The organism is Streptomyces sp. NPDC002057, from assembly GCF_040296665.1.
GTDB lineage: Bacteria > Actinomycetota > Actinomycetes > Streptomycetales > Streptomycetaceae > Streptomyces.
The window spans coordinates 55,668-108,556 of sequence record NZ_JBEOXR010000023.1 but is presented as its reverse complement, the minus strand read 5'-3'; the positions used below and the strand labels follow the sequence as shown (position 1 = coordinate 108,556).

Annotated in this window: 46 protein-coding genes, 1 pseudogene and 1 riboswitch (1 of these 48 only partly in view); of the genes and pseudogenes, 19 read left to right on the top strand and 28 right to left on the bottom strand. The window is 72.0% G+C overall.

Annotation, left to right across the window (positions count from 1 at the left end; all coding sequences use genetic code 11):
- Together ABT129_RS19685 and ABT129_RS19680 are read left to right on the top strand one after the other, a co-directional pair.
- Positions 1 to 492, top strand: a pseudogene (locus tag ABT129_RS19685) (DUF4162 domain-containing protein); the annotation flags it as partial.
- Entirely contained in the window at positions 489 to 1,274 is a 786-nt protein-coding gene (locus ABT129_RS19680; RefSeq protein WP_351902721.1) for an ABC transporter permease, read from the top strand. The pseudogene ABT129_RS19685 and the gene ABT129_RS19680, both read left to right, overlap by 4 nt.
- Before the next feature lie 79 nt (positions 1,275 to 1,353).
- Here the strand turns inward: ABT129_RS19680 and ABT129_RS19675 are convergent, their stop codons facing one another.
- From ABT129_RS19675 to ABT129_RS19665, 3 genes are read right to left on the bottom strand one after another with little or no spacing between them, the layout of a single operon-like run.
- Positions 1,354 to 1,983, bottom strand: a complete 630-nt coding sequence (locus ABT129_RS19675; RefSeq protein WP_351902719.1) for a LysE family transporter — start codon at positions 1,981 to 1,983, stop codon at positions 1,354 to 1,356.
- Positions 1,980 to 2,288, bottom strand: coding sequence for a DUF2087 domain-containing protein (locus tag ABT129_RS19670; protein ID WP_351902715.1), 309 nt, complete (start codon positions 2,286 to 2,288; stop codon positions 1,980 to 1,982). The genes ABT129_RS19675 and ABT129_RS19670 overlap by 4 nt, the downstream gene beginning before the upstream one ends.
- 44 nt (positions 2,289 to 2,332) lie before the next feature.
- A complete protein-coding gene (locus ABT129_RS19665) occupies positions 2,333 to 2,623 on the bottom strand; it encodes a hypothetical protein (protein WP_351902713.1) in 291 nt (96 codons plus the stop codon).
- Between the two features lie 383 nt (positions 2,624 to 3,006).
- Between ABT129_RS19665 and ABT129_RS19660 the strand changes: the two genes are divergently transcribed.
- Complete coding sequence (locus tag ABT129_RS19660; RefSeq protein WP_351902710.1) at positions 3,007 to 4,116, top strand: hypothetical protein; 1,110 nt, start codon at positions 3,007 to 3,009, stop codon at positions 4,114 to 4,116.
- Positions 4,113 to 4,835 carry a DUF4232 domain-containing protein gene (locus ABT129_RS19655; protein WP_351902707.1) on the top strand — a complete coding sequence of 241 codons (723 nt, stop codon included), beginning with the start codon at positions 4,113 to 4,115 and terminating at the stop codon, positions 4,833 to 4,835. The genes ABT129_RS19660 and ABT129_RS19655 overlap by 4 nt, the downstream gene beginning before the upstream one ends.
- A 46-nt stretch (positions 4,836 to 4,881) precedes the next feature.
- Here the strand turns inward: ABT129_RS19655 and ABT129_RS19650 are convergent, their stop codons facing one another.
- From ABT129_RS19650 to ABT129_RS19580, 15 genes are all read right to left on the bottom strand, one after another.
- Positions 4,882 to 5,559, bottom strand: a complete 678-nt coding sequence (locus tag ABT129_RS19650) for a maleylpyruvate isomerase family mycothiol-dependent enzyme (RefSeq protein ID WP_351902704.1) — start codon at positions 5,557 to 5,559, stop codon at positions 4,882 to 4,884.
- Between the two features lie 6 nt (positions 5,560 to 5,565).
- Positions 5,566 to 6,972 carry an adenosylhomocysteinase gene (ahcY, locus tag ABT129_RS19645; protein ID WP_351902701.1) on the bottom strand — a complete coding sequence of 469 codons (1,407 nt, stop codon included), beginning with the start codon at positions 6,970 to 6,972 and terminating at the stop codon, positions 5,566 to 5,568.
- On the bottom strand, positions 6,965 to 7,840 hold the full coding sequence (gene metF / locus ABT129_RS19640) for a methylenetetrahydrofolate reductase [NAD(P)H] (protein WP_351902698.1): 876 nt from the start codon (positions 7,838 to 7,840) through the stop codon (positions 6,965 to 6,967). The genes ahcY and metF overlap by 8 nt, the downstream gene beginning before the upstream one ends.
- Positions 7,837 to 11,301 carry a methionine synthase gene (gene metH / locus ABT129_RS19635; protein ID WP_351902695.1) on the bottom strand — a complete coding sequence of 1,155 codons (3,465 nt, stop codon included), beginning with the start codon at positions 11,299 to 11,301 and terminating at the stop codon, positions 7,837 to 7,839. The genes metF and metH overlap by 4 nt, the downstream gene beginning before the upstream one ends.
- Before the next feature lie 22 nt (positions 11,302 to 11,323).
- On the bottom strand, positions 11,324 to 12,307 hold the full coding sequence (locus ABT129_RS19630) for a carbohydrate kinase family protein (protein WP_351902692.1): 984 nt from the start codon (positions 12,305 to 12,307) through the stop codon (positions 11,324 to 11,326).
- Positions 12,308 to 12,311: 4 nt separating this feature from the next.
- Positions 12,312 to 13,520, bottom strand: coding sequence for a methionine adenosyltransferase (metK, locus tag ABT129_RS19625; protein ID WP_351902689.1), 1,209 nt, complete (start codon positions 13,518 to 13,520; stop codon positions 12,312 to 12,314).
- On the bottom strand, positions 13,517 to 13,768 hold the full coding sequence (locus ABT129_RS19620; RefSeq protein ID WP_351902686.1) for a phosphopantetheine-binding protein: 252 nt from the start codon (positions 13,766 to 13,768) through the stop codon (positions 13,517 to 13,519). Before ABT129_RS19620 ends, metK begins: the two co-directional genes overlap by 4 nt.
- Before the next feature lie 19 nt (positions 13,769 to 13,787).
- A complete protein-coding gene (gene acpS, locus ABT129_RS19615) occupies positions 13,788 to 14,225 on the bottom strand; it encodes a holo-ACP synthase (RefSeq protein ID WP_351902683.1) in 438 nt (145 codons plus the stop codon).
- Between the two features lies 1 nt (position 14,226).
- A complete protein-coding gene (locus ABT129_RS19610) occupies positions 14,227 to 15,138 on the bottom strand; it encodes a class-II aminoacyl-tRNA synthetase family protein (protein WP_351902680.1) in 912 nt (303 codons plus the stop codon).
- 45 nt (positions 15,139 to 15,183) lie between these two features.
- Complete coding sequence (locus ABT129_RS19605; RefSeq protein WP_351902677.1) at positions 15,184 to 16,077, bottom strand: diiron oxygenase; 894 nt, start codon at positions 16,075 to 16,077, stop codon at positions 15,184 to 15,186.
- A gap of 24 nt (positions 16,078 to 16,101) precedes the next feature.
- Positions 16,102 to 17,145: a class I SAM-dependent methyltransferase gene (locus ABT129_RS19600; RefSeq protein WP_351902674.1), complete on the bottom strand. Its 1,044-nt coding sequence runs from the start codon at positions 17,143 to 17,145 to the stop codon at positions 16,102 to 16,104.
- Positions 17,142 to 17,984, bottom strand: coding sequence for a class I SAM-dependent methyltransferase (locus tag ABT129_RS19595; protein WP_351902671.1), 843 nt, complete (start codon positions 17,982 to 17,984; stop codon positions 17,142 to 17,144). Before ABT129_RS19595 ends, ABT129_RS19600 begins: the two co-directional genes overlap by 4 nt.
- A 117-nt stretch (positions 17,985 to 18,101) precedes the next feature.
- Positions 18,102 to 18,641 (bottom strand): MaoC family dehydratase, encoded by a 540-nt coding sequence (locus ABT129_RS19590; RefSeq protein ID WP_351902668.1) that lies wholly within the window; start codon positions 18,639 to 18,641, stop codon positions 18,102 to 18,104.
- A gap of 101 nt (positions 18,642 to 18,742) precedes the next feature.
- Positions 18,743 to 19,933, bottom strand: coding sequence for a trans-sulfuration enzyme family protein (locus ABT129_RS19585; protein ID WP_351902665.1), 1,191 nt, complete (start codon positions 19,931 to 19,933; stop codon positions 18,743 to 18,745).
- A gap of 78 nt (positions 19,934 to 20,011) precedes the next feature.
- Positions 20,012 to 21,445: an MFS transporter gene (locus ABT129_RS19580; protein ID WP_351902662.1), complete on the bottom strand. Its 1,434-nt coding sequence runs from the start codon at positions 21,443 to 21,445 to the stop codon at positions 20,012 to 20,014.
- Positions 21,446 to 21,621: 176 nt separating this feature from the next.
- Here ABT129_RS19580 and ABT129_RS19575 point away from each other — a divergent pair, with 176 nt between their 5' ends.
- Positions 21,622 to 22,410, top strand: coding sequence for an HD domain-containing protein (locus ABT129_RS19575; RefSeq protein WP_351902659.1), 789 nt, complete (start codon positions 21,622 to 21,624; stop codon positions 22,408 to 22,410).
- Between the two features lie 79 nt (positions 22,411 to 22,489).
- On the top strand, positions 22,490 to 23,218 hold the full coding sequence (locus tag ABT129_RS19570) for a hypothetical protein (RefSeq protein WP_351902656.1): 729 nt from the start codon (positions 22,490 to 22,492) through the stop codon (positions 23,216 to 23,218).
- 75 nt (positions 23,219 to 23,293) lie between these two features.
- Here the strand turns inward: ABT129_RS19570 and ABT129_RS19565 are convergent, their stop codons facing one another.
- Both ABT129_RS19565 and ABT129_RS19560 read right to left on the bottom strand, forming a co-directional pair.
- A complete protein-coding gene (locus ABT129_RS19565) occupies positions 23,294 to 23,701 on the bottom strand; it encodes a hypothetical protein (protein ID WP_351902653.1) in 408 nt (135 codons plus the stop codon).
- Between the two features lie 16 nt (positions 23,702 to 23,717).
- Positions 23,718 to 31,067, bottom strand: a complete 7,350-nt coding sequence (locus ABT129_RS19560) for a polymorphic toxin type 27 domain-containing protein (protein WP_351902650.1) — start codon at positions 31,065 to 31,067, stop codon at positions 23,718 to 23,720.
- Between the two features lie 539 nt (positions 31,068 to 31,606).
- On the opposite strand from ABT129_RS19560, the gene ABT129_RS19555 reads away from it, so the two are divergent.
- Positions 31,607 to 32,812 carry a Cmx/CmrA family chloramphenicol efflux MFS transporter gene (locus tag ABT129_RS19555; protein WP_351902736.1) on the top strand — a complete coding sequence of 402 codons (1,206 nt, stop codon included), beginning with the start codon at positions 31,607 to 31,609 and terminating at the stop codon, positions 32,810 to 32,812.
- A 65-nt stretch (positions 32,813 to 32,877) separates the two neighbouring features.
- Positions 32,878 to 33,411 carry a chloramphenicol phosphotransferase CPT gene (gene cpt, locus ABT129_RS19550; RefSeq protein WP_351902647.1) on the top strand — a complete coding sequence of 178 codons (534 nt, stop codon included), beginning with the start codon at positions 32,878 to 32,880 and terminating at the stop codon, positions 33,409 to 33,411.
- A 153-nt stretch (positions 33,412 to 33,564) separates the two neighbouring features.
- On the opposite strand, the gene ABT129_RS19545 is transcribed toward cpt, so the two are convergent.
- A complete protein-coding gene (locus ABT129_RS19545; protein WP_351902645.1) occupies positions 33,565 to 33,834 on the bottom strand; it encodes a DUF4031 domain-containing protein in 270 nt (89 codons plus the stop codon).
- A 73-nt stretch (positions 33,835 to 33,907) separates the two neighbouring features.
- Positions 33,908 to 34,264, bottom strand: coding sequence for a DUF8819 family protein (locus tag ABT129_RS19540; RefSeq protein ID WP_351902642.1), 357 nt, complete (start codon positions 34,262 to 34,264; stop codon positions 33,908 to 33,910).
- Between the two features lie 113 nt (positions 34,265 to 34,377).
- Between ABT129_RS19540 and ABT129_RS19535 the strand changes: the two genes are divergently transcribed.
- From ABT129_RS19535 to ABT129_RS19525, 3 genes are all read left to right on the top strand, one after another.
- On the top strand, positions 34,378 to 35,304 hold the full coding sequence (locus ABT129_RS19535) for a MurR/RpiR family transcriptional regulator (protein ID WP_351902639.1): 927 nt from the start codon (positions 34,378 to 34,380) through the stop codon (positions 35,302 to 35,304).
- A gap of 92 nt (positions 35,305 to 35,396) precedes the next feature.
- On the top strand, positions 35,397 to 36,326 hold the full coding sequence (murQ, locus tag ABT129_RS19530; protein WP_351902636.1) for an N-acetylmuramic acid 6-phosphate etherase: 930 nt from the start codon (positions 35,397 to 35,399) through the stop codon (positions 36,324 to 36,326).
- 34 nt (positions 36,327 to 36,360) lie between these two features.
- The gene (locus tag ABT129_RS19525) at positions 36,361 to 37,869 is read left to right on the top strand and encodes a PTS transporter subunit EIIC (protein WP_351902633.1); all 1,509 of its coding nucleotides are present in this window, start codon (positions 36,361 to 36,363) and stop codon (positions 37,867 to 37,869) included.
- A gap of 73 nt (positions 37,870 to 37,942) precedes the next feature.
- Here ABT129_RS19525 and ABT129_RS19520 read toward each other — a convergent pair whose 3' ends face one another.
- The gene (locus tag ABT129_RS19520) at positions 37,943 to 39,442 is read right to left on the bottom strand and encodes an alpha/beta hydrolase (protein WP_351902630.1); all 1,500 of its coding nucleotides are present in this window, start codon (positions 39,440 to 39,442) and stop codon (positions 37,943 to 37,945) included.
- A gap of 223 nt (positions 39,443 to 39,665) precedes the next feature.
- On the opposite strand from ABT129_RS19520, the gene ABT129_RS19515 reads away from it, so the two are divergent.
- From ABT129_RS19515 to ABT129_RS19500, 4 genes are all read left to right on the top strand, one after another.
- Positions 39,666 to 40,607 carry an aldo/keto reductase gene (locus ABT129_RS19515; protein ID WP_351902627.1) on the top strand — a complete coding sequence of 314 codons (942 nt, stop codon included), beginning with the start codon at positions 39,666 to 39,668 and terminating at the stop codon, positions 40,605 to 40,607.
- A gap of 88 nt (positions 40,608 to 40,695) precedes the next feature.
- Complete coding sequence (locus tag ABT129_RS19510; protein WP_351902624.1) at positions 40,696 to 41,421, top strand: transporter substrate-binding domain-containing protein; 726 nt, start codon at positions 40,696 to 40,698, stop codon at positions 41,419 to 41,421.
- A gap of 410 nt (positions 41,422 to 41,831) precedes the next feature.
- Positions 41,832 to 42,578 (top strand): class I SAM-dependent methyltransferase, encoded by a 747-nt coding sequence (locus ABT129_RS19505; protein ID WP_351902621.1) that lies wholly within the window; start codon positions 41,832 to 41,834, stop codon positions 42,576 to 42,578.
- Positions 42,579 to 42,669: 91 nt separating this feature from the next.
- Positions 42,670 to 42,993, top strand: coding sequence for a deoxyxylulose-5-phosphate synthase (locus ABT129_RS19500; protein WP_351902618.1), 324 nt, complete (start codon positions 42,670 to 42,672; stop codon positions 42,991 to 42,993).
- A gap of 106 nt (positions 42,994 to 43,099) precedes the next feature.
- On the opposite strand, the gene ABT129_RS19495 is transcribed toward ABT129_RS19500, so the two are convergent.
- Complete coding sequence (locus tag ABT129_RS19495) at positions 43,100 to 43,570, bottom strand: SRPBCC domain-containing protein (RefSeq protein ID WP_351902615.1); 471 nt, start codon at positions 43,568 to 43,570, stop codon at positions 43,100 to 43,102.
- A gap of 221 nt (positions 43,571 to 43,791) precedes the next feature.
- Between ABT129_RS19495 and ABT129_RS19490 the strand changes: the two genes are divergently transcribed.
- On the top strand, positions 43,792 to 45,444 hold the full coding sequence (locus tag ABT129_RS19490) for a hypothetical protein (RefSeq protein ID WP_351902612.1): 1,653 nt from the start codon (positions 43,792 to 43,794) through the stop codon (positions 45,442 to 45,444).
- The gene (locus ABT129_RS19485; RefSeq protein ID WP_351902609.1) at positions 45,434 to 47,152 is read left to right on the top strand and encodes a hypothetical protein; all 1,719 of its coding nucleotides are present in this window, start codon (positions 45,434 to 45,436) and stop codon (positions 47,150 to 47,152) included. Before ABT129_RS19490 ends, ABT129_RS19485 begins: the two co-directional genes overlap by 11 nt.
- A 206-nt stretch (positions 47,153 to 47,358) precedes the next feature.
- Here the strand turns inward: ABT129_RS19485 and groL are convergent, their stop codons facing one another.
- The 4 genes from groL to thrC form a co-directional block, all read right to left on the bottom strand.
- Positions 47,359 to 48,987 (bottom strand): chaperonin GroEL, encoded by a 1,629-nt coding sequence (gene groL / locus ABT129_RS19480; RefSeq protein WP_266967782.1) that lies wholly within the window; start codon positions 48,985 to 48,987, stop codon positions 47,359 to 47,361.
- A 361-nt stretch (positions 48,988 to 49,348) separates the two neighbouring features.
- Complete coding sequence (locus ABT129_RS19475) at positions 49,349 to 49,552, bottom strand: cold-shock protein (RefSeq protein WP_015035246.1); 204 nt, start codon at positions 49,550 to 49,552, stop codon at positions 49,349 to 49,351.
- A 427-nt stretch (positions 49,553 to 49,979) separates the two neighbouring features.
- Positions 49,980 to 50,255 carry a MoaD/ThiS family protein gene (locus ABT129_RS19470; RefSeq protein WP_055642141.1) on the bottom strand — a complete coding sequence of 92 codons (276 nt, stop codon included), beginning with the start codon at positions 50,253 to 50,255 and terminating at the stop codon, positions 49,980 to 49,982.
- 40 nt (positions 50,256 to 50,295) lie between these two features.
- Positions 50,296 to 51,582 (bottom strand): threonine synthase, encoded by a 1,287-nt coding sequence (gene thrC, locus ABT129_RS19465; protein WP_351902604.1) that lies wholly within the window; start codon positions 51,580 to 51,582, stop codon positions 50,296 to 50,298.
- 17 nt (positions 51,583 to 51,599) lie between these two features.
- Positions 51,600 to 51,746: riboswitch (SAM riboswitch) on the bottom strand.
- A 148-nt stretch (positions 51,747 to 51,894) separates the two neighbouring features.
- On the opposite strand from thrC, the gene ABT129_RS19460 reads away from it, so the two are divergent.
- Both ABT129_RS19460 and ABT129_RS19455 read left to right on the top strand, forming a co-directional pair.
- On the top strand, positions 51,895 to 52,836 hold the full coding sequence (locus ABT129_RS19460; protein ID WP_351902601.1) for a glucosyl-3-phosphoglycerate synthase: 942 nt from the start codon (positions 51,895 to 51,897) through the stop codon (positions 52,834 to 52,836).
- Positions 52,837 to 52,874: 38 nt separating this feature from the next.
- Positions 52,875 to 52,889, top strand: partial view of a hypothetical protein gene (locus tag ABT129_RS19455; protein WP_351902598.1) — the 5' portion only. It continues 669 nt past the right edge of the window; 15 of the gene's 684 nt are visible here — the first part of the coding sequence; the start codon lies at positions 52,875 to 52,877; the stop codon falls past the right edge of the window.

Here is a 52,889-nt window from a genome sequence, read left to right as displayed (position 1 = left end):
CTCGACCCCCGCTCCCGCCACACCATGTGGCAGATCATCCGCGAACTCGTCACCACCGGCGTCACCGTCTTCCTCACCACCCAGTACCTCGAAGAGGCCGACCAACTCGCCGACCGCATCGCCGTCCTGAACAACGGAAAGATCGCCGCCCACGGCACCGCCGAAGAACTCAAACGCCTCGTCCCCGGCGGACACGTCCGACTCCGCTTCTCCGACCCCACCACCTACCGCACCGCCGCCGACACCCTCCACGACGCCACCCACGACGACGAGGCCCTCACCCTCCAACTCCCCAGCGACGGCAGCCAGCGCCAACTCCGCACCATCCTCGACCGCCTCGACACCGCCCACATCGAAGCCGACGAACTCACCGTCCACACCCCCGACCTCGACGACGTCTTCTTCGCCCTCACCACCCCCACCGACCCCACCGTCCCCAGCCAGTCCGCCCCGTCCGGTCAGGCCGGCGTCTCCCAGGAGGAAGTCCGATGAGCACCCTCTCCCTCGCCGTCCGCGACACGAGCACGATGCTGCGCCGCAACCTCCTGCACGCCCGCCGCTACCCGTCCCTCACCCTCAACCTGCTCCTCACCCCGATCATGCTGCTCCTGCTCTTCGTCTACATCTTCGGAGACGTCATGAGCGCCGGGATCGGCGGCGGCGACCGCTCCGCCTACATCGCCTACCTCGTCCCCGGCCTGCTCCTGATGACCATCGGCTCCACCACCATCGGCACCGCGGTCTCCGTCTCCACCGACATGACCGAGGGCATCATCGCCCGCTTCCGCACCATGGCCATCCACCGCGGCTCCGTCATCACGGGCCACGTCATCGGCAGCGTCCTGCAGTCGATCGTGAGCGTCGTCCTGGTCGGCGCGGTGGGCGTGGCCATCGGTTTCCGCTCCACCGACGCCACCGCCCTGGAGTGGCTCGCCGCCTTCGGACTGCTCGTCCTCTTCGCCACCGCCCTCACCTGGATCGCCGTCGGCATGGGCATGGTCAGCCCCAACGCCGAAGCGGCCAGCAACAACGCGATGCCCCTGATCTTCCTGCCCCTCATCTCCAGCACCTTCGTGCCGGTCGACGCCATGCCCGGCTGGTTCCAGCCCGTCGCCGCGTACCAGCCCTTCACCCCCGCCATCGAGACCCTCCGCGGTCTCCTCCTCGGCACCGAGATCGGCCACAACGGCTGGCTCGCCCTCGCCTGGTGCCTCGCCCTCACCGCCCTCGGCTACTTCTGGTCCAAGGCCGTCTTCGGCCGCGACCCGAAGTAGCGGCTCGTCCGGAGCGCCGGAAGGGGCGGCGTACTCCCGACATCACGTCGGAGTACGCCGCCCCTTCCGGCGTGCGCCATCACCCCTGGGCCACGAGCCGCACCGCGAGGACGACGATCAGCGTGCTCGACGCGAGCGCCGTGGCCAGCCGCCCCCGCACCCCGGTCAGCGTCCGGCCGAGCAGGGTCCCGCCCAGGGCGAGCAGGAGCTGCCAGCTGGCCGAGGCGACGAGGGCCGCGACGACGAAGACGGTGCGGTCGGACAGGGTCGCCGGGCCGGAGGGGCCCGTCGCGAGGACGAGCGCGGCGAAGTAGACCACCGTCATGGGATTGAGGAGCGTGATGCTCAGGAAGGCGAGGTACGCGCGGGCGGGAGAGAGGACGGTCCCGTCGTCGCGGGAGGAGAGCCCGCCCGTACGGTACGCGGCGAGGGCCGCGTACGCCGCCCGTACGGCGAGCACCGCGAGCACCACGGCCGAGGCCCACCGCAGCGGGGTCGTCACGGGGGTGAGCAGCGGTACGAGGGCGGAGCCGCCCGCCACCGCGAGGAGGGCGTAGGCCCCGTCGGCCGTGGCGACGCCGAGGGCCGCGCCGACGCCCGTACGCCAGCCGGCGCGGGCCGTGACGGCCACGAGGTTGGCGCCGACGGCGCCGACCGGGATCGCGATGCCGTAGCCGGCCAGCAGGCCGGCCACCAGCACGGCGGTCACGCGACGGCGGGGATCGCGCCTCCGGGGGAGCCGGGCTGCTGCTGGCGGCGGTAGGCGGAGCCGTCCTTGGTCCGGCCGAGGAAGCCGCCGATCACGAGGTACCGCCGCAGGGCGGAGAAGTCCTCGTGCACGGTGAGCAGGGCCTCGTTGATCTCGGGCTCGCGGTAGTCCCGGCCGGCCTCGAAGAGGGTCTCGGTGAGGTGCGCGAGAAGGGCCTCGCGGCGGGCCGGCCTGCGCGGGATCGCCTTGAGGCGCCCGTCGGCGGAGAACAGGTCCGCGACGGGGCGGGAAGGATGACTGGTCATGGCGGTGAAGCCTGACGGCGGAAGCCCCCGCCCCGCAAAGGGTTTTACTTCGGCTCGGGCCGCACCATGACGCTCACGGCCTCCTGCACGGAAGGCAGGAACGTCCGCAGGCCGCTCTCCTCGAAGATGGGCCTCGCCCGCTCCACGAAGGCGAGGAAGGTCTCCTCGGAGTCCCAGAAGTCCACGACCCGCCACCCTCCGCTCCCGTCGGGCCCGGAGGCGTGCGCGATGAACCCCTCCGGCGGGAACCACCCGGTCTCATGGAGGCGCCGGATGGCCTCCTCGTACTGCTGCTGGGTCGTGCCGGGAATCTCGATGGTCACGATGACGGCCATGGCACTGCTCCTGTACGGGGGGCGCGTGAGGGTGCGGGAGTCCGGACCAGCTCACCAGCGGGCGGGCCGGCCCGCACGGCGACGACCTCCGAACGAGCGACGGCACGCGCCCGCCTGGGCGGGTGATCACCCTGGCCGGCCCCTGGTCGGACCCGGAGACCCGACCGGGGGATCACCCTGCCCCGACCGTCCGGCCCGGGACGCCTGAACTCAGCTCCGAAGAGGCGCCTACGGCCAGGGGACTTCACTCATACGGGGGGACTTTACCCGGTGTGTCCGTCTGGACACTTTCCGTTCAGTATGGTGAGCGCCAAACGGCCCCCGCCGATGACTGCGAATCATCGCCAGGGGCCTCAACCACCAGTGGAAGTCGAAGTCCACCCGTGATCTGTCGGCACTTTATCGCGCCCTCCCGCGCCTACACCCCGTTCTCCCACGAGATCATCCGGCACCCTCGGCTCACCTCCGACGCCGTGCGGCTGCTGACCTGGCAGCTCTCGCTCCCCCAGGGCGCCAGGGAGAACCTCTCCCGTACCGCCGAACGCGCGGGCATCGGGGCGACGGCCTTCACCCGCGCCAAGCGGCAGCTCATCGCCGAGGGGTTCGTGCACGAGCGACGGGTCCAGGCGGCCGGCGGGCTCTGGACCACCCAACAGCTCGTGTCGAACACCCCGTTGAGTCCGGACCGGGCCGCCAAGGTCCTCGGCGGGAGCCCCGTACCGCCCGGTGGCGACCCGGACCGCGTATCCCCGCAGGTCGCACCGAGTCCCCGGAATCGGGCCGTCGGTGCGGCGGCCGTCGACGCACCGGCGGGCCCGTCGACCGACGGTCATCCAGAAGAACACCTTGGGGAGAAGACCTCCCACCTTCCGCCCCACCCCGAGACGGCACCCGCGCCCAGGACCGAGACCGCACCCGAGACCGATCCCGAGACCGCACCCGCGACCACTCCCACTCCCGAGCAGTTGGAGGAAGCCGGGGCCCTCGTCGGCGTTCTCCCGCTCCTCTCCCCCGCCCTCCGCCGCATCCCGCCCGGCATGCGCGACGAACTCACCCGGCTCGCCGCCCGCTGGCTCGACGCCGGACACACCTCCGCCGACGTCCACGCACACGTCCTGCGCGGACTCCCCGGCGCCGACACCCCCGTACACCGGCCAGGGGGTCTGGTGCGGTACCTGCTCCGCGACGTACCGCCGCGCGCCCTGCCGCCCCGGCCCGTGGTCCCCGCCGCCCCCGCCGGGCCTCCGCTGTCGGCGCGGCTCGCTGGGGCGCGGGAGTGCGCGGGCGACAGGCACACCCAGCCGATGCTGTTCCGGCCCGTCGCGGACGAGACGCTGTGCGCCGAGTGTACGGAAGAGCCGATTCCCTGTACCTCCTCGGTAACAGATGCCGACAGCACGGGTGTCGAGGGCGATCGCCGAGCAGAATCCGGTCGCCAGCGAGCGCCGGGAGAGGCCTCGCACGGCCTTTCATCACGGGGGAACACACCATGAACACTTCTGTCTGTCGCGACCGCGCACCCCGCAGGGGCTGGAAGCCCTTCGCCGCCGGGGCCGCCGTCGTCGCCGCGCTGCTCACCTCGACGGCGTGCGGGCCGGGCGACGCCGACGCCACGCTGCCGGGCACGTCCTCGGCGCCGCCCAGCGCGACGGAGCCGAGCGACTCGGCCGCGCCCACCACCACGCCCACGGACGCGCCGACCGGGACGGCCTCGTCGAAGCCGAGTGCCACGTCGAGCAAGCCCGGCGGGAGCGGCGGGGGAACCGCCGTCGGCGCGTGCACCGCCGAGGACCTCTCGGTCTCGGCGGTCGAGGAGCCCACGGACAAGGACGAGAACAGGCACTTCGTGCTCACCGTCCAGAACGCCGGCGACGACACCTGCGACCTCTACAACTACCCGCACGTCATGCTGGGAGACGCCGCCGCGCCGACCCCCGTGATCAAGGAGAGCAACGCGGACCCGGGCGTGCCCGTCACCCTCGAACCGGGCAAGGAGGCCTACGCCGCGCTCCTCGTCAGCGGCGGCGCCAGGGACGAGTACGAGGCGAAGCACCTCACCCTCACCCTCCAGGGCAGGAAGCCCGGCAGCCGCGCCGGCGGACCGATCGACGTCCCCATGCCCGTCAGCACGCTGTACGCGGACGACGGCCAGCTCGTCACCTACTGGACGACCGCCTCGGGCTTCGCGCTGGACTTCATCATGTCGAAGTGACCGAACCCCGCCGCTCCACCCTTCCGGGTCCGCACCGCCGGGGTTCTCAGCGGTAGATCAGGAGTTCGTGTTCCGTCGCGCCCGTCAGCTCGTAGCGGGTTCGGACCAGTGGGCGGCCCGCGTAGATGCGGATCAGGGTGGAGGCGTCGCCCTTGAACGTGGCTGCCGGGCGGCCCTCGATCGCGTTGCCCAGGGCCACCGGGGTGGCCTCGCGGTCGTCCAGGACGCCCATCAGGCGCGGGGTCTCCCGTCTGCGGCTCGTCACCGAGAGGAGCGGGAGGGCCAGGTCCAGGCTCGGGCCGCAGTAGGCGTGCGGTTCGCCGAAGGCCTCCCGTACGTCTCCCGCGTGGACCCATTCGCCGAGCGCGACGGCGTCCAGCCGGCCGTCCTCACGTCCGGCGATCACCGGGCCCGCCTCCGTCAGACCGCGTTCCAGTTCGTCGAGGATCCGGTCGAGGGGCCAGTCCTCGCGTTCGGCGACGTCGCACGCGTTGGCCTCCGGCATGAACACGCCCTCCTCCAGGCGGCCCTCGACGATCCGGACGAGGGCCGCCCCGCAGTGGGCGAGGACCTGTCGCGCCGTCCAGCCGGGGCAGGCGGTGCGGAGCTCGTACGCCTCCTCGGGGGTGCGGCGCAGCAGCGGCATCAGCAGGTCCCGTTCCGTTCTGAGGAGCCGGTCCGGGAGCCAGGGGTCGCGCGCGTCGTCGTGGTCGTCGGTACACATGCGTCCTCAGTAGCGGTAGTGGTCCGGCTTGTACGGGCCCTCCACCGGGACCCCGATGTACGACGCCTGCTCGGGGCGGAGCGTCGTGAGGCGGACGCCGAGGGCGTCCAGGTGGAGGCGGGCGACCTTCTCGTCCAGGTGCTTCGGCAGCGTGTACACGCCCACCGGGTACTCCTCCGGCTTCGTGAACAGCTCGATCTGGGCGAGGGTCTGGTCCGCGAAGGAGTTCGACATGACGAAGGACGGGTGGCCGGTCGCGTTGCCGAGGTTGAGCAGGCGCCCCTCGGACAGGACGATGACGACCTTGCCGTCCTCGAACGTCCACGTGTGGACCTGCGGCTTCACCTCGTCCTTCACGATCCCGGGGATCGCCGCCAGACCGGCCATGTCGATCTCGTTGTCGAAGTGGCCGATGTTGCCGACGATCGCCTGGTGCTTCATGCGGGCGATGTCGGACGCCATGACGATGTCCTTGTTGCCGGTGGTCGTGACGAAGATGTCGGCCGTCTCCACCACGTCCTCCAGGGTGGCGACCTGGTAGCCGTCCATCGCCGCCTGGAGCGCGCAGATCGGGTCGATCTCGGTGACGATCACCCGCGCGCCCTGGCCCCGGAGGGACTCCGCCGAGCCCTTGCCGACGTCTCCGTAGCCGCAGACCACCGCCGTCTTGCCGCCGATGAGGACGTCCGTCGCCCGGTTGATGCCGTCGATGAGGGAGTGGCGGCAGCCGTACTTGTTGTCGAACTTCGACTTCGTCACGGCGTCGTTCACGTTGATCGCGGGGAAGAGGAGCGCGCCCTCGCGGTGCATCTCGTACAGGCGGTGCACGCCCGTCGTGGTCTCCTCCGTCACCCCGCGGATCCCGGCGGCGATCGTCCCCCAGTCCAGCGTGGTCCCCCGGAGCAGTTCCAGGATCACGCGGTGCTCGTCGTTGTCCGCCGTCGACGGGTCCGGGACCGCGCCCGCCTTCTGGTACTCCACACCCTTGTGGACGAGGAGCGTGGCGTCACCGCCGTCGTCCAGGATCATGTCGGGGCCGTCGGCGTCCGGCCAGGTCAGCGCCTGCTCCGTGCACCACCAGTACTCCTCCAGCGTCTCGCCCTTCCAGGCGAAGACCGGGATGCCGGCGGCGGCGATCGCGGCGGCCGCGTGGTCCTGCGTCGAGTAGATGTTGCAGGAGACCCAGCGGACCTCGGCGCCGAGCGCCACCAGGGTCTCGATGAGGACGGCGGTCTGCACGGTCATGTGGAGGGAGCCCGTGATCCGCGCCCCGGCCAGCGGCCGGGCCTTCGCGTACTCCCGCCGGATCGACATCAGGCCGGGCATCTCGTGCTCGGCGAGGGTGATCTCCTTGCGGCCGAAGGCGGCCAGGGAGATGTCCGCGACCTTGTAGTCGTCGAAAACGTCAGACATGGACAACGCTCCTTGCGCTCATGATGGTTCGGTGGATTTCGAGGGCCGCCGTCGACTTGTTGAGCGTGATGTAGTGCAGCCCCGGAGCGCCCTCGTCGAGCAGCCGCAGGCCCATCGCGGTCGCGTGCTCGACGCCCGTCCGGTACGCGGCGGCGGGGTCGTCCTTCGCCGCCTCCAGCCGGTGCGCCAGGTCCTCGGGGAACGCGGCGTCGCTCAGCTCCGCGAAGCGCCGGATCTGGCGTACGTCGGTGGCCGGCATGATCTCCGGGATGATCGGGGTGTCGCAGCCGGCGGCCGCGACCCGGTCCCGCAGCCGCAGGTAGTCCTCGGGGTCGAAGAACATCTGCGTGATGGCGTAGTCGGCGCCCGCCCGGCACTTGGCGAGGAAGTGCGCCAGGTCGCCCGCCGGGTCCGCCGACCGGGGGTGACCCTCCGGGAAGGCCGCCACCCCGATGCGGAAGTCGCCCAGGGAACGGACCAGTTCGACGAGTTCGTACGCGTACGTGAGGCCCCGCGGGTGCGGGGTCCACGCGCCGCGCGGGTCGCCCGGCGGGTCGCCGCGCAGCACGAGCACGTCCCGGACCCCGGCGTCCGCGTAGGCGCCGATGATCGACCGCAGTTCGGAGACGGAGTGGCCGACGGCGGTCAGATGGGCGACGGGCCGCAGGGTCGTCTCGGCCGCGATCCGCTTCGTGACGTCGACGGTCCGGTCGCGGGACGAGCCGCCCGCGCCGTACGTCACGGAGACGAAGTCCGGGGACAGGGCCTCGACCCGGCGGATCGCCTCCCACAGCGTCCGCTCCCCCTTGTCCGTCCTCGGCGGGAAGAACTCGAACGAGAACGTCGGGGCCACGAGGGTCGGGCTCATCGTCGTCCTCCCGCGTTGAAGTAGCTCGCCTCCGGGTGGTGGACGACGATCGCGTCCGTCGACTGCTCGGGGTGCAGCTGGTACTCCTCCGACAGCTCCACCCCGATCCGCTCCGGGCGCAGGAGCGCGGCGATCTTCGCCCGGTCCTCCAGGTCGGGGCAGGCCGGGTAGCCGAGCGAGTAGCGGCAGCCCTGGTACTCGGTGCGGAGCATGCCGTCCAGGGAGGCCGGGTCCGTGCCGGCGATCCCCCACTCGGCGCGCACCCGGGCGTGCCAGTACTCGGCGAGCGCCTCCGCCAACTGGACGGAGAGGCCGTGGAGTTCGAGGTAGTCCCGGTAGGCGTCGGCGGCGAAGAGCTTCGCCGTCTCCTGGCCGATCCGGGAGCCGACGGTGACCACCTGGAGGGCGACGGCGTCGATCTCGCCGGAGTCCTCGGCGCGGTGGAAGTCGGCCAGGCAGAGGCGGCGGCCCCGCTGCTGGCGGGGGAAGGTGAAGCGGGTCCGCTCGCCTCCGTCCTCGTCCAGGACGATCAGGTCGTCGCCCTTGGACACACAGGGGAACCAGCCGTGGACGACGGCCGCTTCGAGGAGGTGGTCCGTCTGGAGGCGGTCGAGCCAGGCGCGCAGCCGCGGCCGGCCCTCCGTCTCGATGGTCTCGTCGTCCTTGAGGCCCCACTGGCCCTTGAAGAGGGCGGTCTCGTCGAGCCAGGAGGCGTACTCGGCGAGCTGGACGCCCTTGACGACCTTGGTCCCGAGGAAGGGGGGCTCGGGTACCGGGTTGTCGGCGGCGACGTCGGACCGGCCGACGGGCTCGGGCTCGCGCGGCTCCGTGAGCGGGGTCGCGCGCTTGGGCACGCGACGCTGCTTGAGCGGCGGGAGCACGGCTCCGGGGACTCCGCGCTTGACGCCCATGAGGCCGTCCATCAGGCGCAGGCCCTCGAAGGCGTCGCGGGCGTAGCGGACCTCGCCCTGGTAGATCTCGTGGAGGTCCTGTTCGACGTAGGCCCTGGTGAGGGCGGCTCCGCCGAGGATCACGGGGAAGCGTTCGGCGAGACCGCGGCCGTTGAGCTCCTGGAGGTTCTCCTTCATGATCACGGTGGACTTCACGAGGAGGCCGGACATGCCGATCACGTCGGCGCGGTGTTCCTCGGCGGCCTCCAGGATCGCGGAGACGGGCTGCTTGATGCCGATGTTGACGACGTTGTAGCCGTTGTTGGAGAGGATGATGTCGACGAGGTTCTTGCCGATGTCGTGGACGTCGCCGCGGACGGTGGCGAGGACGATCGTGCCCTTGCCGTCGGCGTCCGACTTCTCCATGTGCGGTTCCAGGTGGGCCACGGCCGTCTTCATGACCTCGGCCGACTGGAGCACGAACGGCAGCTGCATCCGGCCGGAGCCGAACAGCTCGCCCACCGTCTTCATGCCGTCGAGCAGGATCTCGTTGACGATCTCCAGAGCCGGCCGGACGGTCAGCGCCTCGTCGAGGTCGGCCTCCAGGCCGTTCTTCTCGCCGTCGATGATCCGGCGCTTGAGACGCTCGTCCAGCGGCAGGGCGAGCAGTTCCTCCGCCTTGCCGTCCTTCAGGGACTTCGCGGTCGCGCCCTCGAACATCTCCAGGAACCGCTGGAGCGGGTCGTAGCCCTCCCCGCGGCGGTCGTGGATGAGGTCGAGCGCGACCTGGACCTGCTCCGGCTCCAGGCGGGCGATCGGCAGGATCTTCGAGGCGTGGACGATCGCCGAGTCGAGCCCCGCCTTCACGCACTCGTCCAGGAAGACCGAGTTCAGGACGATCCGCGCGGCCGGGTTCAGACCGAAGGAGATGTTGGAGAGGCCGAGCGTCGTCTGGACGTCCGGGTGGCGGCGCTTCAGCTCGCGGATCGCCTCGATGGTGGCGACCCCGTCCCCGCGCGACTCCTCCTGACCCGTGCAGATCGTGAACGTGAGGGTGTCGATCAGGATGTCCGACTCCCTGATGCCCCAGTTCCCCGTCAGGTCCTCGATGAGCCGCTCGGCGATCGCCACCTTGTGCCCGACCGTGCGGGCCTGGCCCTCCTCGTCGATCGTCAGCGCCATCAGCGCCGCGCCGTGCTCCTTCGCCAACGCCGTGACCTGCGCGAACCGCGACTCGGGCCCGTCACCGTCCTCGTAGTTGACCGAGTTGACCACGGCCCGGCCGCCGAGCTTCTCCAGGCCCGCCCGCAGCACCCCGATCTCCGTCGAGTCGAGGACGATCGGCAGTGTCGAGGCCGTCGCGAACCGGCCGGCCAGCTCCGCCATGTCCGCCGTGCCGTCCCGGCCCACGTAGTCCACGCACAGGTCGAGCAGGTGCGCGCCCTCGCGGATCTGGTCCCGCGCCATCTCGACGCAGTCGTCCCAGCGCCCGTCGAGCATCGCCTCGCGGAACTTCTTCGAACCGTTGGCGTTGGTGCGCTCGCCGATCGCCAGGTACGCGGTGTCCTGGCGGAACGGCACGTGGCTGTACAGGGAGGACGCGCCCGGCTCCGGCTCCGGCCGCCGGTCGGGCACGGCCGCGCCCCGCACCCGGTCCACGATCTCCCGCAGGTGCTCCGGGGTCGTACCGCAGCAGCCGCCGACCAGGGCGGGCCCGTACTCGCGGACGAACCTCTCCTGCGCGTCGGCCAGTTCGGCCGGGGAGAGGGGGTAGTGGGCGCCGTCCGAGGTGAGGACCGGCAGGCCCGCGTTCGGCATGACGGAGATCGGGATCCGGGCGTGCCGGGACAGGTGCCGCAGGTGCTCGGTCATCTCCGCCGGGCCGGTGGCGCAGTTCAGGCCGATCATGTCGATGCCCAGCGGCTCCAGGGCCGTCAGCGCCGCCCCGATCTCCGAGCCGAGCAGCATCGTGCCCGTCGTCTCCACCGTGACCTGCACGATCACCGGCAGGTCCACGCCGACCCAGTCCAGGGCACGGCGGGCGCCGACGACGGCCGCCTTCGTCTGGAGGAGGTCCTGCGAGGTCTCGACGAGCAGGGCGTCCGCGCCGCCCCGGATCAGGCCCTCCGCGTTCTGCTGGAAGGCCTCGCGCAGCGGCTCGTACGTGACGTGGCCGAGGGTCGGCAGCTTCGTACCGGGGCCCATGGAGCCGAGGACCCAGCGGGGGCGCCCGTCGACGGCCGTGTGCGCGTCCGCCGAGGCGCGGGCGATGCGGGCGCCGGCCTCGGACAGCTCGTACACCTGGTGCTCGATCCCGTACTCGGCGAGCGCGGCCAGGTTCGCCCCGAAGGTGTTCGTCTCGACGCAGTCCACGCCCACCGAGAAGTAGGCGTCGTGGACGGAGGCGACGATGTCGGGGCGCGTCAGGTTGAGGATCTCGTTGCAGCCCTCCAGGTTCCGGAAGTCGTCCATCGTCGGGTCGGCGGCCTGGAGCATCGTGCCCATCGCCCCGTCGGCCACGACGACCCGGGTCGCGAACTCCTCCCGCAGCGACCGCCGGGCGGCACTCACGTCAGCCCTCTCGTGACAGCCCTCATGACAGCCCCCTCAGATGCGTGACGAGGGTGGCCGTGCAGCTCACCCCGTACGTCGTCCTGATCCGGTCCAGGAGCGACTCCCGGTGCAGCCGGTACTCCTGCGTCCCCACGTAGTCCAGGACCGTCGCCGCGACCGCGCAGCCCAGCTGCGCCGCGCACCGCTCCGACACGCCCCACAGCCGGCCGGCGAGGAACCCGGCCCGGAAGGCGTCCCCGACCCCGGTCGGGTCGACGACCCCGGCGACCTCCACGGCCGGCACCGCCAGCGGCTCCCGGCCCTCGCCCCGGACGCGGACACCGGCCTCGCCGTGGGTGGTGACCCAGGTGCCGACGCGGCCCAGCACCTCCGCCTCCGTCCAGCCCGACTTCTCCAGGAGCAGGGCCGTCTCGTACTCGTTGGTGAAGAGGAACCGCGCCCCCTCCACCAGCTCCCGCACCTGCGCCCCGTCGAGCCGCGCCAGCTGCTGCGACGGATCGGCGGCGAAGGGGATGCCGAGGTCACGGCAGGTGCGGGTGTGCCGGAGCATGGCCTCGGGGTCGTCCGGGGAGACCAGGACAAGTTCCAGTCGGCCGGTCCGCGCGACGACCGACCTCAGGTCGATCTCGCGCGCCTCCGCCATCGCCCCCGCGTAGAAGGTGGCGATCTGGTTCTGGGCCCGGTCGGTCGTACAGACGAACCGGGCGGTGTGGAGCGACTCGCTGACGCGCACCGAGTCGGTGTCCACACCGTGGTCCTTCAGCCAGACCCGGTACGGCTCGAAGTCGGCGCCGACCGCGCCCACGAGGGCGGGACGGAGGCCGAGGACACCGAGTCCGAAGGCGATGTTCGCTGCCACTCCGCCACGCCTGACCTCCAGGTTGTCGGCGAGGAACGACAGGGAGACCCGGTCCAGGCGGTCGGCGAGGAGTTGCTCGCTGAACCAGCCGGGGAAGGTCATCAGATGGTCGGTCGCGATGGATCCCGTGACAGCGACGCGCACGGCGCTAGACCCCCGTCGCCTTCTGGAGGGCCTCGACGCGGTCGGTGCGCTCCCAGGTGAACTCGGGGAGCTCACGGCCGAAGTGGCCGTACGCCGCCGTCATGGCGTAGATCGGGCGCTTCAGGTCCAGGTCGCGGATGATCGCGGCCGGGCGCAGGTCGAAGACCTCGCCGACGGCCTCCTGGATCCTCTCGTCCGGCAGCGTGCCCGTGCCGAAGGTCTCCACGAAGAGGCCGACCGGTTCGGCCTTGCCGATCGCGTACGCCACCTGCACCTCGCAGCGGCGGGCGAGACCGGCGGCGACGACGTTCTTCGCGACCCAGCGCATGGCGTACGCCGCCGAGCGGTCCACCTTCGACGGGTCCTTGCCGGAGAAGGCGCCGCCGCCGTGCCGGGCCATCCCGCCGTACGTGTCGATGATGATCTTCCGGCCGGTGAGTCCGGCGTCGCCCATCGGACCGCCGACCTCGAACCGTCCGGTGGGGTTCACCAGGAGCCGGTAGCCGTCGGACTCCAGGCTGACGCCCTCCTCGACCAGCTCCTTGAGGACGTGCTCGACGACGTACTCCCGTACGTCCGGGGTGAGCAGGCCCTCGACGGAGATGTCGGCGGCGTGCTGCGAGGACACCACCACGGTGTCGAGACGGACCGGGCGGTCCCCGTCGTACTCGATGGTGACCTGGGTCTTCCCGTCGGGCCGCAGGTAGGGCACGGTGCCGTTCCTGCGGACCTCGGTGAGCCGGCGCGAGAGCCGGTGGGCGAGCGCGATCGGCAGCGGCATCAGCTCGGCCGTGTCGTCGCAGGCGTAGCCGAACATCAGGCCCTGGTCGCCGGCGCCCTGGGCGTCGAGCGCGTCGCCCGCGCCCTCCACCCTGGACTCGTACGCCGTGTCGACACCCTGCGCGATGTCCGGCGACTGGGCGCCGATGGAGACCGAGACGCCGCAGGAGGCGCCGTCGAATCCCTTCGCGGAGGAGTCGTAGCCGATGTCGAGGACGGCCTCGCGCACCAGCTTCGCTATCGGCGCGTACGCCGTCGTGGTGACCTCTCCGGCGATGTGCACGAGCCCCGTCGTGATCAGGGTCTCCACCGCCACCCGCGAGGACGGGTCCTCGGCGAGCAGCGCGTCCAGGATGGTGTCGCTGATCCGGTCGGCGATCTTGTCGGGGTGTCCCTCGGTCACCGACTCCGAGGTGAAGAGGCGGCGGCTCATGCCTGGACCTCCACCCGCGTGGTGAAGAAGTGCCGCCCGATGGCGCCGAGGGTGCGGATGGACTCGACCTCCAGGGTCTCCATCTGGATCGCGGTGCCGCTCTCCTGCTCCAGGAGGAAGACGAACTCGACGAAGGACAGCGAGTCGATGAGCCGGTTCTCGATCAGGTCGAGGTCGGGCGCGATGTCGTCGCGCTCGGGGTGACGCTCCAGGATCCAGTTCTTCACCGTCTGCAGGCCGTCGGCCATGGTTGCTCTCCTTTAGCTGCTACTGGATGGGTGTGGCGGGGGCGATGATCGGAGCGGCCACGGCGACGGCGTAGTCCACGTCGTGGCTGATGGACACGGTGATCTCGGTGATGCCGGACTCCGCGGCCATCTCGGCGGCGGCCCGGTGCAGCTCCACGAGCGGCCAGCCGCCCTCGGACCGCCGCACGACGATGTCCGGCCAGGGCAGGAACCTGCCCCTGACCCGCAAGGTCTTGAAGGCCGCTTCCTTGGCCGCGATCCGCCCGCAGAGGCTCAGGACGTCGAGCCCGGAGGACGTACGGCAGTCGGCGAGCTCGCCGGGGGTGAGCATCCGCTCGAAGAACCGCTCCCCGTACTGGGCGAGGAGCCTGCGGACACGGTTGACGGACACGATGTCCATGCCGAGGTTCGCCCACCCCAGGCCGCCCGCCGGCGGGGCGGCGGGACGGGCCGGCACGTCAGATCACCGGCCCGGCCGCGCCACTCGCACCGGCCCGCGGCGGGGTGACGGACCCGGCCGCGGTGCGGGCGTTCGCGTCGAGCACCGCCCGGGTGGCGGCCTCCCAGCCGCCGTGGCGCCGGGTCAGCGCGGACAGCCAGCGTTCGAGACCGAAGGCGACACAGCTGGTGAAGGCCGGTCCGCCGGTCGACTCCAGGGTGATGTCGCACCGGTCGCCGAAGAAGTTCCGGTGCGTGTTGACCGAGGCGATCGCCAGGTCCTCGTACAGGAACTCGTACTTCACGGGGGTGAGCCGCTGGAGGACCGCCTTGGAGCCTCCCTTGTCGAAGAAGGGGTCGCAGGCGGCCTCCCGGCGCAGCGGCAGGTCGAGCGCGGCGGCGAACCCCTGGACGCGGGTGGTGAAGTCGGCGAGATGCGCCTCGGCGTGCCCGGGCGCGCCGATGGCGACGATCTCCCGCATGCGGAAGCCGAGTTGGCGCCGCATGCCCTCGTAGTGGGTCTCCTTGCGGAAGCACCAGGAGCAGACCGTGACGAGGGTGTCGTCGGCGACCCTGGCCCCCCGGTGGTCGAGGTAGACGGCGTAGCAGGACGCCGAGGGCAGTCCGAGCGCGGCGGGTTCGAGCGCCTCGCTCGGGAAGCGGCCGGTGTCGGCGGAGAAGGGCGCGGTCGCCCGCCGCTCCAGGTCGAGCGGGGCGGCGACGACGGCCTGGTGCGGGAAGTTGTCGTAGTAGTCGAGCTTCGCGAGCTCGGCGGCGGGAAGGAGCGGGGGCATGGTCATCGGGCGGGCGCCCGCGGCCACTCCCCAGCTCTCGAAGGTGTCGTCGAGGAGCCGCAGCAGGCGGGTCCCCTCCGGGCCGAGCGAGGGCAGGCCCCTCGTGTCCCCGACGGTCTCGGGGGTCGTCACGGTCATGGTCGGTGCACCTCTCGGGTGAGGGCTCTCGGGTGAGGGCGTCGCTCAGACGACGGGCAGGGTGTCGTCGGAGAAGATCCCGGTCTTCAGGAAGAAGGCGAGCGGCTTGCGGATCGCCCTGCGCTCGTGGGGGCGGCGGGCCTCGTCGGCGACCAGCGCGTTGCGCAGGGCGAGCGGGTCGGGGATGCCGGCGTCGCGGTAGACGTGCGGGTTGTAGAGGGAGTTCACGCTGTAGACGACGTACCGCTTGAGGTACGCCTCCACCTCGCGGACCCGCTCGGCGGGGACCGCCTGGCACATCCGGCCGTACAGCAGGGAGACCAGCTCGCGCCCGAAGGCGATGTGGCGGGACTCGTCCTGGTGGTGGATGCGGTTGACCTCGCGGATGGTGTGGCAGAGGGAGGTGTCCTTCGCCATCCGCGCGTTGTAGTGGTCGACGAGCTCCTCGAAGAAGAGGATGCGGGTGAAGACGAGGAAGTTCTCCACCTCCGGCTCCCAGGCCGCGTCGGCGCGCATCGCGGTGGAGCCGTAGATCTTGTTGCCGTAGCGGCGGCAGAACTCGGAGAAGAACCACATGTGCTCGTTCTCCTCGCCGATGAAGTGGTGGAAGAAGTCCGAGGGCACCTCGAAGCCGGGCATGTGGATGCGGCCGACGACCTCGATGAGGAGTTCGCGTATGCCGTGCACGTTGAGGCTGTAGAAGTTGACGGACTCCCACTTCGACAGCCGCTGAAGCGTTTCCTCGCCGAGGGTGTCGTAGTGCTCGGTGCCGTGGACGGTGAGCAGCTCCGGGGTCATCCAGAAACGGTTCTCCTCCAGCGTCTCGGGCCACTGGAAGGTCTGGTACGGGTTGTAGTAGTCCTCGACCGAGCGCTCGCTGAGCCGCTCCAGGACCTCCATGAACCGGTCGGTGACGGGCAGGGGGGCGGTCACGCCCATGGTGGTTCCTCCAGGCTTCGGTGTTCAGGGCCGGACTTCGTAGACCGCGTTCACCGGGGTCTCGGCGGCGCGCCGCCAGCGGGTGAAGCCGGCCTCCTCCGCGATGGCCCGGAAGGCCTTCTCGCCGGAGTGGTTGCCGAGCGCGTGCGGGCCGCGCTGGGCGACCGCGACGGGCAGGCACATCACCGCGGACAGCGCCATGAACATGCGGGCGGCGGGCGTCTGCGCGTCGACGTCCCGCGGGGAGACGTTGGACTCGACGAGCATCCAGGTGCCGTCCGCGTCCAGGGACTTGTGGACGTGCTGCGCGGCGGCGACCGGGTCGCCCATGTCGTGCAGGGCGTTGAAGAAGCACACCAGGTCGTAGCCGGAGCCCGGGTAGTCGTCGGCGGACGCGACCTCGAAGACGACCCGCTCGGAGAGCCCCGCCTCCTCGGCGAGCCCCCGCGCGATCGAGACGGCCTCCTCGGAGTAGTCGAAGCCGTGGACGGTGGCGTTCGGGAAGGCCTTCGCGATGAGCAGCGTGGTGTGGCCGACCCCGCAGCCGACGTCGGCGACGGTGCCGCCGTCCGTCAGCCTGCCGGTGACCTCGTGCAGCGCCGGCAGCCACTCCGGGACGAGCTTGTGCTCGTACGTCGGCTGGAAGAAGGAGCCCATGCCGGTGTCGAGGGCCGCGTCGTGCTCGGCCCAGCCGACGCCGTCACCCGTGCGGTACGCCTCGACCAGCAGGTCCTCGGTGGCGTACAGCGCCTTGAGGGCGGTGAAGAACCCGGCGGCGTAGGTGACGGCCCCCGGGTCGGCGAGCACCTCGACGTGGTCCGCGGGGAGCGTGTACGTCAGGGAGCTCGGGTGCCGCTCCACGTACCCGGCGGAGAGCTGCGCGTGCAGCCACTCCTCGACGTACCGCTCGTTCGTCCCGGTCGCCTCCGCGAGCCCGCCGGCGGTGAGCGGGCCCCGCTCGGCCAGCGCCCGGTACAGGCCGAGGCGCTCGCCGAGGGCGACGGTCAGCCCGCGGACGGCCGCGCCGGCGTCGGTGATGACCCGCTGGTGGAAGTCGTGGGCGCTCATGCCGCCACCGCCTCTCCGTGGGTGGGCAGGTCGCAGGTGAACAGGAAGGACCGGGGCACGCGCGGGACGGAGCGCGGCGGCACCGGGTAGGGCCAGCGGCCGAAGTCGGCGCCCTCCTCACCGGGCTGCCGGACCTCCCGCACGGCCCAGCCGCAGTCGTGGAGCAGCGCCTCGGGCTCCTCCGTACCGAAGAGCCACGGGTTGCCGTCCTCGTCCAGGGCCTTCATGAAGCCGCGGGCGAGCGGGTTCTCCAGGGCGGCCCGGGAGATGACGTCGCCGAGCAGCACGGAGCCGGGGGCGGCGTGCGCGGAGAGCGTCGAGACGAGGGTCCGCACCGCCTGCTCCGGCAGGAAGAACAGCAGCCCCTCCACCACCCACAGGACGGGCTCCTCGCTCTTCCAGCCCGCTTCCTTGAGGGGCCCCGTCCAGTCCTGGGTCAGGTCGACCGGGACGGTGACCCGGGTCCGGCCGGCGGGCGCGGGCGCGTTCGCCAGCAGTTCCGCCTTGGCCTCCAGGAGGGCCGGCCGGTCGAGCTCGTAGACGGTGACGCCGTCGGGCCAGGGCAGCCGGAAGAAGCGGGTGTCCATGCCGGCGGCGAGGAAGACGACCTGGCGGATGCCCCGCCGCTCCACCGCCTCGACGACGGCCCGGTCGAGGTAGGTGGTGCGGATGGCGAGGAACGGCACGGTGCCGCCGCCGGCGTAGCGGTCGAGCAGCTCGAAGCCGATCCGGTCGGCGACGGTGCGCGCGTAGGGATCGGCGAAGAGCCGGTCCTCGCGCTCGGTCTCCAGGGCGCGCGCGGCGGCGGTCCACTGGGCGGTGCGGGATACGGCCTCCACAGGAGGTCTCCCTTCACTCGTGAACGGGTGGGGTGGGTGTCCGGGCGGGCGTTCCGCCCGGAGGCGCCGTCCGGGTGTGCGGACGGCCGTGTCCAGGGCCCGACGAGGAACGGTTCGTCAGGCGCTCATGACCGGGACACAGGTCTTGGCCGGTCGCGCACAGGCGACGGGGTCCTCGGCCGCGGGCATCGACGACAGATGGCCGGCCTCGGAGTCGGCGGGGCGCCGGCGGAAGATGCTGTGCAGGATCATGCTGAACACGGCCGTCCCGTCGGGGGCCACCAGGGTGCACCGCGGCTTCACGGTGCCGGTGGCGGGGTTGAACGGCGACGGGGTGGAGCCGAGGACCTCGACGCGCGCGGTGAGGACGTCGCCCGGGCGGACGGGCCGCAGGTAGCGGACCTCGTCGATGCCGGGGGAGCCCATACAGGCGCTGTAGGCGAGCAGTCCGTCGACGTAGCGGCGCATGAACATCGCCTGGGTGTGGAACCCGCTCGCGATCAGGCCGCCGAACTGCGAGCGCTCCGCGCGCGCGGGGTCCGTGTGGAAGGGCTGCGGGTCGAAGCGCCTGCCGAACTCCAGCACCTCCTCCGCCGTGACGGTGACGGTGCCCAGCTCGTGGACGTCGCCGGGCCGGAAGTCCTCGAAGTAGCGCATCGTGCGCCCCCCTTGACCTAGGAGTGGTCTTTCCCTGGCACGCCCCAATCTACGAATCAGCCATTTATTTTGTCAACCCAAAAGAAGGAATCCGACCGCCCTTACGCGCGGCCCAAGGGCCTTGTTCCGAGGGCCTGTTCGACGTCGGACCACAGGTCCTCGACGTCCTCGATGCCGACCGACATCCGCACCAGACCCGGAGCGATCCCGGCCGCCTCCAGGGCCTCCCCGTCCAGCTCCCGGTGCGAGGTCGACGCGGGGTGCGTCACGAGGGTCTCCACACCTCCGAGGGAGAGCGCGAGCCTCGCCACCCGTACGCGCTCGACGAAGGCCCTGCCCGCCTCCCGGCCCCCCGCGGGCTCGAACGAGAGCAGCCCGCCGTCACCCGAGAGCACCGTGCGGGCGACGGCGTACGAGGGATGGCCGGCGAGCCCCGGATAGTGGACGGCCGCGACGCCGGGATGGTCCTCCAGCCGTGCGGCGAGGACGGCCGCGTTGCCGCAGTGCTCGCGCATCCGCAGCGGCAGGGTGGGTATCCCGCGCAGCGTCAGCCAGGCCGCGAACGGGTCCGCGCAGGCGCCCAGCTCGACCGTCCGGGGCCACACCCGCCGGCGCAGCCCCTCGTCCGCGAACACGGCGGCGCCGCCGAGCACGTCCGAGTGCCCCGAGAGGTACTTGGTCGTCGAGTGGACGACGATGTCGGCGCCGTGCTCCAGGGGGCGGCACAGGACGGGCGAGGCGAGCGAGTTGTCGACGACGCTCGTCACCCCGAGCGCCCGCGCGGCGGCGAGCAGCCCCGGCAGGTCGGGAACCTGGCCGGTGGGGTTGGCGATCGTCTCCAGGATCAGCAGCCGGGTGGCGGGATGCGCGGCGGCGGACTCGAACTCGGCCGGATCGTCGCCCGATATCCGTACGACCTCGATCCCGTACCGCTCGGCCAGGTCGCCCAGGACGGCATGGGTCCCGCCGTACAGACAGCGCTGGGCCACCACCCGGTCGCCGGGCCGCAGCAGGGCGAGCAGCACCCCGCTGACCGCCCCCATGCCGGAGGCGAAGGCGATGGCCCCGGCGCCGCCCTCCAGTCCGGCCAGGGTCTGCTCAAGGGCCCGTACGGTCGGGTTGCCGCGGCGGCCGTACACGTACCGCCCGTCGGGTCCGGCCATGGCGTCGGCGAGCTCGGCGGCGGAGTCGAAGGCGAAGGCCGAGGACTGCACGAGAGGCACGGAGAGCGGCCAGCTCCCTTCCCCGAACGGCTCGTTGACCACATGGACGGCCCGGGTGTTCAGCTCCATGACGTGTCCTTCCCAGATACGGGGAAGGGGCCGCCCGACGTCCTGGAGACGGACGTCGGGCGGCCCCTTCGGGGCGGTTCAGGCGGAGACCTTCTCGCCCTCGGGGGCGGGGGCGGCGGCTTCGGCGACGGCCTTGTCGCCCTTCATCACGAGGAGGGTGACGACACCGCCGACGGCGGCGACGACCGCGGCGCCGACGAAGGCGGCCGAGAACCCGTCGGTGAGGGCGGGCAGGTCGCCGAGCCGGTCGGCGCCCTGGGACATCGCGACGGCGGTCAGCGCGGCCAGACCCAGCGCGGAACCCACGTTGTAGGTGGTGTTGACGATGCCGGAGGCGAGACCGGCCTGCTCCTGCGGGGCGCCGGACATGGCGGCGATCATCGCCGGGATGTAGGCGAGGGACATGCCGAGCGCGGCGACGAGCGAGGCCGGCAGGACGTCGACGAGGAAGGTGCCGGTGGGCGGGACGGCGGCGAGCCAGACCAGACCGGCCGCCAGGACCAGCAGACCACCGGCGATGAGCGGCTTGGCCCCGAACCTGCCCATGAGCCGGGCGGTGATGGCCGTCATGAAGATCATGAGGAGCACGGTCATCGGGAGCAGCGCCGCACCGGACTCGAAGGCGCCGTAGCCGAGGACCTGCTGGAGGTAGAGGTTGAGGAAGTACCACATCGGGATCCACGCGGCGCCGAGCAGCGTCATGGCCAGGTTGGCCGAGCCGAGGCGCGGGACGCGCCAGACGCTGAGCGGCATGAGCGGCTCGCGGACGCTCTTCTGGATCACGAAGAAGACGACGAGGAGGGCGGCGGCACCGATCAGCTGGAGGATCGTGCCGGTGGAGCCCCAGCCGACCTCGGGGGCGCGGACCACGGCGAAGACGGCGAGCGCGAGACCGGCGGTGACGGCGGCGGCGCCGAGGACGTCGACGGAGCCGCGGCGGGACTCGACGTTCGGGAGCAGCCTGGTGGCGGCGAGGGTGGCGAGGCCGATCGGGATGTAGATGATGAAGACCCACTGCCAGCTCATCCACTCGGTGAAGACACCGCCGAGGAAGACGCCCGCGGTGCCGCCGGCGGGGGCGGCGGCGCCGTAGAGCGCCATCGCCTTGCCGAGCTCCTTCGGGTCGTGCATGAAGAGCATCATGAGCAGGGTCATGGCGGAGGGTGCGATGAGCGCACCGCCGACGCCCTGGACGGCGCGGCCGACGATCTCGACCCAGGCGGTCTGCGCGGCGGCGGCCACGACGGAGCCGGCGATCATGACCGCCCAGCCGGAGACGAAGATCCTGCGGGCCCCGACGAGGTCGGAGAGGCGTCCGCCGAGGAGCAGCAGGCCGCCGAAGACGATCACGTAGGCGTTGAAGATCCACTGGAGCTCGCTCTGCGAGAAGCCCAGGTCCTTCTGCATCTCGGGGAGCGCGACCCCGATGATCGACGTGTCCATGATGACCATGAACTGGGCGGCGGCGAGCACGACAAGTGCCCACCAGCGCCGGGGATTGACGGTTGACATTGCCCTGACCCTTCGCTCGCGTCGGACCCCGAGCGGGCTCGGGGCATACCCCTAGGGGGTACCTTCGCGGAGCACCGTAGCATACCCATGGGGGGTATGTAAGGGTGAGATGAGGGCCCCGGCGGCACTGAGTGGGAAGCACCCGTTCCGCCCTTGCCGCCGGGCAGAATGCCCCCATGACCGCAGACCAGGACCCCGCGACCCAGGACGCCACGGACCGAACGGACGCCACGGATGTCACGGACGCCACGGACCGGGACACCGCGCACCGGAGCCACGCGAGCCAGGACCCCGCGCTCCTCCGCCGCTGGAACGCCACCCTGCTCGCCGCCCGCTCCGGCCGCGGGGGCCCGGACCCCACCCCGTACGGCCGGAACCTGCTGACCCGCTGGGCAGAACCCCAGCGCCGCTACCACACGGTCGACCACCTCCGCGCGGTGCTCGACCGCGTCGACGAACTCACCGACCAGGGCGGCGAGGGCGGGGAGTTGGAGCTCGTCCGGCTCGCCGCCTGGTTCCACGACGCGGTCTACCGGCCCGAGCGGTCCGAGAACGAGGAACGCTCGGCCCTCCTCGCCGAGAAGGCCCTCACCGAGGCCGGCCTCACCCCGCACGAGGTGACGGAGGTGGCCCGCCTGGTCCGCCTGACGATCACGCACGACCCGGCCGACGGCGACCTCAACGGCGAGACCCTCTGCGACGCCGACCTCGCGATCCTGGCCACCGACCCCGACACGTACCGGGGATACGCGGCAGCGGTCCGCGAGGAGTACGGATTCGTCCCCGACCCGACCTTCCGCGAAGGCCGCGCGGCGATCCTCCGACAACTCCTCGACCTCCCCCGGCTTTTCCACACCCCTTACGGGGCGGCGGTCTGGGAGTGGCGGGCCAGGGAGAACCTGGAACGCGAACTCGCCGAATTGACGGACATGTCGGGAACGGGGCGAGGCGAGGCCAAACCGTGACGCGGAATCCCTCCCGCCACCCGTAAGATCATTTCGTTTTGATCTTGCATGTGGAACAGGCGCCAGGAAAGAAAAGACCATGAAGCTGCGCAGGGCCCTCCCTATTCTCGCCGTACTGCCGTCCCTGCTCGCGGCGACCGCGTGCAGTGGTGACTCCACGGAATCCCCCGCCGCAAAGCCGAAGGCGAGCGCGAAGCAGAGCGCGGACGAAAAGGAAGCCGCCGAGGCGAAGCGCCTCGGGGCATTCGACGGGAAGACCCTCGAAAAGATCGCGATCACCGGAAAGACCGCCGGATTCGACGCCGAGAAGATAGCCAAGACGGAGGTCGAGGCCGGCCGCGGCATGCAGGCCGACCGGAAGGCCTGCCAGCCCCTCGCCAGCCTCGTCGGCGGCTTCACGCACCTCCCCGCGGTGAGCACGGTCCACCGCTCCCTCCAGCCCGGCGAGGCGACCGACGCGACCGTCGGCTCGATGTGGCTCGCCTCGCACGGGACGTCCGACGCCACCCGGGTGATGAGGGAACTCCGCACGGCCGTCACGGAATGCCCCAAGGGCTTCAAGACCCTGGGCCTCACCTACGGCAAGGTCGAGACCCTCACCGCACCGAAACTCGGCGACGAGGCGGTCGGCTACCGGATCACCGGCGACATCGGCAAGCAGAAGGTGCCGATGACGTACACGGTGGTCCGCAGCGGGGGCGTGATCGCGGCGTTCTACGGCGTGAACATGCTGGACCAGAAGCAGGCCGCGATCCCGGAGCCGGTGATCACGGCCCAGCTGGAGCGGATCGCGGGCGCGAAGGGCTGACACCACCGCTGCGAAAACGGAGAGGGGCCGTTCCTAGTGCATCCGCACTAGGAACGGCCCTCTTCTTCTTGACGGTCAGAAGACGTTCCCCGATTCCGCCGGGAAGTCCGGTGGCCAGGGCCCTTCGTACAACGACTCCCGCTCGCCCATCAGGGCGTACTCCGCCTCCCGCCAGTTCGGATGGGAGCTGACGACAAAGCTTTCGCCGTCCGGATCCAGCATCCAGGTGTATTCGGCGCTCTCCGCCGGAATGCCGTGCCGTTCACCGAGCACGGCGAACTCGGCCACGGTCGCCCGCCGAATGTGGAGACCGTTCCGGTAGATGGGCTTGAGGAACATCAGTTCCACATGCCCGAAGTAGACCTCGACCCGCGTCGTGGTCCGGTCCACGAGAGTGGCCTCGCTGGCCAGCAGGAGCTGCCGGTGCGAGGGAAGAAAGCCGGTGACTCTGAAGAGCCGGCCCTCCCGGACGAAATCCGTCATGCCTGCCCTCTCGTCATCAGTCGGCGACCGGCTGCCCGTTGGCGTACTTCCACCGCTCCGGATAGACCTGTACGACCTTGCCCTCCTTGTTGGTCATCCACCAGTCGATGGACTTCCAGCCGCGGTCGTCCACCCGCACGGACGACTTGAGCTTGGTCATCTCCCATGCCGTTCCGTTGCCCTTCTGCCGGACGGCTTCCCAGTCTCCGCGCTTGAGCCCCTCCCCTCTCTGGAGGAGCAGATTCAGCGCCTCGTCCGCGTTCGTGGCCCCCGGGACACCGTCCAGGGACACCGAGATCCGCACATTGCGGTTGGACACCGCGTACTCCACTCCCACCGTCCAGATCGGGCGTACCCCCATCCCCATGTCCCCCGGCAGAAGGATGCCGAATTCCTGGTTGTTGAAGTTGCGCCCCCCGACGACTCTTATCAGATCATCCGAGTGGGGGTGAATGCCGAGGATGATGTGATCGCCGTCCTTGACGATGTCCTTCAGGATCCGCCGGCACTTCTCGATCAGCTCGTCGTTGCCCGACGAGGCCGAGAAGGAGGCTGCCTTGAAGCTCGCGGCCTTGGGAGTCGCGGCGCCCGCCACCTTGCACGCCTCACCGGCGTTCCGGAAGACGCGGCTCAGGATGCCCTGGATGGCGACCTCGGTCAGACCGATGGTGCGGAGCGCCCGGTAGGCGTCCATGAACCCGACGCCCATCCTGAGGGAGGCGTCCAGCGCGGCCACCGCTGCCTTGGCCGAGCGGAAGATCGGGCCCGCGACGAACCAGCTGGCCGCCCAGGCGCAGTCACCCCAGCTGCCGCCGGAGAGACCCGGCGTGATCAGCTTCGCGCAGCCGATGAAGTCCCCGAGGAGGACGTCGATCGGGTCGATGCCCGAGTTGAACTCCAGCATCGTCAGCGTGTAGCTGAGCCGTCTGGTCTCGGGCTCCGACACGTCGGTCTTGAGGAAGACCGTGTCCTTCTCCGGGCAACTGCCCGTGGTGGTCGCGTAGGACTCCCACGGCGCCGCGCACATGTAGACGTCCGCGTACGACCTGTACGTGACGTCCGCCGTGACCGTGCAGTTGCCGACATGGATGATCGGGTTGCAGTTGTCCTTCTTGACGTTCTTCGGCTCGCCGATGTACTCGATGTGGTCGAGAACGGCCCACACATCGCCGATCCCGGTGGTGACACCCTGCGAGATCTGCTCGCTGTTGCCACTCTTCTCCGTGCGGTCCGCAGCCTCCTGGGCCTCGGTCGCCGCGTCCCGCGCGCCCTCCGCGGCCGTCTCCGCCGCCGTCGCGTCGGTCTCCGCCCTGGTGGCGGTGGCGCGGGCGCTCGCCGCGTCCTCCTCCGCCTTGGCGGCCGCGGCGCGGGCTGAGGCGGCGTCCTTCTCCGCCTCGGTCGCCGCCGCGTCCGCCGCACCGGCGTCGGCCGCCGCGTCCATCGCCGCCGACGACGCCTTCAGGGCGTCCTCGCCGGCCGACTTGGCGTAGCCGTCGGCACGGCCCGCCGCCGCCTGGGCCTCCTGAGCCTCCTTCGCGGCCCGGGCGGCCGATTCCTGGGCGCGCTGGTAGGCCTTGGCCGCGCGGGACGCGTCGGTCGCCGCCGCCGCAGAGGCCTGCGCGGCGAGCTTCATGTCCCCGGCGGCCTGTTCGGCCAGGGCCTTCGCCTCGGCGGCGAACCCTTCGGCCTGACGGGCGTTGGCCGCGGCCGCCGCCGACTGCTGCTGAGCGGTCGTCAGCGACTGCTGGCCGGTCAGTACCGCGAACGCCGCGGAGCTGTCGGTCTCCTGGAACGGACCGCCGAGCGAGATCGCCTCGTTCGCCGGCTTGAGCACCGCGGCCGCGGAGTCGCGGGCCGCGAGGGAAGCCTGCACGGCCGCGAGGGCCTTGCCGGCGGTGGTCGCCCCCCAGGCCGCGGTCTGCGCCGCCTCGGAACGGGCGCCCGCCGCCTCCGTCTTGGCGGTCCTGGCCGCCGCGGAGGCCTTCTCGGACTGCTCCTTGGCGCCCTTGGCGTCGGCCGCCGCCGCCTGCGAGGCGTCGATGGCCTCGGCCGCGGCGGCGTGGGCCGCCGCGGCGGAAGCGGCCGCGACCCAGTAGGCCGCCATGGCGCTGTCGGCCGCCGCCTTGGCACGGGACGCGGCGCCCTGCGCCTTGGTGGCCGCCTCACGGGCGTTGACGGCCGCGGCCGTGGCCGCGTTCGCCGCCGCGCGGGCGTCGGTGGCCGCCGTGGTCGCCGTGTTCGCGGCGGAACGGGCGTCGGTCGCGGCGGCACGGGACGCCGTGGCCGCGTCGGTGCCCTCGTCGGCGGCGGCCTGGGCCTCGTACGCCGACGCCTTCGCCTTCAGCGAGTCCCGCCGCTGCTCGGCCTCGAGGGCCTTGTCGCGGGCCGCGACCGCGTCGCGCTCCGACTGCTCGGCGACGCCTCGCTTGGACGAGGCCGTGGTGCCGGCCGCCTCGGCGGAGGTGCGGGCCTGGCTCGCGATCCGGCCGTGGGCGAGGGCGTCGGCCTCGTGGCCCGCCGCCCTGTCCCGCTCGCGCTCGGCGGTGGCCCGGTAGGCCGCCGCGTTGGCGCGCTCCAGCTCGGCGACGGCGCGCTGCTGCTGCGCGGTCGCCGCGGCCTTCCGTGCGTCCTCCTCCTCCGCCAGGGCGGATTCCTTGGCCTTCTTGGCCTTCTCGGCGTTCGCCGCGGCCGAGGCCGCGTAGGCGTCCGCGCTGTCCGCCGCCGCCTTCGCCTGGGCGGCGGCCTCCTGGGCGGCGATGCGGCGGAACTCGGTGTTCACCGCGTGCGTCTGGGTCTGCGCCAGGGCCAGCAGCGAGTGGGACGTCGAGACCGTGGCGTTCGCCGCGTTCAGCGCCGTCTCCGTCGCCTTCGCGGCGGCCGTGGCCGCGGCGCCGGAGGCGCGGGCGACCTGGACCGACTGCTGGGCGTACATCAGGCCCCGGCCGCGCGGCACCTCTGCGGCGTCCGCGATCGTCCAGGCCTGCTGCTGGGCGGTCACCGCGCGCTGGGCGGCGGCGGTGGCCAGTCCGGCCTGCTCCTGGGCCGTGGTGAGAAGCGTCCGGACCTTGCCGCGGGCCTTCTCCAGGTCGGACTTCGCCTGGTCGAACAGGGCCTGCTTGGGCTTGAGGAGGTGGTCCGGGTCGGCCGCGAGCCTGTCGTGCCAGTACTTCTGCCAGCGCAGGATCTGGTCGGCGAGCCACGCCTGGCCGATGGCCTCGATCATGGTGTCGGTGGCGGCCTTCGTCGCCGCGGCGGCGTCGGCCTCCGCCCGCATGACGAGCGTGCGCTGCGTGTTCTGGCCGGCGTACTCCGTCTCCCACTCGGCCGAGGCCTGGGAGACGACCTCGCTGAGGGCGTTGCGGGGGTCGACCGGGTCACCGTGGTTGCACGTGGCCCAGGCCTGCTTGAGGTTCTCCACCTCGACGCGGAAACCGTCGGTGCCGTCGGTGACCTTCGTGGCGGGGAATCCGCCGTGCCGCAGATAGGTGGCGATGTCAGCGGAGGTCGTACCGCCGAAGAACTGGTGGTCGGTCGTACGGGCCGACCGCAGCATGGAGTCCGCCGCGAGGTCGTGCCAGTCGTCCTTGCCCCGGTTCTGCTCGGTGATCTCCCGGGCCTTCGCCAGCGACTCGGCGCTCGGGTTGGTGTGCCCGTCCCAGCCGAGACGCGTCGACAGCTTCGGCTGCGAGGCGTGGGTGAACGCCATGACCCCCGCGCCGAACTGCGGCGCGTGCAGCGTGATCCCGTCGTCGAACGAGCTCATCGCGTACGGCCGGTTGGCGTCCTCCAAGAGCGACGTGCGGGCCGCGATGGCGTTGGCGTACTCGTACGCGGCCGCCTTGTCCTGGCTGGTCGCCTGGCCCAGGGGCATGAGCTGGAGCCAGCTGACGTCACCGATGACGTCGTGCAGCTGGGCGTTGGTGCCGGACAGGCCCTGGATGGCCACGGCCTTCGTCTTCGCGCCGCCCGCGTGCAGGGCGACTCCGGCGAGGCAGCGCTCCAGGCGCGGGGTGCCGCGGACGCTCTTGAGGACGGCCGTCAGCTCGTTGAGGCGGCGCAGTGCGTCGTCCGCCTCGCGGAAGATCGTCCGCATGCCGTCGGAGACCTTCTCGATCGCCACGGCGAGCGCGGGCACACGGCCCACGATCACCGACGACGAGGGGATGTCGACCAGGGCCCACAGGCAGTCGTCCACGTCGGACGAGGCCAGGCACCCCTTGACCTCGGCGGCGTCGAGCTGTTCGAAGAGGATCTGGCCGCCGTGGGCGGCGGCCCACTCGACGACGTTCACGGAGACGGCCGCGAGGCCCTTCCGGTAGTCGTCGACACAGGTCTGACCACAGGCGCCGAGCAGGATCTGCTCCTCGCGCTGACCGAGCGCCGGCCAGTTGGAGGCACCGCCCTTGACGGGCGTGACGCCCTCGGCGAGGGCCGCCTCGTGCGCGGCCTCGTTCTTCTCTCGCTGCTCCCGCTCGGCCTTCTTCGCGGCCTCCTCGGCTGCGGCGCTGTCGCCCGCCGCGTCGGACGCCCTGTCCTCGGCGTCCTTGGCGTCCTTCTCCGCGTCGGCCGCCTTCCGCGCGGCCTCCAGGGCCGCCTCGGAGGACCGGCCGGCCTTCTCGTTCGCCTCCGCGGCGTGCTTCTCGGCGTCGGTCGCCTCGCGGGCGGCCTCGGCGGCGATGCCGCTCACCGCACCGGCGGCGGTACGGGCGCCGAGGGCGTCCTTCCCGGACTGCTCGGCGTGGCCGGCGGCGGCGTCGGAGGCGGCCTTCGCGCCCTTCTGGGCGTCGGAGGCCTGGGCGGCGGTCGCCTGGGCCCGGGTCGTGGCCTCGACGGCACGCACCGAATCGCTCGCGGCGCGGGCGGCGGCCTCGGCGGCGAGCTTCGCGTCACCGGTGGCCTGCGCGGCGGTCTGCTGCGCGGACTCCGCGGCGGCGGCCGCTGCGGTGGCCTTGGCGGCGGCCGCGGCGGCCTGCTGCTCGGCGGCCGTCTTCGACGACTGACCGACCAGTACGGCGAACGCGGCCGCGCTGTCCTTCTCCTGGTACGGGCTGCCGAGGGCGACGGCCTCGGCGGCGGAGGTGATCGCGGCCCGGGACGCGTCCCGGGCGGCGAGCGCGGCCTGGGCGGCGGCGTGGGCGCGGCCGACGACGGTCGCGGCCGACTTCACGGCCTCGGCGGCACTCGTCCCGGCCGCCTCGGACTCCCGCTGGGCCTTCCTGGCCAGCTCGGTCGCGTTCTCGGAGGCCGTCGCCGCGTGGTCGGCGCGGATCGCGGCGTCCTGCGACGCGTCGAGTGCGGTGGCCGCGGCGGCGTGCGCCGAAGAGGCCTCGCCCAGTGAGGTGTAGTAGGCGGACCAGGCCGTGGCGGCACTGGTCCTGGCCCGCTCGGCGGCGCCCTCCGCCGTGGTGGCGGCGGTGCGGGCGCCGACCGCGGCGGCGGTCGCCTGGTCGGCGGCGGTCTGCGCGGCGGTCGCGGCCTGGACGGCCTCGTTCGCGGCCGTACGGGCGGTGGTGGCCGCCGCCCGCGTCTCGGCGGCGGCGGCGCTGCCCGCGGCGGCGGTCGCGGCGGCTTCGAGCGCGGCGGCGCGGGCCGCGGTGGCCTGCCTCACCCGGAGTGCGGCGGTCGCCTTCTCGCGCGCGGTCTGCGCGGCCTTCGCCTTCTCGTCGGCGAGCTTCCGCTTCGCCGTGGCGTCGGCGTTCGCCGTGCCGGCGGCCGTGCCCGCGCTCGTGGCGGTGGTCTGCTGCGTGGCGGCCTTCTCCTCGGCCGCCTTGGCCTTGGCCCGCTCGGTGGCGGCCTTGGTGCGGGAGGCGACGGCGGTGGCCTGCTCCGCCTCCGCCTTGGCCCGCTCGGTGGCGGCCGTGGCCGCGGCGGCCTTGGCCTTGTCGCGCTTCTCCTCGGCCGTCGTACGGGCGGCCTTGGCGGTGGCGGCGCTCTCCGTGGCGGCCGTGGCGTTGGCCACGGCGCTGTCGGCGGCGGCCTTCGCCTGGGCGGCGGCCTCCTCGGCGGCGACCCGGCGGAACTCCGTGGTGAGCGCCGCCGACTCGGTCTTCGCCTTGGCGAGGAGCGCGTCGCTGGTGGAGACGGTGGCGTTGGCCGCGGCGAGCGCGGTCTCCGTCGCCTTGGCGGCGGCCGTGGCGGCGGCGGCGGAGGCGCGGGCGACCTGCACCGACTGCTGGGCGTACATCAGACCCCGGCCGCGCGGCACATGGATCGTGTCGGCGGCGGCCCACGCCTGCTGCTGCGCCGTCGTCGCCTTCTGGGCGGCGGCGGTGGCCTTGGTGGCCTGGGCCTTCGCCGAGGTGACGAGGGCGGCGACGTCGGCGCGGTACCGGGCGAGGTCCGTCGTGGCCCGGTCGTAGTCGGCCTGGGTGGGCCGGCCGAGGTAGTCGGGCGTCCTGGCCAGCGTGTCCTGCCAGTTCTTGCGCCAGCGCAGGAGCTGCTCGGCGAGCCAGGCCCGCCCCAGGGCCTCGACGAGGTCGTCGGTGGCCTCGCGGGTGGCGGCGGAAGCCTCTGCCTCAGCCCGCATAATCGCGGCGCGCTGGTCCGCCTGACCGGCGTACTCCAGCTCCCACTCGACCATGGCGGCCATGACGAGTTCGTTGTGCTTGCGGGAGGGGTCGTACGGGTTGGCGTAGTCGCAGGCGGCCCAGGCCTGCTTGAGGTCCTCGACCTCGACGCGGTACTCGGGCGAGTCCTTGACGGGCGACACGGTCGGGAAGCCGCCGCGCTTCAGGTAGGCCGCGATGTCCGTGGAGGTCCTGGAGCTCCAGCTGACCTGGCTGTCGCTGAGCATGCTCCTGGACGCCCAGTCGTGCCATTCGTCCTTGCCGCGGTTCTCCTCGGCGATGACCTTGGCGCGGGCGAGGGCCTCGGGGCTGGCCTTGCTGAGGGTGTCGTCGTCGAGGTGCTTGGCGAGTTCCCGCTGGGTGCCGATGGTGAAGTTCCAGACGGCGTCGCCGAACCTCGGCGCCAACCAGTCCAGCCGGTGGTCGCCGGGGTCGTTCTTGGCGTAGACCTGATTGGCGAGGGACAGCGCCTCGTCGCGGTCCCGGACGGCGTTGGCGTAGACGCCGCCGGCGTCCTCGTCGGCGTCGGCGGCGACGTCCAGGGGGCTGTCGAGCCACCAGTCGAGGTCGTCGCCGAGGACCGTGCCGAGTTCGGCCTCGGTGCCGGCCAGACCCTCGATGGCCTTGGCCTTCAGCAGGGGGCCGCCGATGCGCAGCGCCTGCGCGCCCTTGCAGCGGTCGAGGCGCCGGTCGGCGCCGATGCTGTTGCGGTACTGGGAGAGGTCGTCCTGTTCGGGCTCGGTCGCGGCGGCGACGGGCGAGCTGTGGATCATGCCGACCAGGACGGCGGAGGCCGTCATGAAGGCGGTGGTCGCGGTCGCCCTGTTCAGGGCGGACCGGAGGCGACGTCGGCGTCTGCCGACGTCTCTGGACAATGACATGTTCTGCCTTGCAATCTCGCGATCGTCCGGCAGCACAGATAAACATGGGCATGACAGATAGCGGCTCGTCGACCAGCCGGGTTCCCCCGGGTACGACGAAGGCCGGCACGCTCGCCCCCCACGAACCGGCGCTGCCGCTTACGTCGTGACGATGTCACGTACGAACCCACAAATGAAGATCAAATAAAGCTCACCAAAGGGCACAGGGCACACCAGCGGGGGGCAAAGCGGCCACTGCTTGATCATCTTGTTACCGGGCGTAAACAAGAGCCGCCGACTCCGCCCACGTCTCGCATCGCGAGAAAAACCGGACCCCCGGAATGACAGCAACAAATCAACGGTTGACCCATGTCATGCCGTCTTCCTCCGCCGAGCCCGCCGAGCCCGCCGAGCCCCCGCAGCCGCCCCACTCGCACCCGACACCCGAGTCGCCCGGGTCCCCCGCCCCCGGTACGCGCATGCCGCTGGCCGTCTACATCCTCGGCCTCTCCGTCTTCGCGCTCGGCACGAGCGAGTTCATGCTCTCCGGACTCCTGCCGCCCATCGCGGAGGACATGAACGTCTCCATCCCCCGCGCGGGCCTGCTCATCTCGGCCTTCGCGATCGGCATGGTCGTCGGCGCCCCCCTGCTCGCCGTCGCCACCCTCCGGCTCCCCCGCAAGACCACCCTGATCGCGCTGATCACCGTCTTCGGCCTCGGCCAGATAGCCGGCGCCCTGGCGCCGAACTACGCCGTCCTCTTCGCCTCCCGCGTCATCAGCGCCCTCGCCTGCGCGGGCTTCTGGGCGGTCGGCGCGGCGGTCGCCATCGCGATGGTCCCGGTGAACTCGCGCGCCCGCGCCATGGCGGTCATGATCGGCGGCCTCTCCATCGCCAACGTCCTCGGCGTCCCCGCCGGCGCCTTCCTCGGCGAGCACCTCGGCTGGCGCTCCGCGTTCTGGGCGGTCGCCGCCGCCTCCGCCATCGCGCTCGTCGGCGTCGCGACCCGCATCCCGCGCATCCCGCTCCCCGAGACGAAGCCCCGCCTCAAGCGGGAGCTCGCCATCTACCGCGACCGCCAGGTCCTGCTCTCGGTCGCCGTCACCGCCCTCGCGGCGGGCGGCGTCTTCTGCGCCTTCTCCTACCTCGCCCCGCTGCTCACCGACGTCTCCGGCCTCGACAAGGGCTGGGTCTCGGGCGTCCTCGGGCTCTTCGGCATCGGCGCCGTCATCGGTACGACGATCGGCGGCCGGGTCGCCGACGCCCACCTCTTCGGCGTGCTGCTCACCGGCATCACCGCCTCCACCGTCTTCCTGGTCGCCCTGGCCCTCCTCGCGTCCAGCCCGGTCGCCACGATCGTGCTGACCTTCCTCATCGGCGTCTCCGCCTTCTACACCGCCCCCGCCCTCAACGCCCGCATGTTCAACGTCGCGGGCGCCGCCCCCACCCTCGCGGGCGCCACCACCACCGCCGCCTTCAACCTCGGCAACACCGGCGGCCCCTGGCTCGGCGGCACGGTCATCGACGCCGGCCTCGGCTTCGCCTCCACCGCCTGGGCGGGCGCGGCGATGACGGCGGTCGGTCTCGGCACGGCGGCGGTGGCCCTGAAGCTCCACCGGTCCCCGTCGCGAGTGGTGACCTCAGGCACCCCCCTGCCGGCGGAGGAGACGGTCCCGGCCCGCTGACACCCCGCCCCCGCGCGGGCGAAAACCGTTGTCGGGCCGCGCCGCCACCGCCGTACCGTGGCACGGTGACAACACAGATGATCATCCTCAACGGCGGCTCAAGCGCCGGGAAGTCCGGGATCGTACGGTGCCTCCAGGCCGTCCTGCCCGACCCGTGGCTGTCGTTCGGCGTCGACTCGCTCATCGACGCCATGCCCCTGAGGATGCAGAGCGCCGAGGACGGCATCGGGTTCGACGCGGACGGCGGGGTGACCATCGGGGCGGAGTTCCGCGCCCTGGAGGGAGCCTGGGCCGAAGGGGTCGTCGCGATGGCCCGCGCGGGAGCCCGGATCATCGTCGACGACGTCTTCCTGGGCGGAGCCGCCGCCCAGGACCGCTGGCGCGGCTTCGTCGGCGACCTCGACGTGCTCTGGGTCGGCGTCCGCTGCGACAGCGCCGTCGCCGAGGGCCGGGAGACCGCCCGGGGCGACCGGGTCACGGGAATGGCCGCGAAGCAGGCGCACGTCGTGCACGAGGGCGTGCTCTACGACGTGGAGGTCGACACCACCCACACCGAGTCCCTCGACTGCGCCCGGACCATCGCCGCACGGGTCGGGTAGAAACGGCCTCGGGCCGTCGGGCGACCCTTCCCTCAGGCCGTCGGGGCGCCCTTGCTCGGGCCGTCGGGGCGAGCCTCAGGCCGTCGGGGCGAGCCCCAGGCCGTCGGGGCGAGCCCCAGGCCGTCGGGGCGAGCCCCAGGCCGTCGGGGTGCCTCAGGCCGTCGGGCGGCCCTTCGGGCGTCTGAGTCCCGCCTCCGTGAGGCGCCGCAGCAGCTCCTTGGAGCCGACCTCCACCGCGCCGCCCACCACCGCGTCCGCGTACCGCTCCTGCGGGATGTCGTAGTGGTCGCGCTCGAAGGCGCGCGGCGGGGCGCCGATCGAGGCGGCGAAGGCGTGCAGCTCCTCGAAGGAGACGTCGCTGACCAGGTGCGACCACATGCGGCCGTGCCCGGGCCAGGTGGGCGGGTCGATGTAGAGCGTCACCGCCGGACCGCCTTCGCCTCGCGCCGCCGCCCGCTCACCACGGCCCGCCCCCCGCTCGCATCGGTCCGCCCGGTCACGTCAGCCCGCCCACCGGCGCGACCACCACTCCCTGCTTGCCGCAGACCCAGTGCGGGTCGGGGCCCAGCTCGGGTTCGACGTCGAGGGCGTGCGGGTCGCCCGAGGAGCAGACCGGGCAGATCGGCCAGCGGCCGTACCGTTCGAGCAGGGCGTCCTGGACGTCCTGGGCGACGAGACCGGCGACGTACTCCCGGCCCTCGGGCCACTGCTCGACCCACCAGCGCCGGTGGGTCACCGCGTCCTCCACCATCGACACGACCTCGGCGGCCGCGACCCGCCGGGCCGCGAGGTCGGCCAGCACCAGTGCGCGAGCGGCGTGCAGCGCCTGCTCCACGGGGTCTATGTCGTCCATGGACTCATTGTCACCCGTCACACCTCGACCGTACGAGAAAGGTCGAAGGTCCCCTCCGGATCCGGGACCGATGGGGGCTTGTCGCACCACCCGGCCGAAAGTATCTTTCAGGTGTGACCAATGACGTGAAGGAAAGTTTCACCAGCGACGCGCCGCCCGCGCCCCCCGCCCCCGCCGCCCTGGCGGCCAAGGTGCGGACCCTCGCGCCGTCCATGACCCGCTCCATGCAGCGGGTCGCCGAGGCCGTCGCCGGGGACCCGGCCGGCTGCGCCGCGCTCACGGTCACCGGCCTGGCCGAACTCACCGGCACTAGTGAGGCGACCGTCGTCCGGACCGCCCGCCTCCTCGGCTACCCCGGCTACCGCGACCTGCGCCTCGCCCTCGCCGGACTCGCCGCCCAGCAGCAGTCCGGCCGCGCGCCCGCCGTCACCGCCGACATCGCCGTCGACGACCCGATCGCCGACGTCGTCGCCAAGCTGGCCTACGACGAGCAGCAGACCCTCGCCGACACCGCCGCCGGACTCGACACCGTCCAGCTCGGCGCCGCCGTCGCTGCCCTCGCCACCGCCCGCCGCGTCGACATCTACGGCGTCGGCGCCTCCGGCCTCGTCGCCCAGGACCTCGGCCAGAAGCTCCTCCGCATCGGCCTGATCGCGCACGCCCACAGCGACCCGCACCTCGCCGTCACCAACGCCGTGCAGCTCCGCTCCGGCGACGTCGCCATCGCCATCACCCACTCCGGCTCGACCGGCGACGTCATAGAACCGCTCCGGGTCGCCTTCGACCACGGCGCGACGACGGTCGCGATCACCGGCCGCCCGGACGGGCCCGTCACGCAGTACGCGGACCACATCCTCACCACCTCCACCGCCCGCGAGAGCGAACTGCGCCCCGCGGCCATGTCGTCCCGGACCAGTCAACTCCTGGTGGTGGACTGCCTGTTCACCTGCGTCACGCAGCGTACGTACGACACGGCGGCCCCTGCCCTCGCCGCCTCGTACGAGGCCCTCGCCCACCGCCACTCACCCCGCACCCGCTGAAGACCCCAGCGGCACCCGCGGACCCTCCGCACCACCCGCACCACCCGCACCACCCGCACCCGCTGAAGACCACAGCACCGAAAGAGCCGCACGTGTCTGCTACGTACTCCGAACTCCGCGCCCAGCTGGCCACCCTCACCACCGAGGCGTTCCGTCCGGAACTGGCCGAGATCGACCAGCTCCCCACCGCCGAGATCGCCGCGCTCATGAACGGCGAGGACGCCACCGTCCCCGCCGCCGTCGCCCGGCAGCTCCCCGCCATCGCCGCCGCGATCGACGCGACGGCCGCGCGGATGGCCCGCGGCGGCCGCCTCGTCTACATGGGCGCCGGCACCGCCGGCCGCCTCGGCGTCCTCGACGCTAGCGAGTGCCCGCCCACCTTCAACACCGACCCGAGCCAGGTCGTCGGCCTCATCGCGGGCGGCCCGTCCGCCATGGTCAAGGCCGTCGAAGGCGCCGAGGACTCCAAGGAGCTCGCGGCCGAGGACCTCACCGCGCTCGGCCTCACCGCGGACGACACCGTCGTCGGCATCTCCGCCTCCGGCCGCACCCCGTACGCCATCGGCGCCGTCGAGCACGCCCGTACCGTCGGCGCGCTCACCATCGGACTGTCCTGCAACGAGGACAGCGCGCTCGCCGCCGCCGCCGACCACGGCATCGAGGTCGTCCCCGGCCCGGAGCTGCTCACCGGCTCGACCCGGCTCAAGGCGGGCACCGCGCAGAAGCTCGTCCTCAACATGATCTCGACGATCACCATGATCCGGCTGGGCAAGACCTACGGAAACCTGATGGTCGACGTCCGCGCCTCCAACGAGAAGCTCCAGGCGCGCTCGCGGCGGATCGTCGCCCTCGCCACCGGCGCCCCGGACGAGCAGATCGAGACCGCCCTCGCCGCCGCCGACGGCGAGGTGAAGAACGCGATCCTCATGATCCTCGCCGACATCGACGCCCCGACGGCCGCCGAGCGGCTGACCGACTCCCAGGGTCACCTGCGTGCGGCGCTGCACGCGAAGACCGGCTGAGCCCCCTCCCCTCACAGCAAGGCACCACCGCACCATGAGCACAGACGACAAGAACCGCGCCATCGCCGCCGCGATCCTCCCCCTCGTCGGCGGCGCCGAGAACATCAGCTCCGTGGCCCACTGCATGACCCGCCTCCGGCTGGGACTGCGGGACCGCTCGCTCGTCCAGGACCAGGCCCTCAAGGCCCTGCCCTCCGTGATGGGCGTGGTGGAGGACGACACGTACCAGATCGTCCTCGGCCCGGGCACGGTCGCCCGGGTGACCCCGGAGCTGGAGGCCCTGGTGGCGGCGGCCCCGAAGCCCGCCCCCTCCACGGCCCACGGCGCCGACGAACTCGCCGCCCAGGGCGAGGCGCTCAAGGCGGCGAGGAAGGCGAAGAACGCCACCCCGTTCAAGCTCTTCCTCCGCCGGATCGCGAACATCTTCGTCCCGCTGATCCCCGCCCTGATCGGCTGCGGCATCATCGCCGGCCTCAACGGCCTGCTGATCAACCTCGGCTGGCTGCCCTCCGTCACCCCCGCCCTCGCGGCGATGGCGAGCGGATTCATGGCCCTCATCGCGGTCTTCGTCGGCTACAACACGGCGAAGGAGTTCGGCGGTACGGCGATCCTCGGCGGCGCGGTCGCGGCGATCATCGTCTTCCCCGGCGTCGCCAAGATCGACGCCTTCGGCCAGACGCTCTCCCCCGGTCAGGGCGGCGTGCTCGGCGCGCTCGGCGCGGCCGTCCTCGCGGTGTACGTGGAGAAGTGGTGCCGCCGCTGGGTGCCGGAGGCCCTGGACGTCCTGGTCACCCCGACCCTGACCGTCCTGATCTCGGGCCTCGTCACCATCTTCGGCCTGATGTTCGTGGCCGGTGAGATCTCCACCGCGATCGGCGAGTTCGCCGACTGGCTCCTCGCGCACGCGGGCGCCGGAGCCGGCTTCCTCCTCGGCGGCCTCTTCCTGCCGCTGGTGATGCTGGGCCTGCACCAGGCACTCATCCCGATCCACACCACGCTGATCGAGCAGCAGGGCTACACGGTCCTCCTGCCCATCCTCGCGATGGCGGGCGCGGGCCAGGTCGGCGCGGCCATGGCCGTCTACCTGAAGCTCCCCCGCAACGGCTCCATCCGCCGCACCATCAAGTCCGCCCTCCCGGCCGGTTTCCTGGGCGTCGGCGAGCCCCTGATCTACGGCGTCTCGCTCCCGCTGGGCCGCCCGTTCGTCACGGCCTGCGTCGGCGGCGCGTTCGGCGGCGGCTTCGTCGGCCTGTTCAGCATGCTGGGCGACACCGTCGGCTCGACCGCGATCGGCCCGTCGGGCTGGGCGCTCTTCCCTCTGCTCGACGGCAGCAAGGGCCTCGGCGAGACCATCGCGATCTACGCGGGCGGCCTGATCGTCGGCTACCTGGCCGGGTTCACGGCGACGTACTTCTGGGGCTTCAGCAAGGAGCTCCTGGAGGAGTTCAACGTCGACACCGAGACGGAACCCGCGGAGGTGACGGTCGCGTCCGGCGGACCCACGCCGCCGAAGACGACGGAGCCCGAGCCGGTGAAGGTCTGAGCGAGTCGTACGGGGAGGGGCCCGGCGGAGAACATCCGCCGGGCCCCTCCCCGTACCCCTGCTCGCACAGCGCCTACTCGCACAGGACGTCCCGGGCGGGCCGCACCCCCTCGGTCAGATACCGGGTCACGGCGCGATCGCCACAGGCGTTCCCGTTCCCCAGGTAGGCCCCGTGCCCGCCGCTGTCGACGGAGACGAGCCGCGCGCGCTGCCCGAGGGCCGCGCGCATCCGCAGCCCCATGGCGTACGGCGTCGCGGGGTCCCGCAGGTTCTGGATCATCAGGATGCCCGACGGCCCCCGGTCGGTGACGCGGACGGGCTTCTCCACGGCCCCGCCCTTCCAGTACGCGCACGGGGTGACGTTCACGGGCATCCCGGCCGTCAGCGGGTGCCGCGCCCGGTCGGCGGCGACCGTGCGCGCGAACGTCCGCACGGGGGCGCGCGGCCAGTCGACGTCGTTGCAGACCACGCCCATGGTGACGGCGGCGGCCTCGTCGGGCATCGCGCCGCTCAGCTCACGCGGGAGCACGGGCGAACCCTGCGGGTCGAGCGCCGTGACGACCAGCCTGGCGAAGGAGGGGAAGGAGGCGTCGGAGTACAGCGTCTGCTGAAGGGCCTGGAGCAGCGTGGTCCCGGTCAGCGGCACGCCGGGCGTGGTCGACGGCCGCGGCTCCCGGTCGAGCCGACCGGCGAGACCGAGCACGAGAGCGCGCACGTCCTCGGCCCGTGAGGCGAGCCGAAGCCCCTCGTCCGCCCGATCCGGATGCGAGGCCCAGGCGGCGAAGTCGGGGAACCGGTCCTCCGCGCCCTGGGCCATGGCCTCCAGCCAGCCCCGGGCGACCCGCTCCGGGTCGGGGTCGCTGCTGCTGTCGAGGACCCAGCGGTCGGTCCGCCCCGGGAACCTCTCGGCGTAGGCGGCGGCCACGTACGCCCCGTACGAGACGCTCCACGCCGACAGCCTCCGCTCCCCGAGGGCCTGCCGCAGCAGGTCCAGATCGCGCACCTCGTTGGCCGTGGTGAGACCGCGCAGCATCGCGCCACCGTGACGGGCACAGGCCTCGGCGATCCGCCGGGACCGGGCGACGTTCGCGTCGATCCCCCCGTCCGCGCCGGGCCAGGACCGCAGGGTCACCATCCACCGGTCCTCCTCGGCGAGCCCACAGCCCGCCTTCGCGGAACCGCCGACACCGCGCGGATCGAAGGCGACGAGGTCGTAGGCGCCGTCCATCTCCTTCGCGAGGGCGACCCCGCGATCCCGGAGCCGCTGCACACCGGAACTGCCGGGCCCCCCGGGAATCACCACGAGGGTCCCGCGCCGGGCCTCCGGCCGCGCGCTCGGGATCCGGGAGACGGCGAGCTGGATCCGCTCCCCACCGGGATCGGCGTGGTCGAGGGGTACGGAGAGCCGGGCGCACTGCTGCCCCGGAACGGGCTTCAGGCCGGGATCGCACTCCCCCCACCGCAACCCGGCGGCGGAGGCGGGCGCACCACCACCCCCACCGAGCACGACACCCCCCACAGCCGCGAGGGAAAGAACGAGCACCAGGGCCCCACGCCCACGATTCACTGTCATGCCCTCACCCTGCCGAACCCGCGCCACCACCCCCATCCGGCAGGCAGGCGAGCAAGGGGTGGGGCCAACCCCCCTACCGCGCCTCCCAGTTCACCCCGCCGACGACACGGGCGGCCCGGCCCGCAAGGGGGGTCGCGGCGGGCGGGCCGGGTCGCCGGCGCTCCGGACCCCCGCCCGAACAATCCGATGGCAGTACTCCCGCCCCTGAGGGATCATCCCCCGCATGACCACCACCCCCACCTCCGCCACCCCGTCCCTCACCCCCGACGCCTCCGCGTCCGGCACCTGGCTGCTGGGCGATCTCCCCGTCAACCGGGTCGGGTTCGGGGCCATGCGGCTGCCTCAGCGGGGGGAGGCGCTCGTGGAAGGGGCCGTGCCGCGTGATCGCGGCGAGGCGATCGCCGTGCTGCGCAGGGCCGTCGAGCTCGGCGTGAACCACATCGACACCGCCGCCTTCTACTTCTCCCCGCTCCGCTCCGCCAACGAGCTGATCCGCAGCGCGCTCGGCGGGCCCTACCCCGACGACCTCGTCCTCGCCACCAAGGTCGGCCCGGCGCGCGACGTGACGGGCGCGTGGAGCGAGCACGCCCGTACGCCGCAGGCCCTGCGCGGCCAGGTCGAGGAGAACCTGCGCCAGCTCGGCCGCGACCACCTCGACGTCGTCAACCTCCGCGTCCTCGGCACCGATTCGATCGCCGAGCGCTTCGGCGCCCTCGCCGAGCTCCGCGAGGCCGGGCTCATCCGGCATCTCGGCGTCTCCAACATCACTCCCGAGCAGCTCGCCGAGGCGCGGACCATCGCCCCCGTCGTCTGCGTGCAGAACATGTACGGCATCGGGGTCCGCCCCGAGTACGAGGACTTCGTGCGGCACTGCGGCGAGCAGGGCATCGCCTTCGTGCCGTTCTACGCGATCGCCGCCGCCGGGCGGCAGGGCGGAGCGACCGTCCCCGAGAACCCCGAGGTGCTGGCCGTCGCCGAGGCCCACGGCGTGAGCGCCGCCGAGATCCGGACCGCCTGGACCCTCCACCAGGGCCCCCACCTCCTCGCCATCCCCGGCACCGGGGACCCGGCCCACCTCGTCGCCAACGTCGCCGCCGGAGCCCTCCGGCTGACCCCCGAGGAGCTCGCCCTCCTGGACGGAGCGCACCGCGCGGCGGCCGCGTAGGCCCTGTCCGGAAAGGGGCGCCGTCCGGCCGCGGGCCGGGCCGGACCGCCCGGACACGCCCCGGGCCGCCCTCCTAGACTCGCTGCCCATGACGACCACGCCGAGCCCCGCGCTCATCGCCGACCTCGCCCCCACCGGCGTCCTCCGGGCCTCCGTCAACCTCGGGAATCCCGTCCTCGCGCAGGGCACCCCCGAGGCGCCGTCCGGGATCACCGTGGATCTGGCGCGGGAGATCGGGGCGCGGCTCGGCGTACCCGTCGAGACGCTGTGCTTCGACGCGGCGCGGAAGTCGTTCGAGGCGATGGCCGACGGACGGGCCGATCTCTGCTTCCTCGCCGTCGATCCGGCGCGGGAGAAGGAGGTCGCGTTCACCTCCCCGTACGTCGTCATCGAGGGCGTGTACGTCGTTCCCCGCGGCTCCGGGATCGGGACCGTCGAGGAGGTGGACGCGCCGGGTGTCCGCATCGGGGTCAAGCGGGGTTCCGCGTACGACCTCTTCCTGTCCCGGTCCCTCGTCCACGCGACCGTGGTGCGCGGGGACGAGGGTGTCGACGTCTTCCGGGAGCAGGGCCTCGACGTGGGCGCGGGCATTCGGCAGCCGGTGACCGCGTACGCCGCCGGGCATCCTGAACTGCGCCTGATCGAGGGGCGGTTCATGGAGATCCGGCAGGCGGTCGGCACGACGGTCGGCCGCGCGCGGGAGACCGTCGCCTTCCTCCGCGACACGGTCGAGGAGCTGAAGGCGAACGGTTTCGTCGCGGACTCCCTCCGCCGCGCGGGCCAGGACGCGGCACTGGTCGCCCCGCCCGCGTGAACGGACCGGGACCGTGGGACGCGAGGGCCGGTCCGGAGGGCCCGACCGGTTGAAACGCGGGGCCTTTCGGCCGGTCCGCACCCGCTGGGCATCCGTCGGATCGGCGTCTTCCCGTCCCCTCGCCCGGGCCCGGGCCGACCCGCCGGAAACCCGCCGAGGAAGTGCCCTCGGCGGTGGCCGTGAAGCCCTCTTCCCGCCTCTGCGGGCCCCCTCCGGCCGACCCCGGCCCCACCCGGCACCCCCGGCTCCGGGACGGCGGCGGGAGGCCCGCACCGCGCCGCACACCCCTTCCCCGCACCACCTCTGACCTGGCCTTTTACCTCAACTCTCCCTAGTCTGGAGGGACTCGGAAGAACTCGAAGGCCTCGAAGTGCGCGAAGGCGCCGAAGGCCTCGAAGGGGGAGACACACATGGGTGGGACCGACCGGAGCATCCGCACCGTCGACGACGTACTGACCCTGCTCGACGGGCTCTTCGCGCCCGACGCCGACCGCTGGACGGACGGCGGGGCGGACTGGTGGGACGGCTTCTACGCCGACCGGGACAAGCCCGTGCCGTTCTTCGTCGCCAAGCCCGACGAGAACCTGGTGTCGTACGTCGAACGGGGACTGCTCCCGGCGGGCGGGCGGGTCCTCGACCTCGGGTGCGGGCCCGGCCGGAACGCCCTCCACCTCGCGTCGCTCGGCTACCGGGTGGACGCCGTCGACCTCTCCCCCACCGCGATCCGCTGGGCCGAGGAGCGGGCCCGGGAAGCCGGGGCGACCGGAATCCGGTTCGTCCGGGGTGACGCGTTCGCGGCCGGCACCGCCCTCGACGGGCCGTACGACCTCGTCCACGACTCCGGCTGCTTCCACCACCTGCCGCCGCACCGCCGCGTCAGCTACCTCGCGCTCCTGGACCGCGTCCTCGCCCCCGGCGGGCACCTCTCCCTCACCGCGTTCGCCGCCGGGGAGGGCGGCATGGGCTCCGAGCGCCCGGACGCCGACTTCTACCGCCAGGGGCGGCTGGACGGCGGACTGGCGTACACCGACACCTCCCTCAGGGCGATCTTCGCCGGCCTGACGGAGGTGGAACTCCGCCGCATGCGCGACGAGGCCACCGACTCCCCCGCCTTCGGCGAATCCTTCCTCTGGACCGCCCTCTTCCGCCGGGGATAGCCACGGCCGCGCCCGTGCCGGGAGTCCTCCCCGGCACCCGCCGCCCGTAATTCACGAGCCGACCCGGGCCGGGGCCCCCTACCCTCGTCCCATGGGCCACGGAAAGACCTCGTACGTCTGCCTGCCGTGCCGCGCCTCGTACAAGCAGCCGTACGGGGCCGAGCGCGAGCGGCGGTGTCCGCGCTGCGCGCGCGTCCTCATCCACGCGGGTTCCGCCTTCGCGCCGCCCCGCCGCCGGGACGTCTCGGCCTGGCGGGCGCTGTCGGTCGTGCTCCACTCCGGCATCCGCTTCCACAAGTCCTGCTGCGGCGGGCCCGGTTACCGCCCCCGCACCCTCTCCGAGGTCAAGGCGGGCCTGGCGCGCGCCCGCCGCACCGGCGAGCCGATCGCACAGGCGCTGCTCCGCGCACCCTGACCGCGCCGGGGGGCTGGAGGCCCGAGGGGGCCGGGGCCCGGGAGGCCAGGGCGGCCCAGGGGGCCAGGGGCGGCCCCGGGGCCCGAGAGGCCCGAAGGGAACTCCCTCACATCGACGTCAGGTGCTGCGCGAGACGGTCGTACTGCTCCCGTACCCCCGCCTCCATGCCCGCCGCGAGCGCCTGGTCGCGGACCTCGTTCGAAAGCCAGAACGACGTGCTGGTCAGGGCCGTCCCGCCGTCCGGGGTCGCGTCGAAGGTGAGGGTGACGCGGACCGCGCCGGAGTCCGCCATCTGCTCGAAGACCTCCGTGTAGTCGAGCCGCTCGACCGGCACGACGTCCTCGTACGTGCCGGAGAAGACGATCTCCTGGCCGTCGGGGGCGGTCTGGCCCCAGCGCCAGGCGCCGCCGACCCGCAGGTCGATCTCGACGACCGTCGTGGTCAGCGCGGAGACCCCGTACCACTCCCGTACGTGCTCGGGCTCCGTCCACGCCCGCCAGACGCGGGCCGGCGGGGCGTCGAAGGTGCGGGTGACGACCAGTTCGCGGTCGGCCGGCGTCGTCAGGAGGGTCACCATGGTCCGTTCCCTTCACGAAGGGCCCCTTCCAGCATCGCCCCACCGTTCCACCGGGGCACTTCCGGCACTTCCGGGCACTTCCATAAACCGAGTGAACATGTTCAACACCTGACCGCTACAGTGCTGCCACGCGGCCGCCTCGACCAGGGCGCAGCCGCCGTCTTCAGACCTGTGGGGGGTCCCCTTTGCCGCGCTCGACGCGCAGGCTCCCGCACGCCCTCGTGCGTGCCGCAGCCGTATTCGTCCTCTCGGCGGCCGTCACCGTGCCCGCCGTCATCCACGCCCCGGCCGTCCACGCGGCCGACGTCTCCGCCACGTTCACCACCGACGACGCCCGGCTCGGCGTCCAGATCGCCAGCAACCCGCTGTGGATCAAGGTCAGCGTGCTGGCCTCCACCGCCCCCGGCGCCGCCGTGCTCGCCTCGACCGACTCCCTGACCTGGCAGTCCGGCAACTCGGACACCGGCCTGCCCTACGGCCACATCACCGACAAGGCGCTCCGGCTTCCCGAGGGCACCCCGTTCGGCACCTACCCGGTCCTCGTCGAGTACCGGCAGTCCGGCTCCACCGTCAAGCGCTGGACCGGCGGCTCCTACGTCCACAAACTGCACACCGGCGTCTCCCGGGTCTCCTTCGACCGGAAGACCACCAGCCTCACCGACCGGAAGGTCGTCCTCTCCGGTACGGCCACCACCTGGGACCCGGCCACCGGCGCCGTGACGCCGGCCCGCGCGGGAACCACCGTCAAGGTCAAGATCAACACCGTGGCGGAGAACTGGCAGGAGCTGACGGGCACGGCCACCACCGGCGCGGACGGCACCTTCTCGCTGCCGTTCACGCCGAACGCCGAGATCAGGGGCGGCACCGCCACCGTCGCCGCGTCCGCCGCCGACACGGTGGCCACCTTCGCCACGCCCCTCCCCGAGGTCGGCGTGGAGAAGACCGCGTACCGGATCTCGGCGACCCTCGGCAAGTGGCGCGTCCAGGCGGGCACGAACGTCACCGTCTCCGGCCGCGTCGAGCGCCTGACCCCGGACGGCTGGAAGCCGTACGCGGGCGCGCCGCTCATCACCACGTCCACCCAGCCCCCCGTGGTGTCCCCGGCGTCCCAGGTGCTCATGGGCAAGGGCACCGCGGCGGCCGACGGCAGCTTCTCGTACCCGGCACGTGCCACCCACGGCACGCAGGTGTACACCTCCCTGGCACCGTCGGTGTACTACCAGTCCGCCGCCTACGACCAGGGCGCCATCGCCGTCCCCCAGCCGTTCTCGTACACCGACTGGCGCATCTCCCTCGACGAGTACGGCACGGTCCGGGGCAGCGGCCGGATGACGACCCGGGGCTACTGCTCGGACCAGCCCGTCTACCTCCAGTCCTCCCTCGACAACGGCCGCACCTGGCGGAACCTGGCCAACGTCAGGGCGAGCGGCGGCACCTCCGGCTACTGCCCCTTCGACGTCTCCGCCCGGGCCCACGTCAACGCCCACTACCGGCTGCACCACTACGAGTCGGACGAGATCGTCAACCGGTCCACCGGCGGCGTCCGCCTCGGCCGCGTCCCGACCCGGTTCTCGGCGTTCTCCCTCACCCCGGCCCGGCCGTACAAGAACTCCAAGATGACCGTCTCCGGCACGCTCCAGCAGCAGACCGGCGGCGTCTGGAAGCCCCTCAAGGGCGCCAAGGTCACCCTCGTGTTCAAGCCCAAGGGCGAGTCCCAGTGGTACTGGGTGACCAAGAACGTCACGACCGGGGGCAACGGCGCGTTCAGCTTCAAGGCCACCAACTACGGCGACGGCTCCTGGGCGCTGGTGAAGCAGTCCGCGAACGGCTACTTCTACAGCGAGACGAAGGTGAAGTACATCGATGCGCGCTGACCTCCGGCGGACCGGCCTCCGCAGGCCCGCCGCCCCGCTCACGACGGGCCTCACGGCGACCGTCGCCACCGTCCTCACCACGGCCCTCGCCGCGGGACTCCTCCTCGGCGCCACCGCGGCCCCCGCGGCGGCCGACACCCCGTCCCCGATCGGCATCGGCCCCGTCTCCACCGACGCCTACCAGCGCGGTGCCTTCCAGGTGAGCGCCTGGACCGACGCCCCCGGCGTCACGGTCACCCAGGTCTCCGCGACGCTCCGGAAGGGCGACACCGTCGTCGCGGAGATCCCCTCCGTCCCCGAGTTCACGTGGAACAGGGGGCGCTTCGGAACGAACCACGACCCGCTGAAGCTGACCGAGGACGGCGGCGCGGTGCCCGCGCTCGGCCGGTACGCCGTCGACGTCACGGCCACCGACTCGCGCGGGAACCGCCACACCCGCACCGACGCCGGCGTCCTCGACTTCACGCTCATGCCGCAGCTGGAGTTCGGCCTCTCCGCCCCCGGCTGGGACGACCGCAACGCCGTCCCCAGCGGCACCCTGACGGGAGTCCAGCCCGGCTCCGGCGACATCGTGCCCCTCAGCGGCCGCGGCGTCGACATCCGGCGGACCACACCTCCGGAGAGCCCGGTGCAGTCCCCCGTCACCACGGAGACGGGCGCCTACACCGGCGAGGCGTACGGGGACGTCAGGCCGGGCGACACGTTCAAGGTCGCCTTCGCCGAGGACAGCGACGAGGTGCACGGCAGCGTCTCCTACGACCACAGCCTCCACACCTACCGCCCGCACGTGGTGACCGTGAAGGCGAGCGTCGACCGGGCCCGTGTCCTCCCCGGCCAGCACGCCGTCGTCACCGGCCGGATGACCGACCCGCAGAACGGCGGCGCGCCCCTCGCGGGCCAGCAGGTCAAGGTCGGCCCGGGCGCGCTCCAGTTCTACGACTCCGCCTACGCCAAGGTCGTCACGACGGACGCCGACGGACGCTTCACGGCGAGGATCCCCGCCCTCCCGGGGCCGGCCGGCGGCTGGTCGGCCGTACCGGTCGACCCGTACCAGCGCTTCAGCGGTGATGTGGGCGGCCCGCTCGCGAACCCGCAGGAGGCGAGGATCATCCTCGGCTCTCGCGTCCTGTCGAACGAGGGCAGGGTGAGCGTGACGAGCACCCTGCGCGCCACGTACGACCTCAAGGCCTCCTTCGACGCCCAGGCGGTCTACCTGGAGGTCTCGGCCGACGGCCGGACCGGCTGGCGGCAGGTCGGCTCCACGAAGGCGAACGACTACTACCCCACCACGACCGTCACCGCGACGAGCCGCGGCGGCCACTACCGGCTGCGGCACCCGCAGTCCGACGTCTTCACCGAGGCGGTGAGCGGCGTCTTCCGCCTCGTCCGCACCGAGGCCCGGATCACCGGCATGAACGCCGGCCCCGAGCCGGTCCGCAAGGGCGCGTACGTCACCGCGACGGGCACGCTCCAGCACCACACGAGCGGGGCGTGGCGGGCGTACGGGAACGGGGCCGTGGCCCTGCAGTTCCAGGCGAAGGGCTCGACGGCCTGGCGCCAGGTCGCCACCGGCCGCTCGACCGCCGGCGGAAAGGTCTCGCTCCGGGCGAAGGCCACCGTCGACGGCACCTGGCGGCTGCGGTACTACGGCGACGCCACGCACTTCCACGCGCCGGTCCCGTGGGCCGACTACGTCGACGTGCGCTGACCGTACGCCGACCGTGGGGCCGACCGTCCACTCCGGGCGGCCGGCCGTCCACCCGTAGAGCCGGGAGACCGGAAGAACGGGAGACCGGAAGACCGGGAATCCGGAAGACCGGGAATCCGGGAAACGCCCGAGGGCGGCACCCCCGTCAGGGGTGCCGCCCTCGTTCTGTTCTTCGCGTTCAGCGATGAACCACCGATCCCGGAGGATCAGAAGTCCATGTCGCCGCCCGGCATGCCGCCGCCGGCCGGCGCGGACGCCTTCTCCGGCTTGTCGGCGATGACGGCCTCGGTGGTGAGGAACAGCGCGGCGATCGACGCGGCGTTCTGCAGCGCGGAGCGCGTGACCTTCGCCGGGTCGATGATGCCCTCGGCGATGAGGTCGACGTACTCGTTGGTCGCGGCGTTCAGGCCGTGGCCGACGGGCAGGTTGCGGACCTTCTCCGCCACGACGCCGCCCTCGAGGCCGGCGTTGACCGCGATCTGCTTCAGCGGGGCCTCAAGGGCCAGCTTCACGATGTTCGCGCCCGTGGCCTCGTCGCCCGAGAGGTCGGCCTCGAGCTTCTCGAAGACCGAGGAAGCCTGGAGCAGGGCCACGCCGCCGCCGGCGACGATGCCCTCCTCGACGGCCGCCTTCGCGTTGCGAACGGCGTCCTCGATGCGGTGCTTGCGCTCCTTGAGCTCGACCTCGGTGGCGGCACCGGCCTTGATGACCGCGACACCGCCGGCGAGCTTCGCCAGGCGCTCCTGCAGCTTCTCGCGGTCGTAGTCGCTGTCCGAGTTCTCGATCTCGGCGCGGATCTGGTTCACGCGACCGGCGACCTGCTCGCTGTCACCGGCACCGTCGACGATGGTGGTCTCGTCCTTGGTGATGACGACCTTGCGGGCGCGGCCCAGCAGGTCGAGGCCCGCGTTCTCCAGCTTCAGGCCGACCTCCTCGGAGATGACCGTGCCGCCGGTGAGGATGGCGATGTCGTTCAGCATCGCCTTGCGACGGTCGCCGAAGCCCGGGGCCTTGACCGCGACGGACTTGAAGGTGCCGCGGATCTTGTTGACGACCAGGGTCGACAGGGCCTCGCCCTCGACGTCCTCGGCGATGATCAGCAGGGGCTTGCCCGACTGCATGACCTTCTCCAGGAGCGGGAGCAGGTCCTTCACGGAGGAGATCTTGGAGTTGACGATCAGGAGGTACGGGTCGTCGAGCGACGCCTCCATACGCTCCATGTCGGTGGCGAAGTACGCCGAGATGTAGCCCTTGTCGAAGCGCATACCCTCGGTGAGCTCCAGCTCCAGACCGAAGGTCTGGGACTCCTCGACGGTGATGACGCCTTCCTTGCCGACCTTGTCCATCGCCTCGGCGATGAGCTCGCCGATCTGGGTGTCGGCGGCGGAGATGGAGGCCGTGGAAGCGATCTGCTCCTTGGTCTCGACATCCTTCGCCTGCTCGAGCAGGGCGCCCGAGACGGCCTCGACGGCCTTCTCGATACCGCGCTTGAGGGCCATCGGGTTGGCACCGGCGGCCACGTTGCGCAGGCCCTCGCGGACGAGCGCCTGGGCGAGAACGGTGGCGGTGGTCGTACCGTCGCCGGCGACGTCGTCCGTCTTCTTGGCGACTTCCTTGACCAGCTCGGCGCCGATCTTCTCGTACGGGTCCTCGAGCTCGATCTCCTTTGCGATGGAAACACCATCGTTGGTGATCGTGGGGGCACCCCACTTCTTCTCGAGGACGACGTTGCGACCCTTGGGGCCGAGGGTGACCTTGACGGCGTCAGCGAGCTGGTTCATGCCGCGCTCGAGACCGCGCCGGGCCTCCTCGTCGAACGCGATGATCTTGGCCATGTGAAGTGGTCCTCCCGGACATGGGGTGGATAACGCTCCAGGACCGCGCCGACGCCCGCGACGGACGGCCTCCGCGTGTTCCGTGTGGTTCCTTGCCCCACCCGGCCGGCGGCCTCGTCTGCCCGATCCTCGTAGCACTCTCACCTTCCGAGTGCTAACGCCAATGATTAGCACTCGCCCTAGGAGAGTGCAAGCGACTCTCACGTTTCGGGAGGTGACGGAGGGGGCGCGCGGGGGCGGCTCGACGGCGGTCGTGGCCGGTCAGAGCCGGTGCGGACGCCGGGAACGCGTGAGGGGTCCACATCCCCTCAGGGATGTGGACCCCTCGACGGCGTTGCGTCGGTGGCCGATCGCGCCGCGCTCAGACGGCGAGCTTGACCATGTCCGCCTGCGGACCCTTCTGGCCCTGCGAGATCTCGAACTCGACTCGCTGTCCCTCTTCGAGGCTGCGGTAGCCATCCATCTGGATCGCGCTGTAGTGGACGAATACATCCGCACCACCGTCGACCGCGATGAAGCCGTAGCCCTTCTCCGCGTTGAACCACTTGACGGTGCCCTGAGCCATGCCTAACTCCCCTATTACTGGCCCTTGCGCGGGACCCGCACTTCGCGGACCCGGGTCAGACCCTCGCCGGAACGCGTCGACCGCGGCTGAATGTATCTGCCCAACTGCCCTCTGCAACAGGTCATTCGAGCGAGAATTCTGGGCGCCATGGAAAGGCGAATTGGGGAGAATCCCTTGAATTCCTGGGCAAGTCGGGCCCGGCAAAGCGTGCAGAAGGTACACAACGCGCACACACTTTGGCTGCTTCTTGTCGCGCAGGGACGCATTCTCATATGCGTCCGGCATGAGCAGCGGAGGGGACTTCCCCAACTCTACCGCGCTCAACCATACAGAATTGCCCCTTCCGCTTATTGACGCGGAAGGGGCAATTCAAGAAAGACGGGACAGCCCGCGCGGCACGGCACCGGGCCGGTACCGCGCCCGGCGGTCAGCCTCCGGCGACGGCCGGGATGATCGAGACGCCGGCGCCGGCCGGGGTGGCCGTCTCCAGACCCTGCTCGAAGCGCACGTCGTCGTCGTTCACGTAGACGTTGACGAAGCGGCGCAGCTTGCCCTGGTCGTCCAGGACGCGGGCGGCGATGCCCGTGTGGTTCTTCTCCAGGTCCGCGATGACCTCGGCGAGGGTCGCGCCCTCGGCCTGGACCTCGGACTGTCCGCCCGTGTAGGTGCGGAGGATGGTGGGGATGCGGACGTTCACGGCCATGTCTTCGGAACCTTTCGGTGGGCCAGGAGTGCGGGCGGGCTCAGAGGGCCAGGCCCGCGTCGCGGAACGCGTCCAGGCTCGGGCGGATGGTGACGGTCGCCTGAGAGGTGTCGGCCACCGCGTCCAGGGTCTTGAGCCCGTCGCCGGTGTTGAGCACGACGGTGGTCAGGTTCGGGTCGATCAGCCCGGCCTCGACCAGCTTCCTCGTGACGCCGACGGTCACGCCGCCCGCGGTCTCGGCGAAGATGCCCTCGGTCTGCGCGAGGAGCTTGATCGCGTCCACGACCTGCTCGTCGTTCACGTCCTCCACGGCGCCGCCGGTGCGGCGGGCGATGTCGAGGACGTAGGGGCCGTCGGCCGGGTTGCCGATGGCGAGCGACTTGGCGATCGTGTTCGGCTTCTGGGGCCGTACGACGTCGTGGCCCGCCTTGAAGGCCACCGACACCGGGGAGCAGCCCTCGGCCTGCGCGCCGAAGATCTTGTACGGCTTGTCCTCGACGAGGCCCAGCTTGATGAGCTCCTGGAGACCCTTGTCGATCTTCGTGAGCTGGGAGCCGGAGGCGATCGGGATGACGAGCTGGTCGGGGATGACCCAGCCGAGCTGCTCGCAGATCTCGTACGCCAGCGTCTTGGAGCCCTCGCCGTAGTACGGGCGGAGGTTGACGTTGACGAAGCCCCAGCCCTCGCCGAGCGGGTCGCCGATGAGCTCGGAGCAGAAGCGGTTGACGTCGTCGTAGTTGCCCTCGATGGCGACGAGGTCACCGCCGTAGACACCGGCCATGACGACCTTGCCCTGCTCCAGGTCGTGCGGGATGAACACGCAGGAGCGGAAGCCGGCGCGGGCGGCGGCGGCGCCGACGGCGCCGGCCAGGTTGCCGGTGGAGGAGCAGGAGAGCGTGGTGAAGCCGAAGGCGCGGGCGGCCTCGATGGCCTGGGCGACGACCCGGTCCTTGAAGGAGTGGGTCGGGTTGCCGGAGTCGTCCTTGACGAAGAGCCTGCCGGGGGCGACCCCGATCTCGCGGGCGAGGTTGTCGGCCTGGACGAGCTTGGTCCAGCCCGGGTTCAGGTTCGGCTTGTCGGCGACGTCGGCCGGGACGGGCAGCAGGGGGGCGTAGCGCCAGATGTTGGCGGGGCCGGCCTCGATCTGCTTGCGCAGCGCCTCGGGGTCACCGGTGGGGAGGTCGTACGCGACTTCGAGAGGTCCGAAACAGAGTTCGCAGGCGAAGATCGGACCGAGGGCGAACACTTCACCGCATTCGCGACAGGAGAGCCCCGAAGCGGGACCGAGGTCGACGGTGGTGGCAGAGGCGGCAGTCTGTACAGCCATGGAGGCGAGGCCCTTTCTCCTCATCTTTCCCATGACGAATTTTTCGCCATGAGACGGATTTGGCACCTTCCCTAGCCGGGGGCCTCGATGGAGTACGAGACAAACCGACTGGAGGGTTGCCGGGGCTTCAACGGGCCGTTTCCCTCTGCCCCTCTGGATGAGCGGTATTCGATTGTGAAGCGCGGTGGACTTCGTTCCTGCGCTCCGACGCGGGCGGCACCCCGACGTGCATCGGGCATCCGCGTTGTTCAAGACTGTAACCGAAGGCCCGGACGCTTGGACCGGCCGTCCGAACCGCGAGATGGAGATCACGTGCTGGAAGAGGTGGAGCGCTGGCTGGACCGGCGGTCCTGGTCCGTGGCGGACCGGCCGCTGGAGCGGATCCTCGCCGCGAAGCGGAACACGAGGGTCAGCGTCGTCCTGCCCGCGCTGAACGAGGAGGCGACGGTCGGGGACATCGTGACCGTGATCCGGCGCGAGCTGATGTCGGAGGCGGTGCCGCTCGTCGACGAACTGGTGGTGATCGACTCGGGCTCCACCGACCGCACGGCGGAGGTGGCGGCGGCGGCCGGGGCGCGGGTGGTCGCGCGGGACGCGATACTCCCCCGGATACCGGCCGTGCCGGGCAAGGGCGAGGTCCTGTGGCGGTCGCTGATGGTGACGAGCGGGGACGTCGTCTGCTTCGTGGACGCGGACCTGCGGGACTTCTCCGCGGACTTCGTGACGGGGATCGTGGGCCCGCTGCTCACGGACCCGGAGGTCGACCTCGTGAAGGCGATGTACGACCGCCCCTTCGGCGACACCCCTGGTCAGGGGGGTCGGGTGACGGAGCTGGTGGCGCGGCCGCTGCTGAATCTGCACTGGCCGCAGCTGGCCGGTTTCGTGCAGCCGCTGGGCGGCGAGTACGCGGCGCGGCGCTCGCTGCTCGAACGGCTGCCGTTCCCGGTCGGTTACGGAGTGGAGCTGGGGCTGCTCGTCGACGCCCTGCACACGGTGGGCCTCGACGGGCTCGCGCAGGTGGACGTGGGGGTGCGCAAGCACCGGCACCAGGACGGGCAGGCGCTCGGCCGGATGGCGGCGGCGATCTACCGGACGGCGCAGCTGCGGCTCTCGCGCGGCCATCTGGTGCGGCCCCGGCTGACCCAGTTCGAGCGGGGCGAGAAGGGCTTCGAGCCGCGGACGTACGCGGTGGACACGGAGGAGCGGCCGCCGATGGCCGAAATCGCGGAGTACGCGCGCCGCCGCGTGGCGTAACGCCCCATGATGATCTGTTTTGCATACATTGCCCGTCTATGCGCTTCAGACAA

Coding starts and splice junctions, on each gene's coding strand:
- thrC (WP_351902604.1), bottom strand. CDS start 51,582: ATGGCTGTACAGACTGCCGCCTCTGCCACCACCGTCGACCTCGGTCCC.
- ABT129_RS19670 (WP_351902715.1), bottom strand. CDS start 2,288: ATGACCAGTCATCCTTCCCGCCCCGTCGCGGACCTGTTCTCCGCCGAC.
- ABT129_RS19680 (WP_351902721.1), top strand. CDS start 489: ATGAGCACCCTCTCCCTCGCCGTCCGCGACACGAGCACGATGCTGCGC.
- groL (WP_266967782.1), bottom strand. CDS start 48,987: ATGGCCAAGATCATCGCGTTCGACGAGGAGGCCCGGCGCGGTCTCGAG.
- ABT129_RS19560 (WP_351902650.1), bottom strand. CDS start 31,067: ATGACGGCCTCCGCCGTCCTGGTCGGCATGATCCACAGCTCGCCCGTC.
- ABT129_RS19565 (WP_351902653.1), bottom strand. CDS start 23,701: ATGACGGATTTCGTCCGGGAGGGCCGGCTCTTCAGAGTCACCGGCTTT.
- ABT129_RS19600 (WP_351902674.1), bottom strand. CDS start 17,145: ATGAGCGCCCACGACTTCCACCAGCGGGTCATCACCGACGCCGGCGCG.
- ABT129_RS19515 (WP_351902627.1), top strand. CDS start 39,666: ATGACCACCACCCCCACCTCCGCCACCCCGTCCCTCACCCCCGACGCC.
- ABT129_RS19525 (WP_351902633.1), top strand. CDS start 36,361: ATGAGCACAGACGACAAGAACCGCGCCATCGCCGCCGCGATCCTCCCC.
- ABT129_RS19575 (WP_351902659.1), top strand. CDS start 21,622: ATGACCGCAGACCAGGACCCCGCGACCCAGGACGCCACGGACCGAACG.
- ABT129_RS19540 (WP_351902642.1), bottom strand. CDS start 34,264: ATGGACGACATAGACCCCGTGGAGCAGGCGCTGCACGCCGCTCGCGCA.
- ABT129_RS19470 (WP_055642141.1), bottom strand. CDS start 50,255: ATGGCCGTGAACGTCCGCATCCCCACCATCCTCCGCACCTACACGGGC.
- ABT129_RS19590 (WP_351902668.1), bottom strand. CDS start 18,641: ATGCGCTACTTCGAGGACTTCCGGCCCGGCGACGTCCACGAGCTGGGC.
- ABT129_RS19620 (WP_351902686.1), bottom strand. CDS start 13,768: ATGGCCGACGGCCTGCAGACGGTGAAGAACTGGATCCTGGAGCGTCAC.
- ABT129_RS19475 (WP_015035246.1), bottom strand. CDS start 49,552: ATGGCTCAGGGCACCGTCAAGTGGTTCAACGCGGAGAAGGGCTACGGC.
- ABT129_RS19495 (WP_351902615.1), bottom strand. CDS start 43,570: ATGGTGACCCTCCTGACGACGCCGGCCGACCGCGAACTGGTCGTCACC.
- ABT129_RS19520 (WP_351902630.1), bottom strand. CDS start 39,442: ATGACAGTGAATCGTGGGCGTGGGGCCCTGGTGCTCGTTCTTTCCCTC.
- ABT129_RS19555 (WP_351902736.1), top strand. CDS start 31,607: ATGCCGCTGGCCGTCTACATCCTCGGCCTCTCCGTCTTCGCGCTCGGC.
- ABT129_RS19485 (WP_351902609.1), top strand. CDS start 45,434: ATGCGCGCTGACCTCCGGCGGACCGGCCTCCGCAGGCCCGCCGCCCCG.
- ABT129_RS19570 (WP_351902656.1), top strand. CDS start 22,490: ATGAAGCTGCGCAGGGCCCTCCCTATTCTCGCCGTACTGCCGTCCCTG.
- ABT129_RS19610 (WP_351902680.1), bottom strand. CDS start 15,138: ATGACCGTGACGACCCCCGAGACCGTCGGGGACACGAGGGGCCTGCCC.
- ahcY (WP_351902701.1), bottom strand. CDS start 6,972: ATGTCTGACGTTTTCGACGACTACAAGGTCGCGGACATCTCCCTGGCC.
- ABT129_RS19585 (WP_351902665.1), bottom strand. CDS start 19,933: ATGGAGCTGAACACCCGGGCCGTCCATGTGGTCAACGAGCCGTTCGGG.
- ABT129_RS19665 (WP_351902713.1), bottom strand. CDS start 2,623: ATGGCCGTCATCGTGACCATCGAGATTCCCGGCACGACCCAGCAGCAG.
- metF (WP_351902698.1), bottom strand. CDS start 7,840: ATGAGCCCGACCCTCGTGGCCCCGACGTTCTCGTTCGAGTTCTTCCCG.
- ABT129_RS19580 (WP_351902662.1), bottom strand. CDS start 21,445: ATGTCAACCGTCAATCCCCGGCGCTGGTGGGCACTTGTCGTGCTCGCC.
- ABT129_RS19605 (WP_351902677.1), bottom strand. CDS start 16,077: ATGGGCGTGACCGCCCCCCTGCCCGTCACCGACCGGTTCATGGAGGTC.
- ABT129_RS19655 (WP_351902707.1), top strand. CDS start 4,113: ATGAACACTTCTGTCTGTCGCGACCGCGCACCCCGCAGGGGCTGGAAG.
- ABT129_RS19510 (WP_351902624.1), top strand. CDS start 40,696: ATGACGACCACGCCGAGCCCCGCGCTCATCGCCGACCTCGCCCCCACC.
- metK (WP_351902689.1), bottom strand. CDS start 13,520: ATGAGCCGCCGCCTCTTCACCTCGGAGTCGGTGACCGAGGGACACCCC.
- ABT129_RS19650 (WP_351902704.1), bottom strand. CDS start 5,559: ATGTGTACCGACGACCACGACGACGCGCGCGACCCCTGGCTCCCGGAC.
- ABT129_RS19505 (WP_351902621.1), top strand. CDS start 41,832: ATGGGTGGGACCGACCGGAGCATCCGCACCGTCGACGACGTACTGACC.
- ABT129_RS19500 (WP_351902618.1), top strand. CDS start 42,670: ATGGGCCACGGAAAGACCTCGTACGTCTGCCTGCCGTGCCGCGCCTCG.